Source organism: Burkholderia sp. BCC1638 (genome assembly GCF_902833195.1).
Classification (GTDB): Bacteria; Pseudomonadota; Gammaproteobacteria; order Burkholderiales; family Burkholderiaceae; genus Burkholderia; species Burkholderia diffusa.
This window is the reverse complement of record NZ_CADFEC010000035.1, coordinates 1-54360: the sequence shown is the minus strand read 5'-3', so window position 1 is coordinate 54360 and position 54360 is coordinate 1. Positions and strand designations below refer to the sequence as shown.

Here is a 54360-nt window from a genome sequence, read left to right as displayed (position 1 = left end):
ACTACATGCTCCTCGATTGATTCGAGTGGGTATTTCTTTTCGAGAGACGCGAGTGGAGGTTGCGTATATGTCTTGGGGCGCTTCCCGCTCCCCTCTGCGAGCAATCCGGCGGTCACTAGGCGCGACAGAAGTCCGTTCGCAGCTTGCCGAGAGATGCCGCGACGCTCCTGGAAAACATGGCTCAACGCCGCTTCTTTACCGTCAAATTGCCACAGGATGCGGCTGATTTCGGGGTCAAGTTTCTTCAGGTGCTCAATCGCTGTCATGGAAATTTCTCGTTAGCGCTATGTCAACATGGCGTGCATCGATGTTGACATAGAAGCCCCCCTCAGCGCAAGAAAAAAGCCCGCTTGCTTTCGCAGAGCGGGCTTCGATGTTGGTTGCGGGGATAGGATTTGAACCTATGACCTTCGGGTTATGAGCCCGACGAGCTGCCAGACTGCTCCACCCCGCGGCGCGGAGTGTAATCGCAATACGGCGCTGCGTCAAAGCGTGTCAGCCCAGATCACCCTGAAATTGAACCTCAAGCCACCGCCGGATCGCGCATGCGCATGAGAAGCGACTCGACCGCCGGCGTGATCGGGGCGGTCGTGCCTTCGCGGTCATCGTACAGGGTGCCGAGCACGAGCAGGACAGCCGAGCGCACCGAGCCGGGAACGGTGCTCGTAGTTTCGCCGTCTTCGAGCGCCCACGTGCCGGGGATTTCCTTGAGCTTCAGGTAGTCCACGACGATGTCACTCGCTGCGTCGATCAGATCCTTGATCGCGTCGTCATCCTCGCCCGCTTCGACGCGCAGATGCGAGAGTGCGCGATTGAATGAGACAAGCTGCTTAATTGCCATTTTCTGGCTCCGTTCGTTCAGGCGTGCTAGCCGCCGTAGCGCTGCTCGGCGCCGGATCCTTGTCGCGCTCGGCGAGCGCACGCAGCGAGTAATTCTGCTGCTGGAGGTAGGGCGTATCGCCGCCCGGAACCGGCGCCATGTTTTCGGCAGCACGCGCCTCATTCGGGGCCATCCAGCCACCGCCTACGGCTTTTGAATGCGCGTCATATCGCGCGGCCGGATCCATGCGCAACAGCCCCCGCACATCAACGTCAAACCCCTGACCGTCGGGGACTTCGAAACCGTCATCGAGACAGAGCTCGAGTTCTTCGATTGGGGCTTGCAGGCAATCGGTGTAGTACGACTGTTCGAGCGCACCGATGTTGGCCGCCGTCTTGGAGCCCGTCGGGTCGGCGCCGATCTTATAGAGCGGTACGTGGTAGCAGCGTGCGACGTCCTCAACGGCCCAGCGCAGTTGTTCGACGAGCTGCGCATCCGTCGCCGTCATCATGACGGTTTCGTACTTCAGCCCGTCACCCACCACGGCCAAACGGCCGGCGTTCTCGCCGCCGTAGTTCGTCTCCCAATGGGTTTTCAGCCGGTTTGCGGTCTCGTCGCTGATCTTGCCGGGCGCGGACAGGATGCCGCCAGGCCGCGACATGTTGCCGAAGAACTTCCGGCTGTTCTGCTGGATACGGTTTCCCATCGTGCCGGCCGCGGCTGCTGCCACGATCGGCGATACACCAATGAGCGGATGCCAAGGGCAGATACCGCGATCGTGGATGATCTCGGACGACGGAATCGTGACTTGCTCTGGCAGGCCGCGCAGCGGATCGGCGGCCACCTGATAGAACACAGCCCCGCTGGGCGCGACGAGCGGAACAACGCGCGTTGGGTCGAGCACGTACATGGCGATCACATTGCGCAGCATGTCCCGGACGAGCAGCACATATGTGTTGCCGGCAAGCAGCTTCGACACCTGCCACGCCTTCACGAACTGAATTCGATTTTGGTACGGATTCGGCCGGCGCAGCGGCCCCGTGAAGCGGGGCGCACTGGCGTCCTGCCAGATGTTGCCGACCTGCTTCACGTACCGGATGCCGAGTTTCGAAATGTCCGAGGCGATGCGATCCACGCACGCGTATACGGCCGAGAACGCGAGCAGGTCGTGGCGGCCATCAATTCCCATACTGGCCTGCCACGCGCCCGCGAACGGCTCGCGCACGACGCCGGCAATCGAGCTGCCGCCGCCAACCGGAAGCGGCGGGGCGGCTTTCCGCATCCACGAGAAGAGCCGCATCAGCCCTCCGGCCGCATGTCGCGGCGCTTGTACGCGGAACGCTTCGACGCCGGCTCGCGAATCTTCCGGAGCAGGATCAGCAGTTGGGCATGCTTCGGATCGCTGATCTCGATTCGCTCGCCGACGTGCCGCGTGCGCCCTGCATAGGGGAATGCCTCGGCTACCTCATAGGTTTGCATGACGTTCTCCGCTTACGCGCCGTCGATCGCCGCGTCGCCGTAGGCTGCGCCGGAGATGTACTGAACACCTTCGAGCCGGCGGCGCTTCCAGTTGATGAACCGCTCGGCCTTCAGGGCGATGAAGCCGCTTTGCCACAGCGACACCAGTTCCGTAGCGCCAGCAACGGGTGCGCTATCCATTTGCAGCGACGCTTCGCGGCTCACGTCGAGCGTCACACCGCCGTCGTCGGCAAACAGGATTTCGCTTGCCTTCGCGAGTACGATGTTGTTGCCGGCCGTTTGCGACAGGATCGCCGGCAGACCGAAGAACGTGCCGCCCGCCATCGTCAGGCCCGGGAACTCCGGTTGCCCCATCACGTTCAGCATCAGCGACAGCGCGAGGGCCGTCGTCTCCGACATGATCCAGACCGCGCCCGCGACCGACAGATTTGCTGCGATGTACGCCTGGAATACCTTCTTCACGTCGGCGCGCACGGCTTCCGCATCCTTGCCTGATGCCGGAATCGCCTTGATGCCGTTCGTGATCGACGCGGGCGACAGACCATTTGCGCCGGCTTCAACAGCCGGGTCGATGAATTGCCCGTCGAGGAATTGGCTGATCGTCGAAATGAGATCCTGCTGGATGACCCCTTCGGCGCTCGGCGTCGAGAAGCGCGCAAGCTCTTCCGTGATCGCGACGATGCCTGCCACCTTCGAGAAGCCGAGCGTCGTCGTATTGAACGCCAGTGCCGACACGGGCGCGGGCTTGCCTTCGCCAACCCAGCCGACCGACGAACCCGTCGCCTGGCCGGGGATGCGGACATTGAACGGCACACGACGCAGACCTTCGATGCGGCCGACGATCGTAGCCGGGCGCAGCAGTTCGATGAATTCGCCGGCCATGTTCTGATATTCGACGAGCGGCGCGGCCCACGTCGGGTCCGTAGTCGTGCCGGCTGCGACGGCCGCCTTGAGCACCGTTTCAACCTCCGGCGTCGAATCCTTCCATTGCTTCGCGATCTCGGCCGCTTGCATGAGGTTGCCTTTCGAGCGCGCGAGCGCAATCGCATAGCGCGTGAACGCCGTGCCTTTGGTGACGTTGGGCGTCACGATGACGGGCGAGTGCGCGGCCGGGCCGCCGGCGACCGGAACGGCCGACTTGGCTTCGATCGCTTGCTGTTCCTTGAGGCGCGTTTCGTGGGCGTCGAGCGACTTCAGCTCCGCGTCGAGCTGGTCGTATTCCGTCGACTCGGCTTCGTTCAGCGTGCGGCCACCGTCTGCGTCAGCGCCATCCATCAGCGCCTTTTTGCGCGCGATGTGTTCCGCTCGCTTCTTCGCGAGAGCCTTGAGTCGTTCAGCAATGGTCATGTCATGTTCCTTGATGATGGGAGCGTTCAAACGCACGACGGGCGCTCCCACACGGGACTTGTCATGCGCTTTGATTGATTGAACTGCCGCCTCAGCGTTTGCCGGGATCGTCACGGCGCTGAGTTCGAACAGCTCGCAGGATTTGATAAGGAAGCCGCCTGTCGCCTTGTCGTACACGGCGTCGAGAGGGCGGAATCCGATGGACAGGCCCGGCACCAAACCGGCCTTGATGAGGTTGTATGCCTCATCGATGTATGCGGCAGTGCCGGGCGGGGCGATCGTCGCCTCAACCTCGGCGCCGGCCGCCGTGACCGTCATTTTGTTGACGGTGCCGATGGGCTTGCTTGGATCGTGCTGCCACAGCAGCGGGAACGGCGTCTTGAATCGGATGCCTTCCGGGACGACGGTATCGCCCACGCGATCGGGCGTCGGCGTGGAGGCAATGCCCTTGAGCATTCGCGTCCCGTCGTCGAGGTTCTTCACCTCGAACCGCGAGAACGCTTTATTCGACGCCTTCGCAGTTTGCTTGGTGATAAATTTCGAAATTTGCTGATTCATTGGCATTTGATTGCGTGAATATTGTCATTATCACGCATAAAGTGCCAATGTCAAGGCTATATGAAGAACATTTGCGGTTCGATTTCTGATTCTGTCGAATTTTGTTGCGTGGCGCCGACCGCCATCGCCAATGCCACCATGCCGTCGATGCGGCCGGTCGACTTCTGTTTCGTGAATTTGCGGTTGCCCGCCGGATCGGAAACGGCGACCGCGTTCACGGCACACATTTGCAGGACGGGGTGTCCGCCGTGTCGGAGCTTGCGCGCAAGCAGCCGCGCTTCCAGTTCGCGAATAGCTGGCGACATGGAAACGAAGCCCTGGCCGAATTCGGCGAACCGGCTCAACTCCTCATCCGTGAAGCCGACCCGCTCAAGCCACGGTTTCAGGAATCGCATGTTGTACCGGTCGAACGCGAGCGCGCGCACGTTGCAGCGGTCGAACACGCCGCGCAAGTATTCGGCGACGAATTCGTATTCGATGGCGCTGCCGGGCGTCGTCTGAAGCAGGCCATCACGCGCCCACACGTCGTAAGGCACGCGATCGGCCCGCGCCTTCGCTTCGAGGCCGTCCTCCGGGAGCCAGAATGTCGGATGAACGTCACCGCCCTCCGACAGCAGAACGAGCGCCGTCAAGTCACTCACGCTCGATAGATCGAGGCCGCCATAAACGTCCTCGCCGTCCAGCTCGGCAGGTTCGCCGCTGTTCTCCATCCAGATCGCACGCGCGACAAACGGATTGCGCGCTTCGACGCGCTGATTCAAAACCAAGTTGCGATAGGCCGATTCGCGGCTCGGCAGGCGCTTCGCATCCGACGCCATGCGACGCACTTCCTCGCGATTCATGAACACGTCGAAATGCGGGTTCGCCAGCCGGATCGCCTCATCGCTGAATGGATCCATGTCGAGCGGCGCGGTATAGAGCGCCACCTTCAGACGCGGATCGGCACCGCTCAGCGCGTCGTCGATGAGCAGGCTGAGCAGATCACCATCGGTAGGGGCCTGCGTGCTGATGACGATCGATAGTGGGCTTTCCTGCGCTGCGCTCGCCGTTTCCAGTGCCTCGTACAGTTGGGAGCGCGGGCCTTTGACCTGGCCGAGCTCGTCGTGGATCGTGAGTGCGGGGCTCAGGCCGAATTTGGTCGCTGCGTCGGCCGACAGCGCCTTGTAGATCGTGCCGAGGTCGTGACACAGCAGCTCCTTCGCCGTGTCTCGGATGGTGACGTACTGCGACAGATCCTCGGACATGCGAACAACCTTCGCCGCGAGTTCGAACAGCACGGCCGCCTGGTCGCGCGATTGCGCTGCGCTGTATAGCTGGCTGTTCGGCCGCGCCTCCGGGCCAACGAGGTGAAGCAACACGAGGAACGCGGAGAGGGCCGTTTTGGCGTTCTTGCGCGCCATCGAGAGGATGAAGGTGCGCGTCGGCGTGTCGTATATCTGCTTGATCCAGCCGCGTTGCTCTTTCGTGAGCTTGACGGGCTGCCCGACGAGTCGGCCTTCAGGGATGCGGCAGTGCTCTTCGATCCATCGGATGTTGCGCTCGCCGCGAGAGACACGCTTTACGCGGGGAGTTCCCATGGTTTCCTTGCCTTCTTCTGGTTCGTCAGTGAACGACCTACCGTCGTCGGATGCTCGACGGCCTGCCGCGTGATGCGCAGTCGCGTCGCAAGCGACGAGGCCGCGCGACTCTCACGCTCGGACATTGCGAGCAGTCGGTCGTAGCGTTTCAGGCCATCGTCGTCTGCGAGCCATGCGCGCTCGAAATTCAAAATCTCTTCGGCCAGTACGCGAGCGTTCGTGACGTGACGACAGTACATTTCCAGCAGCGGCGCATGGGTTGCCGTGAACGCGCTCGCCGGTTGATCGTTGACGACCTCTATCCAGACCGCACGCTCGCCGTCACTCAGGTGGAGTGGCGGCGCAAGACGCTGTTCCGCCGCAACCGGCGCGGCTGTCGCCGTTACGATCGATGCGGTAGATTTCCGTCCGCGTTGAGCCATTTTTTACCTTTTTTGTCCACGTTTATGAAAGCGAAGGGAGCGGTCGGTTTCCCGGGCTTTGAATCCCTAGAAATCGACCACCCCCCCGGCCGGGGGCTACAGGTCATGACCAACTGCCGTCGAGTGGCAGGCCGTCAGGTCCGAATGCCTTGCGCCGCTCTCGATGACCGAACTGCTGGCGCGTCACCTGGTCATGGTGATCGGCACACAGTCCGCGGAGGTTGTCGTCGGCGTCGGTGCCGCCGTGTTCGAGCGGTTTGATGTGATCGACGACGACGGACTCGCGCACAACGTCCTGTTGGGCGCACAGCACGCAGATCGGATCGCGTCGAAGGATGCGGGCGCGGATCTTCATCCACTTGCTGCCGCGCGTGCGCAGTTGGACACGTGCGCTCATTGCACATCTCGAGTTGGCATTTAATTGCTCGAATACTTGCGTTGTTGAAATTATCTGCTACGTCGCGGACGTTTACAACAGGCGGGATGGAGATGCGGTGGAACAGGCCCGCCGAAGCGAGCCTTGGGCGTTATGCCTTGTATGGTGTCCGCGCCTTCGCGAGCCGTTCCCGGACGTAGGCAAGATCGGGCCGTAGCGTGCTGACTGGCTGACGTTCGACGGCCAGCACGACGTTGTCGTAATGCGCGTCAGTCCAATGCTCCAGTCGGGCCAGCTCCGTCACGGCGTCGAATAGCTCCTTCTGCCATTCCTTCACCTGTTCCGGGGTGAGGCAGGGGACGAACGGCAGGAAAGGACCATCTTCTATCGGCAGACCGGCCAACTCGCGCGCGCACTCTCGCAACGCAACTCGATTCGCCCTCATGGCGGGCAACAATCTATTCGCCGCATCCTGCGGCCCTCGCCACGTAAACCGGTCGCCGTCGACAGTCAGGGTGATCCCGTTGCGGCGACACTCGATCCAGATTTCGAGGCGTGTCATACGTCACCCCCGATGTCAGAATTCGAAGAATCCCCCGAAGGCGACACTCCCTTGGCTATGTCCCCTTCGGGAAAATCGCCAAAATCGACCGGCCGCAAACCCTTACCAGAGCCGAAGGGGACATGAATCCCCGAAGGGGACACGGTATAGAGAGTGGGATTCTTCGTGTCTTCTTCGGGGGCTGTCTCCTTCGCAAACGCCCATTTTTCGAGGGGAGTCATACGTCCCCTCCAGGCTCCGAAGCCGAAGAACTTCCCGAAGGTGACACTCCCTTCGGGTTGGCATCTTCGGCGGATGACCCAAAATCGACCGCCCGCAAACCCCCGTGGTTGCCGAAGGTGCCACGACTTCCCGAAGATGCCACGGTATAGAGAGTGGCATCTTCGTTGGCATGTTCGGAGCTTGGCATCTTCGGGATTGCCCATTGCCAACCCTCTTTCATCCCGATCTTGCGTTTCTCTACTCCCAAGGCGTCTGCTGCGCGATGCATTGTCCGCCACGAGAAACCGGCCTCGTCAGCATCCTTGCGAACCTGTTTCGAGGACATCGGGCCATCGGAAAGAAGCCCCTCCAAGAACTCGGATGCCTCCACTCGTTCGGTTTTGGTTTCTTCATCCTGTCGCTCAACGTCGCCGAGAATGTCACGGGCCGATCCGTCGATCAGTGCGCCCCAAGCCACCCGGCTTGCCGTGATGCCGTCCGTCTCGGTCATTTCGAGCGAGTAGGCCACGCCACCATCGTCCGGAGCGATATTCGATTTCGCGCGAGCCAGAATTCGACGCTCGGCCGCCTCGTCCTTGCCAGCAACCAGCACCATGCGGGCAAGTGCGACGAATGCCTGGGAGCCGATAACGCGCTCGGCTGGACTGCTGCCCTTGGTGCCCTTCGCGAAGTGCGAGATACCAAGAACACAGCAGTGGTGTGCGCTCGCCATGTCAACCAGTGATTGCAGGTTGCGGCGAACATCATTGACGCGGTGTGCGTCGCCTGAGACGGCCGAGACAATCGGATCGAGTATCAGCAACTGCGCATCACACATGTCGGACAGCCGCTCCGCCAGTAACGGCATGTCGGCCGCCGGATCGAAGGGCAGCAGTTCCCCGGCCTCATCGGTGCGGCCCGTGATGATGTGTACGCGGTCGAGGTCAGCGCCAGCAGCCATTAGGCGCGGAACGATCGTATCGGCTGGGTTGTCCTCGCCGCTCCATATGAGAACGTCACCGGCATGATTGCAGGCCGAGCCATCCGGCCATGTGCCGCCTCGCGTGACCGTTGCCGTCAGCGCCAAGGCCAGCGTCGTCTTACCCGTGCCAGGCGAACCAGCCAGCAGGGTCAACTTCCCTTCGGGGAGCCATCCCGGCCAGAGCCAGCGGATAGCTTCCGGCACGACGTTTGAAGCGCGCGTAATGGTCACGGCGGGGCGGGCCTGAGTGTCGTTCGAACCCGGCGCGCGGGCGAAGAATGCCTCGCGAGCTGCCTTCACGCGGCCAGCGTCAACCGCACGGTCCAAATCCAATTCGGCAAGATGATCCGTCATAGCCGGCCCGCCTTCGTTTCGCGGATCAGCCATGCCTTTGCGGCCGTCACGATGTTTGCCGTCACCCATTCCCTGTGTTTTTCCCACTCACGTTCACCCATCTGCTTTCTACAGCGTTCGATTTCGCGCTCGATCATCTGATTGCCTAGCGCCTTGATTTCGTCTGCTCGGGTGGGTGTCATGCGCCGCCCTTGTCAGATGAGGACTGCTTAGGGGTTGATCGACGAGAAGAGGCCGAGGCGGCACGAACAGCCCGATCGCGCAGCTCGTAGTCCGCTTCGCTTGCGATGAAGGCCATCTGTCCGATTGCATCCACCTGGCGGGCAATGCTCCACAGCAGCGACGGAACGCTAGTTTCTTGAAAATTGCCGATGCGCTGCCCGCGCTCCTTTCTCAAGTCTTCGGACACAAGGCAGGCAATTCCATCCAGCGTGTCGCGCAAAGCGCCTGCCTCGTCGGGCGCTGTTGACGACGACAGAAATTCGAGTTCTTCAGTCGAGGCGGATTTCATGTCGAAGCGACCGTAAAAGAACGACAGCAGGCCGGCGGCGTCAGGTCGCCTATCAAGCATGGCGTGCCTCCGCTTCGATTGATTCGGCCGTTTCCAGCGCATCGCTCAGCTTGGTTCTCAGCACGGACGTGAGTAGGCGAATCGTCTCGATGGACCATTCGTGTTCGCCATCGTCGTACTTCTCGAAAAGCCACTTGATGCAATGAGCAGCGGACCCGCAGTCGAGCAAGGTCTCGACGAGGGTGAGCTCGGGGATTGGCTTCGTTGTGGCCTTGCTCATGCGGACACCTCCGCACGCGTAGCCATGCGCAGTTCGCCAAGCTCGATCGCCGTGCGCTGAGCGACGTCGCGGCCAATGTCGCACATCACGCACGCACGCATCGTGATTTGCGCCTCGCCTTGGATCACGTTGAACAGCTCTTCAAGCTGTTGGAGCTTGCTGCCGAGATCTTCCAGGGCTTGACCGTCGATGAGGAACTTAGCCATGCGGCACCTCTTCCTGACGGCAGAGTTCTGCGAGCTGGCCCATTGCCGAGCCGAGCAGGTCGAGGGCGTCGAACACGGTCGGCGCGAGCGTTGCATCACGCAGTGCGCGATTGATGATTTCGAGTGCGGTCGGATTCACGCGCCCACCTCCGTTGCTTCACCAGTGGCGCTGGGCATTGCGGTGAGCGCACCGTTGTCGACGTGACTGGTATGCGTTACGACTTGTCCGCTTCGACCGTTGCGCCGCAAGCTCGCATTCGCGCTAGCACTCGTTCGAATGTTTGCGGATCGAGTTCCAACTGAGCCATCGCGAAGAACAGCATGTGCATACCCATTTCCCGGCTGTTGTTCGCATCCGCCGCCATGTACTTCCGCCACTGACGGCCGGTCGATACGCCGAACAGCTCCGCCATTTCCGTGCTGCTTTTCCCGAGCTCCTGTTTGAGGCGCTCCATGTCTTCCGGCGAGGGGGGAGTGTAGGTAATCATTTTTTTGAGGCGCGAGCAGGCGCGCACGAAGGTAAGTCTTCATGATGGGCATCCTTTCGGAGAAGCGGTCCTCGCGGAGTGCGCGAACCTGAACAGCCAATGTAGGCCCTTTGGGTACCTTTGTCAATTCCTCGGAAAGCTGCGTGGGCATCATGCGACTCTGCCTTTGCCCAGGATCGCGGCGATTTCCTCGGCGACATCTGTCGGGTTTCGGTAGCCCGTCAGGCGGTAGCGCAGCACGCGGGCCGTCTTGCCAAAGCAGGTCGGTACGGTTTCCCATCGGCCCGTTATGAGCCAACCTTCCGCGCGCAGCGCCGAGATCGTCGTATTCAGGCAGTGGTCGCCCATGCGCTCAGCGTCGAAACGATTCAGCGAGATTCCGCGACGCAACTCGAGCAACACGCGATCGATTTTGCCGAGCGGCTTTTGGGCGAGCGTCGTGTTAACATTCGTGTTCGAATTGAGATTCTTTTTGAATTGGCTGGCCTGCGGGTCGGCCATTTTTTTTGTCTGCATCTCTCAGCCCTCAACGCGATAGTTTGCGGGATCGGAGAGCCAGCGATGAATCTCGCGGTTCGGCCATGCTATACAGCGCTGCGAGCCGAGCTGTACGCGCCGCGGAAAACGACCGGCGATTTCACGCAGCCTGATTGACTCGCGCGAGAGCGGCACGAACGTCTTGAGATTCTGCCAGCGCGAGTATCCGTCGAGCGGCAACGCTTGAGGTGCAGTGGTGAGCGCCTGTGCGCTCGGTTGTGCGATCGTTGAATTGGCAGCCATGCTGTAAACCTCGTACAAGGTTGTTGAACATGGCGCTAGTTAAATATGTTGCGTCGGGCGCGGGTGCCAGCTGGCAAAACTCGCTGCTAGCTGGCAAATCGATCAAGCTTCGTTAAGCAGATCAAGGCCTGCCTTGATACTGGCTCTGATCGATGACGATCCCGTGCCTTGTCGCTTGGCGTCTGGCAGAGCGTCGAGAATATCGGTGACTGCCTCGGCGATTCTCGACGAGTTTGGATCGTCCCCCTTCCTATAGCGATTCGATGCGCTCGCTAGAGCAAGCGCGAGAGCGCCAATTTGCTTGTGAAGGGACGTACGTTCCCGGTCGCCAAGATCGGACGGTGCAGAAGCGTCAGTGCCGGCGCGGTCATCGTTCAACAAATTGCGGAGATCGGCGCTACCGATTCGAAACGTATCTGGGGAGGGAAACTCCAAATCGACGATGAAATCCCGCGCGCTGTTTGACCCTGCTGGCCGAGAAGGCATCCTTCGAAGTACCTGCAACAGAGATTCGTTGTCTTGATCGAGCAGCAGGATTCCGTCCGCGAATTCAATTTTTCCCATCCGATCGCCGTCGAAGATTTCCTGGCGGTCCTTCCTCGCGTTGACGGCAATACGGTGAAAGCCGTCAAGCAAGCGGACATGATCGGAGAGTGGCGACCAGAATTCCCGCTGAGCTGGAGAAATCTTACGTCGTTGCGCGAGCATCGTTTGATCCGGGCGAATGCCGAAGCAGTGACTACCCCTGGCAATGGGCATTGCGTATCGTCCAGTCGCGTCCCACCACACTGCGATCTCTCCCGCATACACGCGGTCGAGGACATCGATCTCCGTGATGTCTTCGCCGAACGATTCTCTCAAGACTGATGCTGCCTGCGAGACAGTGAACCATCGCTTAAATGAACCCAACTCCCGCATTGCCAGCCCTGTAGCAAAGCCCTGTTTAAGAACCGCGCCAACCGGGTTGGGCACCCGGCTTTCGCCCCGTCGAGCTAGGCGCGGTTTGACTTTCGGGATGCCGTAAGTTGGCAACCGTGGTCATTGATTGTAGATCGAAATACTGTTTTTTTATACAGGTGTGCGAGTCAGGCATTGAATGATGCGAAGGGCAGTCGCCGCGAAACGGAACTTGCGAGGCTGGCACCGAGTTCGTGTGACCGAAAGGACGATTGATGAGCTTGCCGGAATATTTGCCCGGCCCCCCGGCGGGCCGCTAGTGTGGCATCGTGTACCGGGGCAATGCTCTTCTACGACAGCCAACTCGCCGAGGCGTTCCCCGAACGCATATCATGGATATCGGCCGTCTTAAACTGTCCCACAAGAGACCGCCAGCCCGCCGATCGCCTGAAGCTCGAATCGTCAATGCCCGACGGATCTGCCCCGTAGTATCGACAAGAGGATCAGAACTATGCGGGATCGAGCAGGCCTTGCTGGATTAATGCTGTATTGGGATCGTGCCCGCACAACACGGAATCTATGATTACGCCGCGTCGAACCCTATTCAACCGGTCGTTGGACGCTTGGATTGCAGCCTTGGCGTAAAGCGACACAGCACGATTCTCTGTGTCCAGCCCCCGGTCGTCCACTTCGGAGTAGAAATTCTGTAACCTCGCAACCGTTTCTAGTGGCGAAGGAATAGTTCCATTGGCCAAGGCGCGGTCAATTTCAATCAGCCCTGTAAACAGATCGGATCTCTTCCACAATCGAGATTTCGGTGAGAATCCGCATTCGTCAATATATGAAAAAAGATCGATCATGCGATTGCTATAAAAATCCCGGTCGGGGAAGTGATCGTTAAATCTTATCAAATATGACTCGAAAGGCTCGTCACGATTGAAGTAGCCATCCATCATCGTGATTAAAACTTGCAGAACAAATCGCACATCCCCCATTCTCTTGATGTCTGCCGCGCGAAATACTTTGTGATTGTCAAAAAAATCATGCTCGGCAAATCCGGCGGCAAAACGCATTAATTCGCCCGCGTAAACTGCATTGTTGATTTCGATGTCGTTCAGTGAATATTTTGTTGAGTTTATTCGTTTAAATACTTCAATGATCTGGTCGTAGTTAACGGGGCCGAGATCTCGCACCGCAACGTCATAGTTTAAAAACTCTTCCTTCTGCTCTTTTGCTAATTGGGCGTAAGAGGGGATCGACACGTCATATGTAGACGGATCTCCGTGAAAATATTCAAAAATTGTCGTGACTCGCTGCTGACCATCTACTAACAACTGCGTTCCCTCGCCAGTGTCGACGTTCGTTTCGCCATTCGCAACGTAGATTTCCGGGAACGGATATCCCTTAAGAATTGTATCGATGAAGCGAACCTTGTCCGCCGAGGTCCATACTAAGCGGCGTTGAAATTCAGGTCGAGGAATTAGGCTCGCAGCTTTCATTTGTGTAATTATTTGCCTAATTTTAAGACTGGATGGGGAGGTTTTCATGTTATAGATCCGATAATTCTGCGTTTTTTGCCTCAATAATGCCGCGCTGTTGATACAGTTCGAGGAAGTGTGCTGAATAATAGAGTCCGCATCTGAGTCTTTTGTGTCTGAAGTGATCGCTTCGATTCAGGCGGCTCAAAAGGTCGAACCAATTTGCACATCCAGGCGGCGACGGTGTCGGGAATTTGTCGGGACGTAGCCAGCCATGCAGCATGTAGTCTCCGAGGTCTTGGGATCTCCATGGGAATTTTGTCTGATTTGACCCGTATACAGCTATATCCTTCCAGACCTTCACATACAAAAGCGGGCTTACCAGCGCAAGATCAATGTCTGAAACGCCAGGTTGATAGGCTCTGTACCGCGGCTTGTATTCAGGTTTGATTTTTTCGGTAAACGAGAATCCCAGCTTTGCTGAGCCGACTACGATCGGCTTCACCGACGCGTCGGAAGGAATCTGAAAGACAATGCGGGTCTGCTCGACGACGAACTCAAGGGCTTCCTTGGTAACTACCGGCCCAGGGTCTCCAGACGTGATGTACTCAGGAACAATGTCGCAGGCGGCACGTTCACGAAGTATTTTTTTAAATTCATCGGGCGTCATTTTTTTAGCAATCACCGCTCAGCGCGCAGGAAAGTTCTTGAATTGTACTAGTAAAGCTAAAGGAAACGAGCTTCGGGTTACATAGAGAGCCGCGCATCTAGAGGACGTATGGAACGTCTGAATTTTGCACGCTGCCAACGGGTCGGCTCCCCGGTTCCCTGGAAGTCCGCGATGCTATTGTTACAGGTAGCGCAATCAGCCATTGGATGATGTGAAGGGCAGTACCTTTGCACCTGCCTTCAATTCGTCGAGGTAGTCGGCCCAGCGCTGCATCATTTTGCGACGCTCTGGCAGATACTCGGCATGGACGTAGGCTGCGGTGACTTGGTTGCGCTCCGCGTGCGCCATCTGGCGTTCGACAACGTCGCGGCTGTATCCCAGTTCACGCAGCGCTGTCGCTGCGAGGCCGCGGAAGCCGTGTCCGGTCATGCGCGACTTGTAGCCCATGCGATACAGGGCATACAGCATCGTGTTGTTCGAGATATGACTTCGGCCCTGTACGCTGTAGAAGACGAAGCGCTGCTGGCCGTTGATCGCGTGCAACTGTGTCAGAACGTCAATTGCCTGCCGGGACAGCGGGACGATGTGCGGATCGCGCATCTTCATGCGATCGGCGGGCACGCGCCATTCAGCGGCATCAACATTGATCTCTGGCCACTCGGCCTGGATCATTTCTTTCGTTCGCACGAACGTAAGCGCCATGAAACGCAGGGCGAGCCGCGTGACCAAATCGCCTGAGTATTGGTCAATGTCGCGCATGAGCTGCGGGATCTCGGTCGCTTTCACCCGCGCCATATGCTGTACGCCGGCGCTCTTCTTCAATACGGTTTCCGCGTCAATGTCGGCCGCCGGGTTTCGAGTACAGCGGCCGGTCATGATGCCGTACTGAAACACGGCACGCGAACGCTGCAGAACCCGCTTGGCCGTCTCGCGAACGCCGCGAGATTCGACGGTGCGGATGATCGCCAGCAACTCGGGAGCATCAATGCTCGCGATAGGGCGAGCGCCGAGTCGGGGAAATACGTCGACTTCCAGGCAGTTGATGACCTTGCCTGCATACACCTCCGACCATCCACCGCGCTGAGTCTCAAACCATTCGCGCGCGACGATTTCGAACGAGCTGGCGGCGGCCAGTTGCGCAGCGCGCTTGTCGGCTTTCTTGGCTTCGCCTGGGTCAACGCCTGCGGCGAGCTTCTCACGCGCGTTATCGCGGCGAGCGCGCGCCTCGGCGAGCGAAACATCCGGATACGTGCCGAGCGCCAGGCTCTTTTCTTTACCATCAACGCGGTACTTGAGAACCCATCGTTTGCCGCCGGCTGGCGTTATCAATAGCAGCAGTCCGCCACCGTCATAAAGCTTCTGTTGTTTCTCAGTGGGCTTGGCTGTGCGGACCTTGAGGTCGGTGAGCGCCATGTGCTGGTGCCTCGGGGGTTGTTTTCTGGGGGTGTTTTGCAGAACCCCCAAAACAACCCCAAGTCGGGGGTTGTTTCCACTGGGGGTTGCTGGTGGAAGTTTGCAACAAAAAACCCCGCACAGCCAAGCGTGACGGGGTTCTTGTGGCGAAGCTGGTGGAACTTTGGGGGATTCTTGGTCCCCCCGACAGGAATCGAACCTGTATCTAGCGCTTAGGAGGCGCTTGTTCTATCCATTGAACTACGGGGAGAGCCATGTCCGCAGTTTCACGCACAGAAGACGCGAACGGGACGGCGATGTGGACAGCGCGCAGAGTATAGCAAACGCGCGGCGCATCGGCGGACGGAATGCGTGCCGATGCGCGCCGCGCGCGCTCGATCATGTCCGGAAGCCCGAATCAGAAATCGACGACGACGAAATCTTCCTTGCCCACGTCGCACAGCGGGCAGCGCCAGTCGGCGGGAATGTCGGCGAAACGGGTGCCGGCGGGGATGCCCTCGTCGGGCAGGCCTTCCGCTTCGTTGTAGACCCACCCGCAAATCAGGCAGACCCAGCTCTGGTATTCGGTTACTTCGCTCATGTGGTGCTCGGAATGATGAAAATCTGTGATGCCGTCCGCGGCGTGGCCGGCGGACGAAAGGCGCAATGGTACCGGAATTTCGCCGAACGCCTCTGCAACGTCGTTTTAAACGTGCGCATCGCGAACAACGGACGTCATCGCGCGGGCCGGGCACGCAGTGTATGCTTCGTGAGCCTTTCAATCTGAAGGAGTAAACGATGCTCAACAAGAAGTGGATCGCGGGTGCGGTATGTGTCGCGGCTCTGGCCGTGTCGACGCTCGCGCGTGCCGAGGCGCGCGTGTTTTTCGTCGAGCCGAAGGACGGCGCGATGGTGTCGAGCCCCGTGCACGTGAAGTTCGGCCTCGAAGGCATGGGGCTCAAGCCGGCCGGCGACATGACGCCGGATACGGGCCACCATCACCTGCTGATCGACGGCAAGCCGGTGCCGAAGGGTGACGTGATCCCCGCGACGGACCATTCGCTGCACTTCGGCAAGGGCCAGACCGAAACCGACGTGACGCTGCCGCCCGGCCAGCACACGCTGACGCTGCAGCTCGGCGACGGCGCGCACCGTTCGTACGGTCCCGAACTGAGCTCGACGATCTCGGTCAACGTGAAGTAATCGCACCGCCCGCATGCAGGCACCCGGCCGGGAAGCTGCGGCCGGATGCCCGCCGCGGGGGCTGCGCAACATCGCCGCGTCGCATGCCGGCCCCGTCCGCCGGGCGCGCCGTCATGCCGCCGCGGCACGAAATGAGCCGCGCACCGGCCTAGTCCGTCCGGCCATCCCGGCGCAGGCGTCCGCCACCGGTACAATGGGCGCTTCCGATTTCTCTCTCCGCCGTCTCCCCATGTCGCTTTATTCCATTACCGGCGCGCAACTCGCGTTCGGTCACGTCGCGTTGCTCGATCACGCGGATTTCTCGCTGGAGGCCGGCGAGCGCGTCGGCCTGATCGGTCGCAACGGCGCGGGCAAGTCGTCGCTGCTCAAGATCGTCGCCGGGCTGGCGAAGCCCGACGACGGGCTGATCACGCGCCAGCAGGAGCTCGTGACCGTCTACGTGCCGCAGGAGCCCGAATTCGAACCGGGCGCGACCGTGTTCGACGCCGTCGCATCGGGGCTCGCGCACACGCGCGAAGTGCTCGAAGAATACGATTCGATCGCGCACCGCCTCGCGGAGACGCCCGAAGGCGCCGAGCACGACGCGTTGCTCGCGCGGATGAACGCGCTGCAGTCGTCGCTCGATGCGCACGATGCATGGAACTGGCGTACGCGCGTGTCGATGACGCTCGCGCAGATCGGCCTGACGGACGGCGACGCGCAGGTCGACGCGCTGTCGGGCGGGATGCAGAAGCGTGTCGCGCTGGCGCGCGCGCTCGTGCTCCAGCCAGACGTGCTGCTGCTCGACGAACCGACCAACCACCTCGACTTCGACGGCATCCGCTGGCTGGAAGAACTGCTCGTCTCGCAGCGCGCGGGCCTGCTGTTCATCACCCACGATCGCGCGTTCCTCGACCGCGTCGCGACGCGCATCGTCGAGCTCGACCGCGGCCGGCTGCTGTCGTATCCGGGCAATTTCTCCGCGTATCAGACGCGCAAGGCGCAGCAGCTCGAAGTCGAGCGCGTGGAAAACGAGAAGTTCGACAAATTGCTCGCGCAGGAAGAAGTGTGGATCCGCAAGGGCGTCGAGGCGCGCCGCACGCGCAGCGTCGGCCGCATCGCGCGCCTCGTGCAGATGCGCAACGAGCGCGCGGAGCGCCGCAATTCGCAGGGCAACGTGAAGCTCGACGTCGCGCAGGGCGAGAAGTCGGGCAAGATCGTCGCGGAGTTGACGGACGTGACGAAGCGCTACGGCGATCGCACGGTCGTCGACACCTTCTCGACGACGGTCATGCGCGGCGACAAGATCGGTTTCGTCGGCCCGAACGGCGCCGGCAAGACTACGCTGCTCAAGCTGATCCTCGGCGAACTGAAGCCCGACGCGGGCACGGTGCGCACCGGCACGAACCTGCAGGTCGCCTATTTCGACCAGATGCGCGCGCAGCTCGACCAGGAAAAGAGCCTGGCCGACACGATCAGCCCCGGTAGCGAATGGGTCGAGATCGGCGGCGTGCGCAAGCACGTGATGAGCTATCTCGGCGACTTCCTGTTCGCGCCGGAGCGCGCACGCTCGCCGGTGAAGTCGCTGTCGGGCGGCGAGCGCAACCGGCTGCTGCTCGCGCGCCTGTTCGCGCGGCCGGCCAACGTGCTGGTGCTCGACGAACCGACCAACGACCTCGACATCCCGACGCTCGAACTGCTCGAAGAGCTGCTGGCCGACTACGACGGCACGGTGCTGCTCGTCAGCCACGATCGCGCGTTCCTCGACAACGTCGTCACGTCGGTGATCGCGGCCGAGGGCGACGGCAAGTGGCGCGAATACGTCGGCGGCTTCACCGACTGGCAGATCCAGAGCGAGCGTTCGCAGCAACTCGCGCAGCAGGAGGCGGCGAAGCGCGCGGTGAAGGAAGCGGCGCCGATCAAGGAAGACGCGGCGAAAAGCGCGGCCGGCCGCAACGCACAGCGCACGGTGAAGCTGTCGTTCAACGAGCAGCGCGAACTCGATGCGCTGCCGGAGAAGATCGCGGCGCTCGAGGAAGAACAGAAGACGATCAACGCGCAGCTGGAGGACGGTTCGATCTTCGCGAAGGATCCGCAGGAAGGCACGCGCCTGACCGAACGGTTCGCGGCGATCGACGACGAGCTCCTCGCCGCGCTCGAACGGTGGGAGACGCTCGAGGCAAAGCGCAAGCCGGTCTGACGCCCCGTGCGCCGCGTGAGTGATCTTGCGACGGCGCGCCACGCGGAACCAGTAAAATACCGCGCGTCCCGGGCAGCGCAGCGAACGCCGCGCGCCCGCTTTCGGAGCAGTCCAAGCACACCGTTGTTTCGATTCGCTTTTTTACGGAACTCAACGTTTTGTCCACGACGTTATCCACACGAGGTGTGGACAACGTCCCGATGAATGACGAAATTCAGCGCCTATGTCAACGAAGAAGCCCAGCGCGGCCTATAGCGAAGCATCGATCAAGGTGCTCAAGGGTCTCGAGCCGGTCAAGCAGCGGCCCGGCATGTACACCCGTACCGAAAATCCGCTGCACATCATTCAGGAAGTCATCGACAACGCGTCCGACGAGGCGCTCGGCGGCTACGGCAAGCAGATCACGGTCACGTTGCATGCCGACCAGTCGGTGTCGGTCGAGGACGACGGCCGCGGCATCCCGTTCGGGATGCACCCCGAAGAGGGCGTGCCGGTCGTCGAGATCGTGTTCACGCGCCTGCACGCGGGCGGCAAGTTCGACAAGGCCGCCGGCGGCGCGTACACGTTCTCGGGCGGCCTGCACGGCGTCGGCGTGTCGGTGACGAACGCGCTCGCGACGCGTCTCGACGTGACGGTCTGGCGCGACGGCAAGATCGCCGAGCTCGGCTTCGCCGAAGGCGACGTCGTGAAGCCGCTCGCGACGCAAGGCGCGGGCCGCGGCGAGAAGAAGTCCGGCACGCGCGTGCAGGTCTGGCCGAATCCGAAGTATTTCGATTCGCCGAACCTGCCGCTCGGCGAGCTGCAGCGTCTGCTGCGCTCGAAGGCCGTGCTGCTGCCGGGCGTCGAAGTCGTGCTCGTCAACGAGAAGACTGGCGAGCGCCAGGCGTGGAAGTACGAGGACGGCCTGCGCGGCTACCTGCTCGACGAGATGAACGGCAGCGAGCTGCTGATTCCGCTGTTCGAAGGCGAGCGCTTCGCCGATGCGCGTTCGACCGACGAAACCTTCGCCGAAGGGGAAGGCGCGTCGTGGGTCGTCGCATGGAGCGAGGAAGGATCGCTCGTGCGCGAGTCGTACGTGAACCTGATCCCGACGCCGGCCGGCGGCACGCACGAGTCGGGCCTGCGCGACGGTCTCTACCAGGCAGTCAAGAGCTTCGTCGAACTGCACAACCTGCAGCCGAAGGGCGTGAAGCTGCTCGCGGAAGACGTGTTCGCGCGCGTGTCGTTCGTGCTGTCCGCGAAGGTGCTGGATCCGCAGTTCCAGGGGCAGATCAAGGAGCGCCTGAACAGCCGCGACGCGGTGAAGCTCGTATCGTCGTTCTCGCGTCCGGCGCTCGAATTGTGGCTGAACCAGCACGTCGAGCACGGCAAGAAGCTCGCCGAGCTGGTGATCAAGCAGGCGCAGGCGCGCACGCGCGCCGGCCAGAAGGTCGAGAAGCGCAAGAGCTCGGGCGTCGCGGTGCTGCCGGGCAAGCTGACCGACTGCGAGACGGAAGATATCGCGCGCAACGAACTGTTCCTCGTCGAGGGCGACTCGGCGGGCGGTTCCGCGAAGATGGGCCGCGACAAGGAATATCAGGCGATCCTGCCGCTGCGCGGCAAGGTGCTGAATACGTGGGAAACCGAGCGTGACCGCCTGTTCGCGAACAACGAGGTGCACGACATCTCGGTCGCGATCGGCGTCGATCCGCATAGCCCCGACGACACTGTCGACCTGTCGAACCTGCGCTACGGCAAGATCTGCATCCTGTCGGACGCGGACGTCGACGGCTCGCACATCCAGGTGCTGCTGCTTACGCTGTTCTTCAAGCATTTCCCGCAGCTGATCGAGCGCGGTCACGTGCATGTCGCGCGGCCGCCGCTGTTCCGCGTCGATGCGCCCGCGCGCGGCAAGAAGCCCGCGCAGAAGCTCTATGCGCTCGACGAAGGTGAACTCGAGGCGACGCTCGACAAGCTGCGCAAGGACGGCGTGCGCGAAACGCAGTGGAGCATCAGCCGCTTCAAGGGTCTCGGCGAAATGAGCGCGGAGCAGTTGTGGGACACGACGATGAACCCCGACACGCGCCGCCTGATGCCGGTGAAGCTCGGCGAACTCGACTACGAGGCGACCGTCGCGCGGATGACCATGCTGATGGGCAAGGGCGAGGCAGCCGCGCGACGCGGCTGGCTCGAGGAAAAGGGCAACGACGTCGAAGCGGACATCTAAACCCGCGCGGCCGGGCATGACGCCCGGCCCGGCCTCACGCCACTTACGAATACGGAATTCAGATGGACGACAATACTTCCGATCTCTTCGCCGGATCCGACGCACCGGACGCCGATGCGCTGACGCTCGGCAACTACGCGGAGCAGGCGTACCTCAGCTACGCGGTCAGCGTCGTGAAGAGCCGCGCGCTGCCCGACGTGTGCGACGGCCAGAAGCCGGTGCAGCGCCGGATCCTGTTCGCGATGAACGAAATGGGCCTCGGCCCGGACGCGAAGCCGGTGAAGTCGGCGCGCGTGGTCGGCGACGTGCTCGGTAAATACCACCCGCACGGCGACCAGTCGGCATACGACGCGCTCGTGCGTCTCGCGCAGGATTTCTCGCTGCGCTATCCGCTGATCGACGGACAGGGCAACTTCGGCTCGCGCGACGGCGACGGCGCGGCGGCGATGCGATACACCGAAGCGCGCCTCACGCCGATCTCGAAACTGCTGCTCGACGAGATCGACCAGGGCACGGTCGACTTCATGCCGAACTACGACGGCTCGTTCGAGGAACCGAAGACGCTGCCGAGCCGCATGCCGTTCGTGCTGTTGAACGGCGCGTCGGGCATCGCGGTCGGTCTCGCGACCGAGATTCCGTCGCACAACCTGCGCGAGGTCGCGGCGGCGGCGGTCGCGTTGATCCGCAATCCGAAGCTCACGCATGCGGAGCTGATGAACCTGATCCCCGGCCCGGACTTCCCGGGCGGCGGCCAGATCATCTCGAGCGACACCGAGATCGCGGCGGCCTATGAAACCGGCCGCGGCAGCCTGAAGGCGCGCGCGCGCTGGAAGATCGAAGATCTCGCGCGCGGCCAGTGGCAGCTGGTCGTCACCGAGCTGCCGCCGAACACGTCGGGCCAGAAGGTGCTCGAGGAAATCGAGGAACTCACCAACCCGAAGCTCAAGCTCGGCAAGAAGACGCTCACGCCCGAGCAGCTCAACACCAAGAAGGCGATGCTCGACCTGCTCGACGCGGTGCGCGACGAGTCGGGCAAGGAAGCGGCGGTGCGGCTCGTGTTCGAGCCGAAGTCGCGCACGATCGACCAGACGGAATTCGTGAACACGCTGCTCGCGTACACGAGCCTCGAGTCGAACGCGACACTGAACCTCGTGATGATCGGCGCCGACGGCCGGCCGGGCCAGAAAGGGCTGCTGACGATCCTCGACGAATGGGTGAAGTTCCGCCAGCTGACGATGACACGCCGCTGCCGCCATCGTCTCGCGAAGGTCGACGACCGCATCCACATCCTCGAAGGGCGGATGATCGTCTTCCTGAACATCGACGAGGTGATCCGCATCATCCGCGAGTCGGATGAGCCGAAGGCCGCGCTGATGAGCGCGTTCGGCCTCAGCGACCGCCAGGCCGAAGACATCCTCGAAATCCGCCTGCGTCAGCTCGCGCGGCTCGAGAAGATCAAGATCGAGAAGGAACTCGAGGCGCTGCGCGACGAGAAGGCGAAGCTCGAGGAACTGCTCGCGAACGAAAGCGCGATGAAGCGGCTGATGATCAAGGAGATCGAGGCCGATGCGAAGCAGTACGGCGACGATCGCCGCACGCTGATCCAGCAGGAAAAGCGCGCGACGTTCGAGGCGAAGGTCGTCGACGAGCCGGTGACGGTCGTCGTATCGCAGAAGGGCTGGGTGCGTGCGCTGAAGGGCCACGGGCTCGACCCGGCCGGCTTCTCGTTCAAGGCAGGCGATCACCTGTATGCAGCGTTCCAGTGCCGCACGCCCGATCGATTGATCGCGTGGGGCAGCAGCGGCCGCGTGTACTCGGTCGACGTGTCGGTGCTGCCGGGCGGGCGCGGCGACGGCGTGCCGGTGACGTCGCTGATCGAGCTCGAGTCGGGCTCGCACCTGATGCACTACTACGCGGCGCCGGCCGACCAGCAACTGCTGCTCGCGTCGAGCAACGGCTTCGGCTTCCTCGCGAAGGTCGGCGACATGGTGAGCCGCGTGAAGGCCGGCAAGTCGTTCATGACCATCGATGCGGGCGCGGTGCCGCTCGCGCCGATGCCCGTGCTGCCGAACGCGACGCAGGTCGCATGTCTGTCGAGCGGCGGCCGTCTGCTGGTGTTCGGGATGGACGAGATGAAAACGCTGTCGGGCGGCGGTCGCGGCGTGATCCTGATGGCGCTCGACGACAAGGAAACGCTCGTGCAGGCGCTCGCGATCGACCCGGCCGGCGTCGTGCTGATCGGCACCGGTCGCGGCGGCAAGGCGCAGGACGAAACGCTGTCGTACGCGGGGCTCGCGCCGCACGTCGGCAAGCGTGCACGCAAGGGTCGCGCGCCGGAAACGAAGCTCAAGGTCGTCAACGAGCTGCGTCCGCTGCTCGGCTGACGCCGCATCCGTTGGCCGGTTCGACCGGCATCGAAGGCCGCACCTCCGCTTCGGCGGGCGTGCGGCCGGTTCTTTTTTGCGCGACGCATTCAGGTAAGCGCGAGTGGCGCCGTCACACGGAACTTGCAAAATATTGTGAAATTCCGCCAGGGGTCTGAACCGCGCGGCGACGCGCCGGTCGAACGTCGCTCGAGACCGCGCGTGACGCGGCCGTTCGTTGCACTCAACTCATACCAGGATTGCCGCCATGTCCCACGCCGTTGCCGTCGCGCTGTTTCTTCATCTGCTGGCCGTCGCCGTGTGGGTGGGCGGGATGGTCTTCGCGAACTTCTGCCTGCGCCCGGCGCTGTCCGACCTGACGCCGCAGTTGCGGCTGCCGCTGATCGAGGGCGTGTTCGGCCGCTTCTTCAACTGGGTGTCGGGCTCGGTGATCGTGATCCTGCTGTCCGGCGGTTTCCTGCTCACGGCATTCGGCGGCGCGCACGCGACGTGGACGCTGCACGCGATGGCGGGGCTCGGTGTTGTGATGATGCTGATCTTCGGCCACATCCGGTTCGCGCTGTTCCCGCGCATCCGCCGCGCGGTGCAGGCGCAGAACTGGCCGGACGGCGCGCGCGCGGTGAACACGGTGCGCCTGCTCGTCGTCGTCAACCTCGTGCTCGGCGTCGTGACGATCGGCGCGGCCGTGCTGTCGCGCGGCTTCTGAGCGCGAATCCTCACCTTGCGGCGCCGTTCGGCGCCTGCCGCCGGCGCGATGCCGCGCGCCGCTACGCAGCCAGCATCGCGTCGAGCAGCCACGCGCCGGCCGGGCCGAGCGGCCGGTTGCGCGACCACACCGCGTCGACCCGCACGCGGCGCGGCCAGCCGCGCGAGCGCAGCTCGCAGAGGCGATCGCGCGCGAAGTGCTCGACCATCCAGCGCGGCAGCTCGGCCCAGCCGAACCCCAGCACCGCCATCTCCAGCAGCATCAGGTAGCTCGGCGCGAGCCAGCGCTGCGTGCCGATGACGATCCGGTCGTCGGCGCCGCGATCCTCCGGTTTCACGTACGTGTTGAGGCGCAGCTCGCGTGCGTCGCGCAGCGCCGAATGCGGCACGTCAGCGTCGCCGCAGGCCGCCAGCGCGTGCGTACGCCCGACGAACAGCCCGATCTCCGATTCCTCCGCCACCGTCGCCGCGCCGATATCGGGCGGGTAGACGGCGCGCGCGGCCATCAGCCCGAGCTGTGCGCGGCCCTGCTGGATCAGGTCGAGCACGTCCTCGTGTTCGGCAATCTGGCATTCGAGTTCCAGCGTCGGAAAGCGCCGCTCGAGCGCCATCAAGGTTTCCTCGTAACGCTTCGATTGATACGTATCGGACACGACGAGCGTCAGCCGTGCTTCCTCCCCCTGCGCGAGCCGCGCGGCGGTGCGGTCGATCGCCGCGCCGGCTTCCAGTGCGCGCTGCACCTGCGGCAGCAGCGCGCGTCCGGCATCGGTCAGCGTCGGTGTGCGCGTCGAGCGGTCGAACAGCTGCACGCCGAGATCGATCTCGAGGTTCGCGATCGCTTCGGACACCGTCGACTGGCGCTTGCCGAGCTTGCGCGCGGCGGCCGTGAACGAGCCGAGCAGCGCGGCTTCGGCGAAGGCGAGCAGGGCTTCGGGGGCGTGGCGCATGCGTGGATCTCACATCGTTGTATCGGTAAAACCGATGATATCAAACTGGATTCACGCAGTTGCACCGATCAAAATGGCCGGCATACGTTGCACCGATTAATTGGAGGGAACCATGAAACAGATGAACAAAACGGTGACGGAACGCCTCGTTCACGCGCTGACGTTCGAGCTGGTGGCGATCGCGCTGTGCGCGCCGATCGGCGCGTGGCTGCTTGACATGCCGGTATCGCACGTCGGCGTGCTGACGGTGATGGTGTCGCTGATCGCGATGGCCTGGAACATGACGTTCAATACGCTGTTCGACCGTTTTGAGCGCCGCGCCGGCCTCACGCGCACGCTCGGGATGCGGATCGCGCACGCGGTCGTGTTCGAGCTCGGCCTGGTCGCGATGGTGGTGCCGGTGGCCGCGTGGTGGCTGAACGTGAGCCTCGTCGAGGCGCTGCTGCTCGACCTCGGCATCGTGCTGTTCTTCCTGCCGTACACGTTCTGCTTCAACCTCGCGTACGACGCGCTGCGTGCACGCTGGGTCGCACGCCGCGTCGCGGTGCAGGCGAGCTGAGCGGCGAGCGGCCGGCGGTGGTGGGAGGGGTTGCCGTCAGTGCGCGATGGCGGCCCACAACAGCCATCCGCCGCATACGATCGCGACCGCACCGTAGACGGCGTACACGGGCACCTTGAAGCGCGCGAAGCACAGCGTCGCAAAGGCGCCCGTGAGCCAGTAGACCGGATCGGCCGGTTCGCGGTGCAGGATCCTCACGACGGCGACGACGAGAAAACCCGTCGTCGCCGCGCGCAGCAGGCGCATTCCGTGCTCGAAGCGCGAGTGGCGCTTGAGCCGGAACAGATGGTTCTGCGCGAACACGACGAGACACCCCGACGGAATGAACAGCGCGGCGGTCGCGAGCAGCGCGCCGGTCCAGCCGTCGGTCAGGTAGCCGAGAAACGGCACGACGTTCAGCAGCGGGCCGGGCGACACCGGCGACAACGCGAACGCGAGCGTGAAGTCGTGATCGGAGATGCCGGTGGCCGGCGACACGAACAGCGTCTTGAGCACGGGCAGCGCGGAGAAGCCGCCGCCGAACAGTGTCATGCCGGCGCCGGCGAGCCGCGGCCACAGCAGCGTCTCCTGGTAGTCGCCGGGCAGCGGCAGCGCGAACAGCGCGACGAGCACGGCGAGCAGCACGAGCAGGTTGCGGTCGCGTTTGGACAGCGTGAAGTCGACCGCGTCGTGTTGCGGCGGCCCGGTCAGCCAGCCGGCCGCGAACGCAGCGAAGAGAATCCCGACGAAAGCGGCCGGACTATGCGCGAAAGCGAGCAGAATCGTCGAGAGCGCGGCGATCGCCCGTTCGAGCCGCGTGCTCGCGAGCGTGCGCAGCTGCTTGACCCACGTGACGCCGATCAGCGCGGCGAGCACCATCCCGAAGTGATTGATCAGCATCGGCGCCGCGAGCGAGCGCACGATCGGCGTGCGGTAGAAGATCGCGAACAGCGTCATCAACACGGAGAACGGCAGCACGCTCGCGATGCCGGCGATCCATGCGCCGATGCGGCCGTGCAGCGTCTGGCCGACCTGCACCGCAACATTGCAGCCGACGGGGCCTGGCACGAGCCATGCGAGCGCGACGAGATCGGCGAACACGTGCGGCTCGATGCGCTGCAACCGGTCGACGTAGTGGCGTTCGAGCTGCGCCATCATCGAAAGCCCGCCCCACGACACGGCGGAAATGCCGGCCACGACCTTGAACAAGGCCCATAGGGATGCCTGTGTCTGTTCGACACGTTCGGCCGCTTCGACTTCGATGGTTGTCATGACGGTGCTGTTGGCGCTGGGCCTGGTCTCGCGCGTGGAAACGTGCCGGCGGCCCGCCGACACGATGGCCCTCCCGATTGTCCGCCGCGCATCGTGACACTGCCATGCGCGAAAACGCTAGTTAATGAACTAAACAACCGGATCGGAAACCGAAATAATCGGTGTGCTGCGCAACATAGCCGCGCGGGCTGGGAGCAGCGGGCTCAGGCGCCCGTGCTGCCGGTTGCGCGGTGCGCGAGGACACTCGGCCGGTCGCCGCGCACGCCGAAGCGCGCGATCAGCGCGGGGATCGCGTCGGCCGGCACGGGGCGGGAGAACAGGAAGCCCTGCGCCTCGATCTCGCCGAGCGCGGACAGCCATGCGATCTGCTCCTCGGTTTCGGTGCCTTCGACGACCACCGTCAGGCCGAGCGAGCGCGCGAGATGCACGATCGACGACACCATCACGCACACGCTGCGATCGTTCGGAATCGCCTGCACGAACGAGCGGTCGACCTTCAGCGTATCGACGGAGAAGCGGTGCAGGTACGACAGCGACGAATAGCCGGTGCCGAAATCGTCGAGCGCGATCCGGATGCCGAGCTTCTTCAACGCGACGATCTTCTCGGACACGAGCTCCGGATATTCCATCATCGCGGTCTCGGTGATCTCGATTTCGAGCCGGTTCGCCTCGATGCCGGTGTCCTGCAGCGCCTGCGAAATCGTCTCGATCAGGTCGCCGCGCCAGAACTGCACCGGCGAGATGTTGACCGCGAGCGTCAGCGTGTCGTGGCCGTCGTCGCGCCAGCGCGCGATCTGTTCGCACGCGGTGCGGATCACGAAGTCGCCGATCGGCACGATCAGGCCCGTCGACTCGGCAATCGAAATGAATTCGTTCGCGGAGATGATGCCGTGCTCGGGGTGATCCCAGCGCGCGAGCGCCTCGAAGCCGGTGATCGTGCGGTGCGTCAGGTCGATCTTCGGCTGGTAGGCGAGGAACAGCTGCCCCTCGGCGAGCGCGACGCGCAATTGCTGTTCCCAGCGCATCAGGTGGTCCGCGCGATGCGACAGGTGCGGCGCGTAGAACTGGTAGCAGTTCTTGCCCGCGTCCTTCGCGCTGTACATTGCAAGGTCTGCCTTCTTCAGCAGGTCGATCTCGCTTTCGTTCGCGACGGTGTGCAGCGCGATGCCGATGCTCGCGTGCAGCACGAACGAACTGCCGCGCACGTCGAACGGCTCGGCGAACATCCGGATGATCGCTTCCGCGAGCCGCACCGCGCGCCGTTCGACGTCGTCGCCCTTCATCACGACGACGAACTCGTCGCCGCCAATCCGTGCGAGCGACCCTTCGTCGCCGACGGCATCCGACAGGCGCGACGCGGTCATCTGCAGCACGATGTCGCCGGCGTTGTGGCCGAGCGTGTCGTTGACGGTCTTGAAGTTGTCGAGGTCGATGAACAGCAGGCCGAGCCGCGACAGGCTGGCCGGCATCGACACGTCGTTGCGCAGCCCGCGCAGCGTCGCGTAGCGGTTCGCGAGGCCGGTGAGGAGATCGTATTCGGCGAGCTGGGTCATCTCGCGCTCGCGGCCGAGCAGTTTGCCGATCAACCCCGTCGCGACGCCGAAGAATGCGAGCATCGCGAGTGTGATGAAGCTCGTCATCAGCAGATAGACGTTGCGCGTGTGGTAGTAGTCCGCGAATTCCTCGGACTGCGACAGCCCGACCATCACCGCGAGCGGATAGCCGTCGAGGTGGCGGTACGACACGATGCGCGTCACGCCGTCGATCGGGTCGATGATCGTGCCCGTCACGCGCTCGGCGATCGGATAGACGCCCGACGCGGAGAACGCACCGGGCGCGTTGTTGAGCGAGCCGGTTCGCCGCGCGAGGACGGTACCCGTGTCGGACACCACGGCGATCACGCCTTCCTTGCCGATCGCCGCGTTGTTGTAGAAGTCGTTCGTGAAGTAGCTCGGGTCTTCCGACACCACGACGATGCCCGCGAAGCTGCCGTCCGGATTGTTCAGGCGCCGCGTCATCTGCAGCGTCCAGTGGCTCGACACGCGGCCGAGCACGGGCTTGCTGATGTACAGGCGATCGTCGTTGTGCGCGAGGTGGACCTTGAAGTGCTCGCGGTCGGCCAGGTTGATCGGCTTCGGATGGAGTTCGGCCGTGTTCGCGAACAGGACGCCCTTCGCGTTGACGAGCGAAACCTGGATCAGCGTGTCGCTCGGCACAACGCCTTTTTCGACCGCGCTCGCGAGGTTGAAGTGCGCGGGCGATTTCTCGAATTCGAACTTGACGAAGCGGGTGATCTGGTCGACCTGATGGATGGCCTTGACCGTGTGCTGTTCGAGCGCGGACGACAGGATCGCCGCAGAAGCCGCCGCTTCCTTGTACGCGCTGTCCTTTTCGACCGACAGCCGCGCGACGATCACCGCCCACAGCAGCGCGAGCGCCAGCATCCCGAGCAGCGGGATCGCGAACAGCGCGCGCCGGCGCGACTTGCGCGGCGCGCGCAGCGGTCGGGTCGGCGGCGTGTGGTTTGACCGGGCGGAGCTCATCTGAGAGGGCGGCGTCCTGCTCGCGTGCGTCATCCGTCAGGATGGCTGGCTATGGTTCGGGTTGTCCCGACGTCTGTTCGTTCGCGGGACACGCAACCATGGACAGACCTCCGAAACAACGGATTAGGCCCGATATTACTGGCTGGAACGCTTTTGCGATAGTTGGGCGAATCGTAGGGGCGCCGGCGGGCCGGCGCCAGCGCACATCGCGAAATGTTACACGGGCGACCGGAAGGTGCCGTCGACGACCGTGACGACGTGGCCGCCGATCCACGTGGTGCCATCTTCGTCATAGCTGACGGAGATGCGGCCGTCGCGGCCGATCGCCGTACCCTGGCGGGCCGTATACGACTGGCCGGGGCGGCGTTCCTGCCGCGTCAGCAGCCCGGCCAGCGCGGCGTTTGCGCTGCCGGTGACCGGGTCCTCGCCGAAGCCGAAGTTGCCGCCCGTCATCAGGCAGCGGATTTCGAACGTCGCGGGGCCGCCTTCGGCGTGCGGCGCGTAGACCGCGAGGCCGTCCATGCCGTAGCGGTGCGTGAGCGCCTCCAGCGCGGCCGGATCCGGCGACAGACCGATGCACGCGTCGGCCGACTTCAGCCGCACGACCAGCCACGGCGCGCCGTTGTCCACCGCGCACGGCTCGGCTTCCAGGTCGATCGCGTCGCTGCGCAACGCGGCAGCCAGCGCCGCGTAGTCCGAACGGTCGAGCGGCGTGACGCGGGCCGGCGGCGCGGCGAACGCCCAGCCGCCGGCCTGCTCGCGCAGCGCGACCCGGCCGACCCCGCACTGCTGGATCAGCCGGCCCGGCGTGCGTGGCCTCGCGCCGCTTTCCAGGAACGCAAGGGCGGTGCCGAGCGTCGGGTGGCCGGCGAACGGCAGTTCACCGGCCGTCGTGAAGATCCGTACGCGGTAGTCGGCGTCCGGATCGGTCGGCGTGCAGACGAACGTCGTTTCCGACAGGTTCGTCCAGCGGGCAATCTCGAGCATGGCGTCGTCGCCGAGCGAATCGGCGTCGAACACGACGGCGAGCGGGTTGCCCTTGAACGGCACCGACGTGAAGACGTCGACCTGCTTGAAGCGGACGAGACGACCGGTCATCTCGATGCGCCCGTTACGCGACTTCGGCGATCAGTTCGATCTCGACGCACGCGCCGAGCGGAATCTGCGCGACGCCGAACGCCGAACGCGCGTGCTTGCCTGCGTCGCCGAACACTTCGGCGATCAGTTCCGACGCACCGTTCGTCACGACGTGCTGTTCGGTGAAGTCGAGCGTCGAGTTGACGAGGCTCATCAGCTTCACGATGCGCGTGACCTTGTTCAGGTCGCCGGTGTGCGCGTGCAGCGTCGCGAGCAAGTCGATCGCGATCGAGCGGGCGGCCGCCTTGCCGTCTTCCGTCTGCAGATCCGCGCCGAGCTTGCCGGCCCAGACCTTGCCGTCCTTCTTCGCGATGTGGCCCGACAGGTAGACCGTGTTGCCGCTTTGCGCGCTCATCACGTAGGCGGCGGCCGGTGCGCCGGCGGTCGGGAGTTCGATGCCGAGCGACTTCAGTTTGTCGTAGACGTTAGCCATGTGTTCGATTCCTCGTTGAGAGTCGTGACAGGAAAAAGGGGATCAGAGACGCTCGCGCAGCAGCTTGCCGAGACGCGCGACGCCTTCCTCGATCTTCTCCGGCGGCACCGTCACGAACGACAGGCGCAGCGTGTTCTGCTGCGGGTCGTTCGCGAAGAACGGCGCGCCCGGCACGAAGGCGACGTGGTTGGCGACCGCGGCCTCGAGCAGCTTCATGCTGTCGATCTGCGCGGGCAGGTTCACCCAGATGAACATGCCGCCGTCCGGGCGATTCCACGTGACGCCTTCCGGCATGTGGCGCGCGAGCGACGCGAGCATCGCCTCGCATTGCGCGCCGTACAGCTGGCGGATCGTCGGGATGTGCTCGTCGAGGAAGCCGTCCTTGATCACTTCGTGCGCGATGCGCTGCGTGAGCGTCGGCGTGTGCAGGTCGGTGGCCTGCTTGGCCTGTACGAGCTTGAAGTGGAGTTCCTCGGGGGCAATGATGTAGCCGATCCGCAGGCCCGGCGCGAGCACCTTCGAGAACGTGCCGAGGTGCACGATATGGTCCGGCGCCATCGACAGCATCGTCGGCAGCGGCTCGCCCTGGTAGTTCAGTGCGCCGTACGGGTCATCTTCCAGCACCGGGAACGGGCTCGACTGCGCGAACGCGGCGAGCGCGCGGCGGCGCTCGACGGGCAGGCGGCGGCCGGTCGGGTTCTGGAAGTTCGGCTGCGCGTACAGCAGGCGCGCGCCTTGCGTCAGGTCGGGCGTGAGGCCTTCGGGCAGCAGGCCCAGCTCGTCGGTCGGCACCTGCACGTAGCGCGGCTCGTACAGCGAGAACGACTGCAGCGCGCCGAGGTAGGTCGGGGTTTCGACGAGGATCGGGCTGTCCGGATCGATCAGCGCCTTGCCGAGCAGGTCGAGCGCCTGCTGCGAGCCGGTCGTGATCAGCACTTGCGACACGCGCACGCTGTAGCGCTCGGCGATCCATTCGCGCAGCGGCAGGTAACCTTCGGTCGCGCTGTACTGGAGTGCGGCGGCGGGCGCATCGCGCAGCACGCGGTCGGCCGCGGCGCGCATGCGTTCGGCCGGGAACGTCGCGGGAGCGGGCAGGCCGCCTGCGAACGAGATGACCTCGGGGCGTTCCGTCACCTTCAGGATCTCGCGGATCGCAGAGCTCGTCAGCTTGCGGGCGCGTTCGGAAAGCTGCCAGTGCGGCGGATGCAGGTCGCTCGGATTCATAGTCTCCTCGTTCGGATATCGTGGTCAGTCAAGAAAGGTCGATCGGGCTGATCGCGTCGACGCGGCCGGGTGGGCGTGCGGGAGCGCGACCGGGCCGTCGCGGCCGGGTGGGCAAAACCGTTCAGGCAAAACGAACATTATGGCGCACCTCATCAACCGGCGCGAGCGGGACGCGGGGCCGTGGCCACCGCCGAGCGCCGGCCGAGCATCACGGTCGCGATCACGGCGGCCGCGAACAGCCACGTCGACGGCGTCACCGTCTCGCCGAACAGCAGCGCGGAAAAGGCGATCGTGAAGAAGATCTGCAGCAGCTGCACCTGGCCGACGCGCGCGATGCCGCCCATGGCGAGCCCGGCGTACCACGCGAAAAAGCCGATGAATTGCGAAAAAAGGGTCACGTAGCCGAATGCGAGCCACGTGCGCAACGCGAGCGGGGCAGGGTGCGCGACGTGCTGCGTCCACGCGAGCCAGCCGACCGGCAGCACCAGAAACGGTGCGGACACGACGAGCGCCCAGCAGATCACCTGCCAGCCGCCGATCTGGCGCGCGAGGCGCGCGCCTTCCGCATAGCCGAGCGCGCCGATGCCGACCGCGACGAGCATCAAAGCGTCGCCGGCCTGCACCGTGCCGCCGCCGTCGCGCAGCGCGAACGCGATCACGAGCGCGCTGCCCGCCAGCGCGCTGGCCCAGAACGCCCTCGACGGCCGTTCGTGCGACAGCCACGCCGCGTACAGTGCGACGAACAGCGGCTGCAGCCCGTTCACGACCGCGCCGTGCGAGGCCGGCACGGTTTTCATCGCCCAGGCGGAGAACACCGGATACGCGATGATCACGCCGGCCGACACGACCGCGAGGCTTTTCAACTGCGCGCGGGTCGGCAGCCGTTCGCGGCGCCACCACAGCAGCAGGCCGGCCGGCACCGACGCGGCGAGCGCGCGGCCGAGCCCGTTCAGCAGCGGGTTGAGTTCGGAGACGACGATACGCGTCATCGGCAGCGTCAGGCTAAAGATCATCACGCCGATGAGGCCGAGCAGCATGCCCCGGGTTTCGCGCGAATTCATGAAATGGGTGTCTCCGTATTGCGGGTTTCGTGTAATCGAGGGGCGGCACAGGCATTCAGCGCAGCGTGCGTGCGCCTTGCGGCGTGTCGAATTCGGCGACGAGCGCCGGCGGGCCGTTGCCCGTGTCGAGGTCGAGCAGATGGCCCGCGCCGAGCCAGTCGAGCTGCTCGCGGATGACGTCTGCACGCGGGTGGACGCCCTTGAGCGCCTTCAGTGCGACGCCGTCGTTCGGCAGCGATTCGGCCGGATGGCGCGGGCTGTCCCACTGGATCAGCGATGGCACGAGGCCGTCGCCGGCGCCTTGCCAAGCGGGAAACGCGCCGTCGTCGGGCACCGTGAGACCCCAGCTCAGGTCGCCGCGCCGCATCGCAACGACCGGCGCGATGCGCGCCGGGTACTGGCGTTGCCACATCGCGAGCTGGCGCGGGCGGTCGACGCGTGCGACCCAGTGCGCGAGGAACGGGCCCTGCGCGAGTCTGGCATGCATCGCCGGATCGTCGAGGCCGAACAGCCGCGCGCGCGGCGGCGTGGCGTCGTCGCCCGTGGCGGGCGCATCGGGATCGATCGCGATCACTTCGAGGTACAGCCCGCCCCACGCGCCGAACAGCGCGTTATGGGTGCGCATCAGCGGATGGCGGCCGCCGCTGGCCGGTTCGATGCCGAGCGACGCGGCGACATGGCGCACGCCTTCGTCGAGCGTGCGCGCGGCGATCACGAGATGGTCGAGGGTCAGGGAGCGGGCTGGCATGAACGTCGGTCGGGAAGCGAAAGTGTCATGGTAGGCGGGCGATGCGCCGGGCGGTTGCGGAACCGGCCGGCGCCCGGGCCGCGATGCAGGCCGGGCGGTGCGGCACCGCGTGCGGCAAGGCCGCGACGGCGGCCGCACGATCGCCATCCCGGTCGACTGTATTCGTCGGCACCGGCACAGTAACGGTACAATCGGCGCGATAGCCTTCGGTACAGTTGGAGTCGCCGCTCATGTCCACCGTCCCACTCGCCCAGATTCCCGCGCCGCACGATACGGCCACGCTCACGCTCGTCGACCAGCTCGTCCAGTGGGCGCGGCGCCGCATCGACGAACGCGTGTTCCGGCCCGGCATGCGCATGCCGTCGATCCGCAAGCTCGCGCTCGACAAGAGCGTGTCGCGCTTTACCGTGGTGGAAGCGTACGAACGGCTCGTCGCGCAGGGCTACCTCGACTCGCGACGCGGCTCGGGGTTCTACGTGCGCGAGCGCACGGCCACCGGCCCGCAGTCGGCCGACAACGTGGTGCGCGTGGCCGAGGCCGCGCCCGTGCACAACACGATCGACGTCGTCTGGCTGCTGCGCAACATGCTGCATACCGTCAGCCCGGAAAAAGGGCCGGGTCTCGGCTACCTGCCAGGCCGCTGGCTCGACGGCGAGCTGATCACCGGCGCGCTGCGCGCGCTCGGGCGCCAGTCCGGCGCGCAGATGCTCGGTTTCGGCACCGCGCAGGGCTTCCTGCCGCTGCGCCAGCAATTGCAGACGCGGCTCGCGGAAGTCGAGATCGGCGCGAAGCCCGAGCAGCTCGTGCTGGTGTCGGGCATCACGCAGGCGATCGACCTGATTTCGCGGATCTACGTGCGGCCCGGCGATGCGGTGATCGTCGGCGATCCCGCGTGGTTCCAGATGTTCGGCCGCTTCGCGTCGCAGGGCGCGCAACTGGTCGGCATGCCCTATACGCCCGACGGCCCCGATCTCGACGCGCTGGAAACGCTCGTGCAGATGTGGCGGCCCAAGATGCTCGTGATCAATTCGGTGCTGCAGAATCCTACCGGCACGTCGCTGTCCGCCGCGCAGGCGTTCCGGATCCTGAAGCTTGCCGAGGCGTACGACTTCCTCGTGGTCGAGGACGACGTGTACGGCGACCTGTGCCCACCGAGCTATCCGGCCACGCGACTCGCGAGTCTCGACCAGTTGAAGCGCGTGATCTACCTGGGCAGCTATTCGAAGACGCTCGCGGCGAATTTGCGGGTCGGCTATGTCGCCTGCGCGCCGGAGATCGCGAAGGCGGTCACCGACCAGAAGATGCTGGTCGGGATGACGACGCCGGAGCTCAACGAGCGCGTGTTGTACAAGATCCTGACCGAAGGGCATTACCGGCGTCACGTCGAGCGGCTGCGCGCGCGGCTCGACGGCGTGCGCGACAAGACCGCGCGGATGCTCGAGCGTACCGGGCTGCGGCTCTTCACGATGCCGGCGGCGGGGATGTTCCTGTGGGCCGACACGGGCGTCGATTCGGACGCGCTCGCGGCCGCCGCGCACGAGGAAGGGTTCCTGCTGACGCCGGGAAGCCTGTTCTCGCCGCAGCAGTCGTCGTCGACATGGACGCGCTTCAACGTCGCGAACTGCGGCGATCCGGCACTGCCGGGGTTTCTCGCGCGCTATATCGAAGCGGCGGCGCGGCGCGCGTCGTGACGGCGGCGTGCCGCGCTTCGTCATCCCGCCGCCCGGTTCCAGCAATTGCGAAGCGGGCGGTCCGGCGCGCGGGACGCGGCGCCCAAGAGGTCATTCAAGACGGGATCGATTGAACCGTCCGAAGATCCGGCAGCAGATGAACGTAAGAAGGCTTACTACCACCGCGGACACGACAAGTGCGTAGTAGATATCGAAATTCGCTGAAGACTCGCAATCGTGCGCGGAGAACAGGCGGTCCAGCCACAGCGAGAGCGCTAGCGGCGGGGCAGGGACAAGGTCGGGATGACGAACCCACCAATAGGTCAGTGCAAGCGATGCAAACGAAATCCATGCAATGACCGTGCAGATTCGGAGTAGCCGCTTCACCACACTGTCACCATTCCGTATGCGCGCAGCATGCTTCCGGGTATGGGATGCAGGCCGTTGTTGACCAGGAGCTCCCGCAAACGCCGGAAGTCGCTTTGACTGTCGATCACGATGCATCCACGGCTGATTCCGCGAAGGCCGCGCGGATGCAGGCGGAACTGGCCTCGTTGCACGTCGTCGCACAGTGTGGCGTCGTCAATCGAGCCATCGGCCGCATATAGTGCGAACCATTCCGATTTTCCGCCGACACGATCATGCAGCCATCCGAGCCTGCCCCCTGATCGTCGGTCGACAACGTAATATTCTCCGGGCGGAATCGGTCCGCGTTCTGCAACACAGGCAGCCGTCCGAGCGTTGACGTAAGGGGGAAGTCCTGAGAATGCCGGCAGTTCAAGGCCGCGAATCTGGAAGTGGCTGATGGGTTGATCATTTAGCTCAAAGCTGCATGGAATCAATTCGTTCTCAATTCGGGTAGCGATACGGTATTTCAGCGAATTGAAAGCGGCGCGAACATTGGATCGGTCCGAAATTCGCGCGGTAAAAGCGCTAATTCGCGACTCGACCCACACCTGCATCCGGACAAGGCACCGAAGCACACGGCCGAGCCCTTGAAATCCAGCCGGCCGCCCCCAGATGGCGGCAACAACCGGTCGGCCCCGGCATCGTGCGCCGGGTGCCCGGGGTTACACCATTCATGTAAGAGGAAACAGCATCCATGGCACACGAAACGATGAGCTTTCAGGCAGAGGTCAAGCAACTCCTCCACCTGATGATTCATTCGCTCTACAGCAACAAGGAAATCTTCCTGCGCGAACTGGTGTCGAACGCGTCCGACGCGGCCGACAAGCTGCGTTTCGAAGCGCTCGCGGACAACGCGCTGTACGAGAACGATCCGAATCTGCGCATCCGCATCGGCTTCGACAAGGTCGCACGCACGATCACGATCGAGGACAACGGCATCGGCATGAGCCGCGACGAGGCGATCGCGAACCTCGGCACGATCGCGCGTTCGGGCACCAAGGAATTCTTCACGAAGCTGTCCGGCGACCAGCAGAAGGACGCGGCGCTGATCGGCCAGTTCGGCGTGGGCTTCTACTCGGGCTTCATCGTCGCGGACAGGATCACCGTCGAGACGCGCCGCGCCGGCCTGCCGGCGAACGAAGCCGTGCGCTGGGAAAGCGCGGGCGAGGGCGATTTCACGATCGACGTGATCGAGCGCGCGCAGCGCGGCACGACGATCACGCTGCATCTGCGCGAAGGCGAGGACGAGCTGCTGTCGTCGCTCCGCCTGAAGTCGATCATCCAGAAGTATTCCGATCACATCGCGCTGCCGATCCTGATGCAGAAGGAAGAGTGGGATCAGGAAAAGGGCGAGATGGTCCTGAAGGACGAGGACGAAACCGTCAACCAGGCGAGCGCGCTCTGGACGCGTTCGAAGAGCGACGTCAGCGACGAGCAGTACACGCAGTTCTACCAGCACATCGCGCACGACCACCAGGATCCGCTCACGTGGACGCACAACCGCGTCGAGGGCCGCAGCGAATACACGCAGCTGCTGTTCGTGCCGGCGCACGCACCGTTCGACCTCTGGAACCGCGATTACCGCGGCGGCCTGAAGCTGTACGTGAAGCGCGTGTTCATCATGGACGACGCCGAGCAGCTGCTGCCGCAATACCTGCGCTTCGTGAAGGGCGTCGTCGATTCGGCCGACCTGCCGCTGAACGTGTCGCGTGAAATCCTGCAGGAAAGCCGCGACGTGAAGGCGATCCGCGAAGGCGTGACCAAGCGCGCGCTGTCGATGCTCGAGGAACTCGCGAACGCGGAAGAGGACGCCGGCAAGGAGAAGTACAAGACGTTCTGGAGCGCGTTCGGCCAGGTTCTGAAGGAAGGTCTGGGCGAGGATCACGCGAACCGCGAGCGGATCGCGAAGCTGCTGCGCTTCGCATCGACGCACGGCGACACCGACGCGCAGGACGTGTCGCTCGCCGACTACGTGTCGCGCATGAAGCCCGAGCAGAGCAAGATCTACTACGTGACCGCCGATACGTGGCAGGCCGCGAAGAACAGCCCGCACCTGGAAGTGTTCCGCAAGAAGGGCGTCGAGGTGCTGCTGCTGACCGATCGCGTCGACGAATGGATGCTGTCGTTCCTGCATGAATTCGACGGCAAGCCGCTCGCGAGCGTGGCCCGCGGCGATCTCGACCTCGGCGAGCTGAACGACGAGGAAAAGAAGGCGCAGGAGCAGGCGGGCGAGGCGATCAAGCCGGTCGTCGAGAAGATGAAGGAAGCGCTCGGCGACAAGGTGAAGGAAGTGCGCGTCACGTTCCGCCTGACCGATTCGCCGTCGTGCCTCGTCGCGGACGACAACGACATGAGCGGCTACCTGCAGCGGATGCTGAAGGCGGCAGGCCAGAACGCGCCGGCGATGCAGCCGATCCTCGAGATCAACCCGGAGCACGCGCTCGTGAAGCAGCTGAACGCCGACAGCGCCAATTTCGGCGACTGGTGCCACCTGCTGTTCGACCAGGCGTTGCTGGCCGAAGGCGGGATGCTCGACGATCCGGCGAGCTTCGTGAAGCGGACCAACGCGCTGCTGCTGTCGCGCACCGCGTGAACGCGCGGATGCGATTCGACGGCGCACGGGCGGGCTGGCGCGAAACGCCCCGGCCCGGCTGCACGCTCGATCAGCGCGACTGGCTGACGCGCGGCGGTTCGCTGACCGCGCATCTGGCGCGGCTCGGCAGCGTGAGCGTGCGCGTGACGCGCGAGGCCGTCGACTGTCCGTGGTTCGACGAACCGGACGCGCTCGACAGTGCGCCGCGCGCGCCGATGTGGGTGCGCGAGGTGATCCTGTCGGTCGACGGCATGCCGTACGTCGCCGCGCACAGCATCGCGCCGCTCGCGGCCAGCAAGGGTGTCTGGCAAGCGATGCGGCGGTTGCGCACGCGGCCGCTCGCGGAGCTGCTGTACAGCGATCCGCAGGTCGAGCGCTCCACGCTCGTCAGCCGGCGCGTAATCGCCGGTCATCCGCTGTATGCGCTCGCGAGCCATGCATTGCAGGGCGCGCGGGCGCCGCATGCGTTCGCCGCGCGGCGCTCGGTGTTCCAGCGGCACGGCAAGCCGTTGATGGTCACCGAATGCATGCTGCCCGCGCTGTGGCGCCATCTCGATGCGCACGGCGACGGGCCGCGATCCGTCGGGCCGCGCGGAGCGGCGTGATGCTGCAGGGCTTTCCGCCGGTCGTCGGGCCGCATACGCATACGATGATTCTCGGCAGCTTTCCGGGCGAGGCATCGCTCGATGCCGCGCAGTACTACGCGCATCCGCGCAACCAGTTCTGGCGGTTGCTCGGGGCGGTGCTCGGCGAGCCGGGCCTGCACGAGCTTGTGTACGACGCGCGGCTCGAGCGCGTGCTTTCGCACGGCATCGGCATCTGGGACGTCCTCGATGCGTGCCACCGGCAAGGCAGTCTCGATTCTGCGATTCGGAATGCGAAGCCGAACGACTTCGCGTCGTTGCGCGCGCATGCGCCGTTGCTGAAGAAAGTGTGTTTCAACGGCAAGACGGCGGGGCGGTTTGCCGACGTGATCGGCCAGGCCGGGTACGACACGCTGGTGCTGCCGTCGTCGAGTCCGGCGAATGCGATGCTGTCGTTCGAGCAGAAGCTGGTGCAGTGGCGGGCGATTCTCGCCTGACATCGATCAGGATCGCGCGCGGACGTCGCCGCGGCGCTCAGTCGTCCTTGCCCCATCTCCACCTGGGCTTTTCGCCCTTGATCCAGCAAACGGCGGTCAACAGCGCGACCAACACCACGATGCATGCAGCGTATGCGATCGGCGACCGCTGCGGCGGTGCGAGCCACGCGCTCGCGATGATCCCGATCGCGAACAGCAGCAGTACGACCCAGCCTTGCCAGGCAATCGGCAACCCCCATCCCCATCCGTAGCGCTTCGCCGGAAACCAGATCCTTTTGCCGTTCGGGTTCATGCGTCCTCCTTCGATCACCGAGTGCAGCGTAGCGCCAACCGGCTTCGAAGTCATCCAGGGCAGGGCAGGCGGCACGGCCGCCGTCGCCCACCAATGCTATCCTCTCGTCCGCTCATCCAGCGTCACCCAGCGAGATTCAATCATGACCCGACTGATCAAGCGCGCGTCCGCCGAGGCGCGCGCGTTCAAGCAACGCAAGCCGGCCGCCTACAACGGCTCCGAAAAACTCCAGCCGGCGCGCGTGAAGCGCCGTCCGGAGATCGACGAACACGACGACGTGCCCGTCCTCGAGGCGCCGCGCAAGCCGCGCTTCGCGCCCGTCACGTTCTCCGAAGAGCGCGGCGTGCGCTTCCTGCACTTCGGTACCGAATGGGTGCAGGGTGCGATGCGGATCTCGAAGCCGCTGCACATCGAGCTCGAATACGCGCAGCAGATGATGGCGTGGCTGCTGTTCCTCGAAACGCCCGAGCGGATCGTCCAGCTCGGGCTCGGAACCGGCGCGCTGACCAAGTTCTCGCATCGCTTCCTGCCGCACGCGAAGGTCGAGGCCGTCGAACTGAACCCGGCCGTGATCGTCGCGGCGCGCACGATGTTCGCGCTGCCGCCCGATGACGCACGCCTCGTCGTGCACGAAGCCGACGCATGGGATTTCGTGAACGATCCGGCCAACCGCGGCACGACGGGCGCGCTGCAGATCGACTTGTACGACGCGACCGCGCGCGGCCCGGTGCTCGACAGCGTCGCGTTCTACCGCGCCGTGCGCGGCTGCCTCGCCGACGCGGGCATCGCGACGATCAACCTGTTCGGCGACCATCCGAGCTTCGTGCGCAACATGAAGCATCTGAACGCGGCGTTCGATCATCGCGTGATCGCGCTGCCGGAAGTGCACGACGGCAACCGGATCGCGATCGCGTTCTCGGGCCCCACGCTCGACGTGTCGTTCGCGCAGCTGGAGGCCCGCGCGAAGCTGATCGAGGACACGCTGAAGCTGCCCGCGCGCAAGTGGGTGAAAGCTTTGAAAGAAACGACCGGCGCACGCGAATCCTCGTTCGCGATCTGACGCTCATGCACCGGTCGCATGCCGGTGCAACCAGCCTGACTGGGGGAGGATCACCTCGGGTTCGCCCCCGCTTGACCGCTCGCTCGCGGCTCCTATACTGGCGCGAAGCCAGGGGAGCCGCAGCTTACCCGTTTTGCCCCTCCTCTCGCCGCCGTACCCGCTTGACAAGATCGATAACCGGGAAAGATGAGGAGACGTCATGGCTCACGATGCCGACGCCAATCGGGCCGCCAAGCGCTGGCTCTGGCTGCTGGTGCTGCCGCTGATCGCGATGGTCTGGGTGCCGTCGTACAGCAAGATCGAACCGCAATGGTTGGGTTTTCCGTTTTTCTACTGGTACCAGTTGCTGTGGGTGTTCATTAGCGCGGTGATCACCGCGTTCGTGTATTTCAAGACCAAGAACGCGTGGAAGGCGAGCGGCCCGCAAGGAGGTGCGCGATGAACCTCGGCGCAACCTTCGTCTTCGTCCTGCTCTTCATCGGCGTCACGATCATCGGCTTCCTGGCCGCGAACTGGCGGCGCGGCGATCTCGCCCACCTCGACGAATGGGGCCTCGGCGGACGCCGCTTCGGCACGATCGTCACGTGGTTCCTGCTCGGCGGCGACCTCTATACGGCCTATACGTTCGTCGCGGTGCCCGCGCTCGTGTTCGGCGCCGGCGCGATGGGCTTCTTCGCACTGCCGTACACGATCCTGATCTACCCGTTCGCGTTCGTCGTGTTTCCGAAGCTGTGGAGCATCGCGAAGCGACACGGCTACGTGACGGCCGCCGACTTCGTCAACGCGCGCTACGGCAGCCGGATGCTCGCGCTCGCGATCGCGGTGACGGGCATCCTCGCGACGATGCCGTACATCGCGCTGCAGCTCGTCGGCATCGAAGTCGTGATCGGCGCGCTCGGTTTCGACACGACCGGCTTCATCGGCGACCTGCCGCTCATCATCGCGTTCGCGATCCTCGCCGCATACACGTACACGTCGGGGCTGCGCGCGCCCGCGATGATCGCGATCGTGAAGGACATCCTGATCTACATCACGATTGCCGCGGCGGTCATCGTGATCCCGGCGAAGCTCGGCGGCTTCGGCCATATCTTCGCGTCGGTGCCGCCGGCGAAGCTGCTGCTGAAGGCGCCCGACGCGGCGAGCCTGAACGGCTACAGCGCTTACGCGACACTCGCGATCGGGTCCGCGCTCGCGCTGTTCCTGTATCCGCACTCGGTTACGGCGATCCTGTCGTCGGCGTCGGGCAACTCGATCCGCCGCAACATGGCGATGCTGCCCGCGTACTCGTTCGTGCTCGGCCTGCTCGCGCTGCTCGGCTACATGGCGCTCGCCGCGGGCGTGAAGGACATGCCGCAGTACGCACCGTACTTCAAGGCGTTCGGCCCGAACTTCGCGGTGCCCGCGCTGTTCCTCGAGTATTTCCCGTCGTGGTTCGTCGGCGTCGCGTTCGCGGCGATCGGCATCGGCGCGCTGGTGCCGGCGGCGATCATGTCGATCGCGGCCGCGAACCTGTACACGCGCAACATCCACCGCGAGTTCGTGAACCGCAACATGACGCACGACCAGGAGACGCACGTCGCGAAGCTCGTGTCGCTGATCGTGAAGGTCGGCGCGGTGGCGTTCATCCTCGGGCTGCCGCTGACCTATGCGATCCAGCTGCAGCTGCTCGGCGGGATCTGGATCATCCAGACGCTGCCCGCGATCGTGCTCGGCCTGTACACGCGGCTGCTCGACCACCGCGGCCTGCTGGCCGGCTGGGCGGCAGGCATCGTGTGCGGCACGTGGATGGCGGTGTCGCTGAAGCTTGCGAGCTCGATCTTCACGATCCACCTGTTCGGCTTCGCGATCCCCGGCTATGCGGCCGTGTGGTCGCTGGTCGTGAACCTCGTGGTGTCGGTGGTGGTCAGCGTGCTGGTGCGCGCGATGGGCATGGCGCATGCGGAGGACCGCACGCGGCCGGAGGATTACCTCGACGTCGTCGAGAGCTGATACGGGCGGCGCGGCCGCGTGTCGCGCCTCGAGCAACAACAAGGACGCCCGCCACGGCGAAGTGGCGGGCGTTTTCGCTGGCGTCAGCCCTGTGCGCGTTTCGCGAGATCCTCGCGTTGCGAGAGGTCTTCGACGTTGACCATCCAGTGCACGCCGAAACGATCCTTCGCCATCCCGAAGCCGAGCGCCCAGAACGTCTTGCCGAACGGCATTGTGACTTCGCCGCCGTCGGCGAGCGCATTGAACAGCTTCTGACCTTCCTCGACCGTCGCCGGGTTCAGCGACAGCGAATAACCCGAATGCGTGCCGCCCGGCTGGCTGCAGTCGCCGTCCGAGCACATGATCATCGAGTCGCCGATCGTGAAGCTCGCATGCATCACCTTGTCGCTCATCTCCGGCGACATCGGGTAGTCGGGATTCGGCGGCGCGTCCTTGAAGTGCATCTTGAACATCGTCTTCGCGCCGAGCGCCTTTTCGTAGAACTGAAGGGCCTCTTCCGCGCGGCCGTAGAACGTCAGGTACGGTTGGACTTGCATCGTTGTCTCCTGTTGGCCGGCCCGGCGTGTCGGTGCCGGCCCGGGTACTTCCAAGATTGACAGGGAAGAGCACGCCGGGATGCGGCCGGCCCACTCGTGACGTGGATTGTAGTGCGCGCGCTTGACGATGGAATGAAAAATAAAAACGGCCGCGAACACGCAGTTCGCGGCCGTTCGCCACGCTTGCTGACGGCTGTTGTCAGGCTTGCTGACAGTTCAACTGACAGCCGTCACGTGCAGCGCGGTTCAGCGCAGCGCATCGATCAGCTTCTCGAGCTTCACCGCGTCGGCGGCGAACACGCGGATGCCCTCGGCCAGTTTTTCCGTTGCCATTGCTTCGTCGTTCAACTGGAAGCGGAACGATGCCTCGTCGATGGCGACGCGTTCGGTCGGCTTGTCCAGCAGCGCGTCCGGCGACAGCTTGCGTGCCACCGTGTCGTTGCTGTCCTGCAGCTTCTGCAGCAAATCGGGGCTGATCGTCAGCAGGTCGCAGCCCGCGAGCTCGGTGATCTGGCTCGTCGTGCGGAAGCTCGCGCCCATCACTTCGGTGTTGTAGCCGAACGTCTTGTAGTACGTGTAGATGCGTCGCACCGACTGCACGCCCGGATCGTTCGCACCGCCGTTCTTCGCTTCATCCCAGTCGGCGCCGGCCTGCTTCTTGTACCAGTCGTAGATGCGGCCGACGAACGGCGAAATCAGTTGCGCGCCGGCTTCCGCGCATGCGGCGGCCTGGACCAGCGAGAAAAGCAGGGTCATGTTGCACTTGATCCCTTCCTTCTGCAGCACCTCGGCCGCGCGAATGCCTTCCCACGTCGACGCGAGCTTGATCAGGATGCGCTCGCGGCCGATGCCGGCGGCTTCGTACAGCTTGATGAGCTCGCGGCCCTTGTCGATCGAACGCTGCGTGTCGAACGACAGGCGTGCATCGACCTCGGTCGACACGCGGCCCGGGATCAGCTTCAGGATCTCGGTGCCGAATGCGATCAGCAGGCGGTCGATGATGAAATCGGTGCTTTCGTCGCGGTGATCGCGGACGGTTTTCTCGAGGATCGGCTTGTATGCGTCCTTCTGGACGGCCTTCAGGATCAGCGACGGGTTCGTGGTCGCGTCCTGCGGCTTGTATTGCGCAAGCTGCTGGAAATCGCCCGTGTCGGCGACGACGGTCGTGTACTGCTTCAGCTGGTCGAGTGCGGTAGTCATGGCGATTCGGAGGAGGGCGCAAGGCGCCGGGGTTCTCACGGGCCGCGCGAGCGCGGCAGCGAAGCGAGGCGGCGCCGGGCGCCGCCTCCGATCCATTATTCTAGGCCCGAATCGCGTCGCGCACGTTTCGGCGTGCCGTTTGCGGTGCGGGCCCGCGCCATGCGGCGCTATGCGGGGCGCCGCGCGTTCAGGATCACCTGCGTGACGATCCCCGCGACGAGCCCCCAGAACGCCGAGCCGATCGACAGCAGCGTGAGGCCCGACGCGGTGACCATGAACGTGACGAGCGCGGCTTCGCGCTGCTTCACGTCCTGCATCGCGTTCGCGAGCCCGCTCATGATCGAGCCGAACAGCGCGAGCGCGGCGACCGACACGACGAGCGCCTTCGGCAGCGCCGCGAACAGCGCGGCGATCGTCGCGCCGAAGATCCCGGCGATCAGGTAGAACGTGCCGCACCACACGGCGGCCGTGTAGCGCTTCGCGTGATCCTCGTGCGCTTCGGGGCCCGTGCAGATCGCGGCGGTGATCGCCGCGAGGTTCACGCCGTGCGAGCCGAACGGCGCGAGCAGCAGCGATGCGAGGCCGGTGGTCGCGATCAACGGCGACGACGGCGTCGAATAGCCGTCCGCGCGCAACACCGCGATGCCGGGCACGTTCTGCGACGCCATCGCGACGACGAACAGCGGAATGCCGATGCTGACGATCGATGCGATCGAGAACGCGGGCATTGTGAACACGGGCTGCGCGAGCGCGATATGGAAGCGGCTGAAGTCGAGCAGGCCGAGGCCGCCGGCCACGGCGGTGCCGACGATCAGCGTCGTGACGATCGCGTAGCGCGGCGCGAGCCGCTTGACGATCAGGTAGGTGAAGAACATCGCGAGCACGAGCGCGGTCTGGAACTGCGCGGCGCGGAAGATCTCGATGCCGATCTCGAACAGGATGCCCGCGAGCAAGGCGGCCGCGATGCCGGCCGGAATGCGCCGCATCAGCGTGTCGAACAGCCCGCTCAGGCCGATCGCGGTCAGCAACAGCGCGCACACGACGAACGCGCCGATCGCCTCGGCGTAGGGCACGCCGGGCAGCGATGCGATCAGCAGCGCGGCGCCGGGCGTCGACCAGGCGACCACGACGGGCGCGCGAAAGCGCAGCGACAGGCCGATCGTCGTCAGCGCCATGCCGATCGACAGCGCCCAGATCCATGACGAGATCTGCGCATCGGTCAGGTGCGCGGCGCGGCCGGCCTGGAACATCAGCACGAGCGAGCTCGTGTAGCCTGTCATCATCGCGACGAAGCCGGCGACGAGCGTCGAGACGGACGTATCGGTGAAAAAGCGGCGGCCGCCGGCGCGGCCAGCGCTCGCGGTGGGCGAAGGGTTCATGCTATCTCCGGGGGAGGCCGCCTGGACGCGGCCTTCGTGTCTGCAGGGCGGGTTCGTTATTTGCTGAGTGCGCGCATCGCGGTTTCGAGGCCCGCGAGCGTGAGCGGATACATGCGCTGACCGAGCAGATCGCGGATCACCGCGACCGATTGCCGGTATTCCCATAGCCGCTCGGGCTCGGGGTTCAGCCAGGCATGGTGGGGGAACTGGTCCGCGAGGCGGCGTAGCCAGACGGCGCCGGCTTCCGGGTTGTTGTATTCGACCGAGCCGCCGGGCTGAAGCACCTCGTACGGGCTCATCGTCGCGTCGCCGACGAAGATCAGCTTGTAATCGGGCGTGAACTTGTGCAGCACGTCCCACGTCGCGGTGCGCTCCGAGTGGCGGCGGCGGTTGTTCTTCCACAGATGGTCGTACACGCAGTTGTGGAAGTAGTAGAACTCCAGATGCTTGAATTCGGCCTTCGCGGCCGAGAACAGCTCTTCGGTGCGCTTGATGTGATCGTCCATCGAGCCGCCGACGTCGAGCAGCATCAGCACCTTCACGTTGTTGTGGCGCTCGGGCACCATCCGCAAGTCGAGCCAGCCCGCGTTCGCGGCCGTGCTGCGGATCGTGCCGGGCAGGTCGAGTTCCTCGGCCGCGCCTTCGCGCGCGAAGCGGCGCAGGCGCCGCAACGCGACCTTGATGTTGCGCGTGCCGATCTCGACCGAATCGTCGTAGTCGCGGTAGGCGCGCGCCTCCCACACCTTGACCGCGGTGCGGTTGCCGTTCGACGGGCCGCCGATGCGCACGCCTTCGGGGTTGTAGCCGCCGCGCCCGAACGGCGACGTGCCGCCGGTGCCGATCCACTTGTTGCCGCCTTCGTGGCGTTCCTTCTGCTCGTCGAGCAGTTCCTTCAGGCGCTCCATCAGCTTGTCGAGGCCGCCCATCGCTTCGATCTGCGCCTTTTCCTCCGGCGACAGCTCGCGCTCGAGACGCTTCTCGAGCCAGTCGAGCGGAATGTCGAACGCTTCGGACGGCAGCGCGGACACGCCATGGAAATACGCGCCGAACGCCTGGTCGAACTTGTCGAAGTACTGCTCGTCCTTGACGAGCGTCATCCGTGCGAGGAAGTAGAACGCGTCGATCGACGGCGAGATCAGCCCGGCCTTCAGCGATTCGAGCAGCGTCAGGTATTCCTTCACCGAGACGGGCAGCTTGGCTGCGCGCAGCGCGTAGAAGAAATTGAGCAGCATGGCCGGGCCTTCGCGGGTGGGTTACCGGTTGTGCCGGTTCATGTAGACGAGCCGCTCGAGCAGGCTCAGATCCTGCTCGTTCTTCAGCAGCGCGCCCGCGAGCGGCGGCACGATCTGCTTCGCGTCGGCGCCGCGCAGCGCGTCGGCCGGGATGTTCTCGGCGAGCAGCAGCTTCAGCCAGTCGAGCAGTTCGGACGTCGACGGCTTCTTCTTCAGCCCCGACACGGCGCGCAACTCGAAGAAGCTCTCGAGCGCCGCGCGCAGCAGCTCCTCGCGGATGTGCGGGAAGTGGACCGCGACGATCTGCTGCATCGTCGACGGATCGGGAAACTGGATGTAGTGGAAGAAGCAGCGGCGCAGGAACGCGTCGGGCAGTTCCTTTTCGTTGTTCGACGTGATGATCACGAGCGGGCGGTGCTTCGCGCGTACCGTCTCGCGCGTCTCGTACACGTGGAATTCCATCCGGTCGAGCTCGCGCAGCAGGTCGTTCGGGAATTCGATGTCGGCCTTGTCGATCTCGTCGATCAGCAGCACGCTCGGGTGCTCGGCGTCGAACGCCTGCCACAGCACGCCCTTCACGATGTAGTTCGAGATGTCTTTCACGCGCTCGTCGCCGAGCTGCGAGTCGCGCAGCCGCGATACCGCGTCGTATTCGTACAGACCCTGCTGCGCCTTCGTCGTCGACTTGATGTGCCACTGCAACAGCGGCATGTCGAGCGCGGCCGCCACTTCCTCGGCGAGCATGGTCTTGCCGGTGCCGGGCTCGCCCTTGATCAGCAGCGGCCGTTGCAGCGTCAGCGCGGCGTTGACCGCGAGCTTCAGGTCGTCGGTGGCGACGTAGTGCGAGGATCCTTCGAAACGCATGGCGGCGCTCTTTCCTGGTCGCAAAAAAACCCAGTATAAGTCAGAAGGGCTGTCCGGTTGGGCCGGGGCCGCGTATCGTTGCGGGGCTGCGGCGGGGCTGCGGCGGGGCTGCGGCGGGGCGGGCCGGGGCGCCGTATGGACGCATTCCCCGCCGACGCGGTACAATCTGGCCGTTTTTTTTGGCCTGCGTGGCGACCGACAAGCAAAACGGCGCGGGCCGTTGCCGCTTCGGCGCCAGTTTCCCCTCAAGCTAGGTTACAAGAGCTATGAACAAATTCGTCGGCAAACACGTCGTTGTCGCAGCGCTCGTGGCGCTCGCGGGCAGCGCGCAGGCGGCCGGTGTGGTCGGCAACCCGAAGGACGGGGCGAGCAAGGCCGCCATGTGCATCGGTTGCCACGGCATCCAGGATTACCGCGCGGCGTACCCGGAGGTCTACCGGGTGCCGGTCCTCGGCGGCCAGAACCAGCAATACCTCGAGAACGCGCTGAAGGCCTACCGCAAGAAGGATCGTCACTTCCCGTCGATGAACGCGATCGCCGGTTCGCTGACGGACCAGGACATCGCGGATCTGGCGGCCTACTACGCCGCCCAGAAGGCCGACACGAAGGACAATCCCTACAAGTAAAGCGCGCGCCGCCGATCTGACCGGCGGGACAGGAGCATTCATGAACAACGCATTCAAGACGGCGGCGGTTGCACTGGCGGCCGGCCTCGCGATCGGTACCGCGCATGCGGCGGACACCACGAAGGGCAAGGAGCTGGTCGAGTCGCACAACTGCGCGGCCTGCCACGGCGCGCAGCTGAACAAGCCGATCAACGCGGAGTATCCGCGCCTCGCCGGCCAGCACGCCGACTACCTCGTGTGGGCGATGCGCCAGTACCAGATGGGGCTGACGAATCCGCTGCTCGGTCGCAACAACGCGATCATGCAGGCGCAGGTGCAGAACCTGTCGGTCAGCGACATGAAGGACATCGCGGCCTACATCGAGTCGCTGAAAGAGACCGATCTCGTCTTCAAGAAGTAAGCGCGCCGGACCTCGCCGGTCCGTGCAGCCAGCATACCCCGCCGCGGCGGGGTATTTTTTTGTCCGCGTCGCTCAGTCGCGCGACGCGCGGCGCAGGATGCGCTGCAGGTACGCGTCGGTATCCGGCGGCGTGCCGGTGCGTTGCGCTTCCCAGATCGTCTCGCCGAGGCATTCCATGATCATGTGCTGCGCCTCGTGGGTCGAATCGAGCTTCGCGGCCAGCTTGTCGTGCGCGGCGCGGATGCCGGGCGGCTGATCGATCGACAATTGCTCGCTGATCGCGAGGTGCATCGACAGGTGCAGGAACGGGTTCGTGCGGCCTTCCTCGGGCGTGTAGTTGCGCGCGGCGGCGCTGTCGGCGTCCGCGAGGTCGTCGTGGTATTCGGGATGCTCGACGATCCAGTCGGCCGCCATTGCTTCCAGCGGCGTCAGGATCTCGCCGGCGCGCTGCTTGCGCCAGGTCTCGGTGAAAAAGCGACGGACTTCGTCGCGACTCGGATTGAACATGGTGGGGACGCGTGGTGATTCGGGCGGCGTCATGCCGCGTCGCGCATTGTACGCCGGGTCGGCGCATGGCGCTGGCAGCGGGCGGGGTGGGCGCGCCGTGGCGTAGCGCGGCGACGTCGATTGGCGTCGGCCGGCGCGGGCTGCGGCACGGCGCAACAGGTAAGCGAGGGCTAGGCTGCCGGCCAGCGGGCCGCTACACTCCGACGATTCCCGTCGTCGCACTTGCCCACTTACATCATGTCCGCCACCGCCCGCTCATCGTCCGCCGCGCTGCAGGGCGCGTTCTACGTCGCGCTGTCCGCCGCCGCATTCGGCGCGATGGCGATCTTCGGCCGCTATGCGTATGCGGCCGGCGTCGACGTGCTCGGGCTGCTGATCGTGCGCTTCGCGATCGGCGGTGCGGTCCTGGCCGCGATCGCCCGGCACCGCCGCGTCGCATGGCCGCGCGGCCGCGCGCTCGCGCCGCTCGTGGCGATGGGTGCACTTGGCTACGTCGGGCAGTCGTTTTGCTATTTCAGCGCGCTCCAGCATGCGCAGGCGAGCCTCGTCGCGCTGCTGCTGTACCTGTATCCGGCCTTCGTCACGCTGTTGGCCGCGTGGTGGCTCGGCGAGCGCCTCACGCGCGCGAAGGCGGTTGCGCTCGTGCTCTGTGTCGCGGGCTCCGCGCTGATGGTCGGCGGCGGCCACGGCGAGCCGCTCGGCATTGTGCTCGCGCTGGCCGCTGCGGTGATCTATTCGCTGTACATCGTCGGCGGCACGAAGGCGACGCGCGGCGTCGATCCGCTCGCGACCACCGCGATCATCTGCCTGTCGGCGACCGCGACGCTCGTCGCGATCGCGGTCGTGCGGACCGCGGCGTTCGGCGCGCCGCCGCGCTGGCCGGCGACGGCCGGCGGCTGGGCGTCGATGCTCGCGATCGCGCTGGTGTCGACGGTCGCCGCGATGCTCGCGTTCTTCGCCGGGCTCGAGCGGCTGGGGGCTGCGCGCACGTCGATGCTGTCGACGCTCGAGCCGGTCGTGACGGTCGCGCTCGCGGCGCTGCTGTTCGGCGAGGCGCTGTCGCCGTTGCAGTGGGCCGGCGGCGTCGCGATCCTCGCGGCCGTGCTGGCGCTCGTGCGTGCGGGCGGCGCGGCGGCCGACGACGCGACGGCGACGTCCAACGCATAAGCAGCGGAAACTGGGAAAGTCGTGGGCGCCGCACCGGCGCTTGCGGGTCGCGCCGCGCGCCGCGCACGGCCAGGCCGGCCGCGTGAGGCGCGTCGGCCGCGGCCGGCGCTCACTCGTTCGGCGGTGGTGTCTTCGGCCGGAATTCGCACAGCGGCTCGATCGCGCAGTGCCAGCATTCGGGCTTGCGGGCCTTGCACACGTAGCGACCGTGCAGGATCAGCCAGTGATGCGCGTCCTGCAGGAATTCCTTCGGCGTGAACTTCTCGAGCGCGGCCTCGACGGCCCGTACGTCCTTGCCCGGCGCGAGCCCCGTGCGGTTCGCGACGCGGAAGATATGCGTGTCGACCGCGATCGTCGGCTGGCCGAACGCGGTGTTCAGCACGACGTTCGCGGTCTTGCGACCGACGCCCGGCAGGCTCTCGAGCGCTTCGCGATCGGCTGGTACCTCACCGTCGTAGCGCTCGAGCAGGATGTTGCACGCCGCGATCACGTTCTTCGCCTTGGTGCGGTACAGGCCGATCGTCTTGATGTAGTCGGCGACGCCTTCTTCACCGAGCGCGACGATTTGTCGCGGGGTGTTCGCGACCGGGAACATCTTGCGCATCGCCTTGTTGACCGACACGTCGGTCGCCTGCGCGGACAGCATCACCGCGATCAGCAACTCGAACGGCGTCGTGTATTCGAGCTCGGTGGTCGGATGCGGATTGAGGCTCTGCAGCGTTTCGTAGATCGCGCGTCGTTTGGTGGCGTTCATGGACGGTTCTTGTCGGGCGGCGCGGTCGGGTCGCTTTGGTCGTCGTTGTTCGGAACGTCGCGGTCGTCGCGCGCAGCCGCAGCCTCGGCGTGGCGCTGCGCCTGCTGTTCGGCGAGCCGCTTGCGGCGGGCTTCGGCCGCGTCGATCTGCGCCTGCACGGCCGCGCTCACGCCTTCGGTGTTCTTCGGCGCGGCGCCTTGTTCGGACAGTTCTTCCTTCTTCTTGCGGGCGCGTTCGAGTGCGGCGGCGATGATCGCGCGTTTCTTCGCGTCGGCGTCGTCGGCCGGGGCGGCGTCCGGTGTGCCAGCCGGCGCCGCGGCCGGCGCCGCCTTGGCCGCACCGGCACTGGCCGCGCGGCGGGCGGCGGCGCGCGCTTCGGCGGCCTCGCGTTCGCGACGCTGACGGGCGAGCCGGCGGTCGTGGCGTTCGCGCGCGGCGTCCGCCTGTTCCTGCGACCACGCGTCCCAGCCGGTGCGCTCGTCGGTCACGGGGACCATCGCGATGCAGTCGACCGGGCAGGGCGGCACGCACAGGTCGCAGCCCGTGCACAGCGATTCGACGATCGTGTGCATCTGTTTCGGCGCGCCGATGATCGCGTCGACCGGGCATGCCTGCATGCACAGCGTGCAGCCGATGCACAGGCTTTCGTCGATGAACGCGACGGCGCGCGGATGCTCGGTGCCGTTGACGGGGTTCAGCGGGATCACCGGCTTGCCGAGCAGGCGCGCGAGGCGCGCGATGCCTTCGGCGCCGCCGGGCGGGCACTGGTTGTAGTTCGCGTCGCCGGCGGCGATCGCGTCGGCGTACGGACGGCAGCCGTCATAGCCGCACTTCGTGCATTGCGTCTGGGGAAGCAGATCTTCGATGCGATCCGCGAGGGTCTTGGAATCGGTCACGGTGACAACGGGCGCAGCAGCGCCGAATGGCTCTCGGCCGCGTCTGGCGCGGCCGGAAAGGTTTGCCAAACCTCGATTATCGCCGATTTCCCGCATTGCGCTGGACGCTGTCTGTGCGCATAATCGAACCGCTTTTTTGCAGGGGCTCAGCAGGAGGGCGGCCGCACGCGGCGCGCTCGTTCCAGGGCAGCCGGCGCCGAGGCGGTGGGGGTGCCGGTCCGGATCACGCGGCTCACATAGCAAAACGCCACCATGAATCAGCCAAAAATCAAAAGAGATCCTGAAGGTACCCGCCGCCGCATCCTGATGGCGGCAGCCGAAGAGTTCGCGAGTGGAGGGCTGTTCGGCGCGCGCGTCGACCAGATCGCGCGCCGGGCCGAAACCAACGAGCGCATGCTCTATTACTATTTCGGCAGCAAGGAGCAGCTGTTTACGGCCGTGCTCGAACATGCGTTCTCCGCGCTGACCGAGGCCGAGCGCGTGCTCGATCTCGACGGCGTCGCGCCCGTCGAGGCCGTCACGCGGCTCGCGCACTTCGTGTGGGATTACTACCGCGATCATCCGGAGCTGCTGCGGCTCATCAACAACGAGAACCTGCACGAGGCGCGCTACCTGCACAAGTCGACGCGAATCCGCGAGATGATGTCGCCGATCGTCGCGAAGCTCGGCAACGTGCTGATGCGCGGCCAGAAGGCCGGGCTGTTCCGCAGCGACGTCGATCCACTGCGCTTCTACGTGACGCTGTCGGGGCTCGGCTACTACATCGTGTCGAACCGTTTCACGCTCGCCGCGACACTCGGCCGCGACTTCAGCCAAGCCGACGAACGCGCGGAGATGGTCAGGATGAACACCGAGGTGCTGCTCGCGTATCTGTTGCGCCGATGAGTGGCCCACCCGTGGCCGCCGGATAAAAAAACGCCGCCGTGCGCAAGTAACGGCGGCGTTTTTGCGTCGGAACGCGGCGCGTCAGGCGGCCTTGCGCGCGCGAACGGTTTTGGCGCGCGTGGCGCCCGCGCGTTTCGCGGCCGGTGCGGCCTTCGCGGTTGCCGTCTTGGCGGGCGCAACCGTCACGGCCGGCGCCTTCGCACGCGCGCGCTTCGCGGCAGTGGCTCGCGCCGTCGCTTCGGGCTGCGGCTTGACGGCCGGCACGGCAGCGAGCGTCGTCGCGGCCGGTGCTTCGGCGGGCGCCTTGGTCGCGCCGTTCTTCGGTTCCGGCGCATGCTCGCGGATGAAATCGCGCAGCTGCGGGTAGATGATCGTGCGCCAGCGGCGGCCCGAGAAGATCCCGTAGTGACCGCATTTCTCGGCGGTCAGGCTGCGGCGATCGTCCTGCGGGATGCCCGTGCACAGCTCGTGCGCGACGTGTGTCTGGCCGCTGCCCGAGATGTCGTCGAGTTCGCCCTCGATCGTCATCAGCGCGGTGTGCTTGATGTCCTGCGGACGCACGCGCTCGCCTTCGACATCCCACGTGCCTTCCGCGAGCCGGAATTCCTGGAACACGACGCGGATCGTCTCGAGATAGTACTCGGCGGCCATGTCGAGCACCGCGTTGTACTCGTCGTAGAAGCGGCGGTGCGCCTCGGCGTCGTCCTCGTCGCCGCGCAGCAGGCTCTGGTAGAAGTCCCAGTGCGATTGCGCGTGACGTTCCGGATTCATCGCGACGAAGCCCGTGTGCTGCAGGAAGCCCGGATACACGTGGCGGCCTTCGCCCGGATAGTTCGCGGGCACCGTGTGGATCACGTTGTT

Annotated in this window: 58 protein-coding genes, 2 tRNA genes and 1 pseudogene (1 of these 61 only partly in view); 17 read left to right on the top strand and 44 right to left on the bottom strand. The window is 64.8% G+C overall.

Features of this window, described 5'->3' with window-relative positions; all coding sequences use genetic code 11:
- From HWX22_RS27725 to HWX22_RS27605, 25 genes are all read right to left on the bottom strand, one after another.
- Positions 1 to 266, bottom strand: partial view of a DUF4325 domain-containing protein gene (locus HWX22_RS27725; protein WP_175916811.1) — the 5' portion only. The gene continues 772 nt to the left of window position 1, outside the view; the window shows 266 of its 1038 coding nt (coding positions 1-266); it begins with the start codon at positions 264 to 266; the stop codon falls past the left edge of the window.
- A 111-nt stretch (positions 267 to 377) separates the two neighbouring features.
- A tRNA-Met gene (locus tag HWX22_RS27720) sits at positions 378 to 454 on the bottom strand.
- A gap of 69 nt (positions 455 to 523) precedes the next feature.
- Entirely contained in the window at positions 524 to 841 is a 318-nt protein-coding gene (locus tag HWX22_RS27715; RefSeq protein ID WP_175916810.1) for a head-tail connector protein, read from the bottom strand.
- Positions 831 to 2120 (bottom strand): phage portal protein, encoded by a 1290-nt coding sequence (locus HWX22_RS27710; protein WP_175916809.1) that lies wholly within the window; start codon positions 2118 to 2120, stop codon positions 831 to 833. Before HWX22_RS27710 ends, HWX22_RS27715 begins: the two co-directional genes overlap by 11 nt.
- A complete protein-coding gene (locus HWX22_RS27705; protein ID WP_175907928.1) occupies positions 2120 to 2299 on the bottom strand; it encodes a hypothetical protein in 180 nt (59 codons plus the stop codon). The genes HWX22_RS27710 and HWX22_RS27705 overlap by 1 nt, the downstream gene beginning before the upstream one ends.
- Positions 2300 to 2311: 12 nt before the next feature.
- Positions 2312 to 4204 (bottom strand): phage major capsid protein, encoded by a 1893-nt coding sequence (locus HWX22_RS27700; protein WP_244135301.1) that lies wholly within the window; start codon positions 4202 to 4204, stop codon positions 2312 to 2314.
- Between the two features lie 56 nt (positions 4205 to 4260).
- Entirely contained in the window at positions 4261 to 5781 is a 1521-nt protein-coding gene (locus HWX22_RS27695) for a terminase TerL endonuclease subunit (RefSeq protein WP_175916807.1), read from the bottom strand.
- Positions 5763 to 6203, bottom strand: a complete 441-nt coding sequence (locus HWX22_RS27690; protein ID WP_175907922.1) for a hypothetical protein — start codon at positions 6201 to 6203, stop codon at positions 5763 to 5765. Before HWX22_RS27690 ends, HWX22_RS27695 begins: the two co-directional genes overlap by 19 nt.
- Positions 6204 to 6306: 103 nt before the next feature.
- Positions 6307 to 6558, bottom strand: coding sequence for an HNH endonuclease signature motif containing protein (locus tag HWX22_RS27685; RefSeq protein WP_175916806.1), 252 nt, complete (start codon positions 6556 to 6558; stop codon positions 6307 to 6309).
- A 172-nt stretch (positions 6559 to 6730) separates the two neighbouring features.
- On the bottom strand, positions 6731 to 7141 hold the full coding sequence (locus HWX22_RS27680; RefSeq protein WP_175916805.1) for a hypothetical protein: 411 nt from the start codon (positions 7139 to 7141) through the stop codon (positions 6731 to 6733).
- Positions 7142 to 7358: 217 nt separating this feature from the next.
- On the bottom strand, positions 7359 to 8678 hold the full coding sequence (locus HWX22_RS27675; protein ID WP_175916804.1) for an AAA family ATPase: 1320 nt from the start codon (positions 8676 to 8678) through the stop codon (positions 7359 to 7361).
- The gene (locus tag HWX22_RS27670; RefSeq protein ID WP_124921207.1) at positions 8675 to 8860 is read right to left on the bottom strand and encodes a hypothetical protein; all 186 of its coding nucleotides are present in this window, start codon (positions 8858 to 8860) and stop codon (positions 8675 to 8677) included. Before HWX22_RS27670 ends, HWX22_RS27675 begins: the two co-directional genes overlap by 4 nt.
- Complete coding sequence (locus HWX22_RS27665) at positions 8857 to 9249, bottom strand: hypothetical protein (protein WP_175916803.1); 393 nt, start codon at positions 9247 to 9249, stop codon at positions 8857 to 8859. Before HWX22_RS27665 ends, HWX22_RS27670 begins: the two co-directional genes overlap by 4 nt.
- The gene (locus HWX22_RS27660; RefSeq protein ID WP_060272914.1) at positions 9242 to 9469 is read right to left on the bottom strand and encodes a hypothetical protein; all 228 of its coding nucleotides are present in this window, start codon (positions 9467 to 9469) and stop codon (positions 9242 to 9244) included. The genes HWX22_RS27665 and HWX22_RS27660 overlap by 8 nt, the downstream gene beginning before the upstream one ends.
- Positions 9466 to 9675, bottom strand: a complete 210-nt coding sequence (locus HWX22_RS27655) for a hypothetical protein (protein ID WP_175916802.1) — start codon at positions 9673 to 9675, stop codon at positions 9466 to 9468. The genes HWX22_RS27660 and HWX22_RS27655 overlap by 4 nt, the downstream gene beginning before the upstream one ends.
- The gene (locus HWX22_RS27650; RefSeq protein ID WP_175907916.1) at positions 9668 to 9814 is read right to left on the bottom strand and encodes a hypothetical protein; all 147 of its coding nucleotides are present in this window, start codon (positions 9812 to 9814) and stop codon (positions 9668 to 9670) included. Before HWX22_RS27650 ends, HWX22_RS27655 begins: the two co-directional genes overlap by 8 nt.
- A 76-nt stretch (positions 9815 to 9890) precedes the next feature.
- On the bottom strand, positions 9891 to 10163 hold the full coding sequence (locus HWX22_RS27645; RefSeq protein ID WP_308051231.1) for an XRE family transcriptional regulator: 273 nt from the start codon (positions 10161 to 10163) through the stop codon (positions 9891 to 9893).
- 150 nt (positions 10164 to 10313) lie between these two features.
- Positions 10314 to 10664, bottom strand: coding sequence for a hypothetical protein (locus tag HWX22_RS27640; RefSeq protein ID WP_175916801.1), 351 nt, complete (start codon positions 10662 to 10664; stop codon positions 10314 to 10316).
- An 18-nt stretch (positions 10665 to 10682) separates the two neighbouring features.
- Positions 10683 to 10943, bottom strand: coding sequence for an AlpA family phage regulatory protein (locus tag HWX22_RS27635; protein ID WP_175916800.1), 261 nt, complete (start codon positions 10941 to 10943; stop codon positions 10683 to 10685).
- A gap of 102 nt (positions 10944 to 11045) precedes the next feature.
- Complete coding sequence (locus HWX22_RS27630) at positions 11046 to 11915, bottom strand: hypothetical protein (protein ID WP_175916799.1); 870 nt, start codon at positions 11913 to 11915, stop codon at positions 11046 to 11048.
- 434 nt (positions 11916 to 12349) lie between these two features.
- On the bottom strand, positions 12350 to 13387 hold the full coding sequence (locus HWX22_RS27625; protein WP_175916798.1) for a DUF262 domain-containing protein: 1038 nt from the start codon (positions 13385 to 13387) through the stop codon (positions 12350 to 12352).
- A gap of 1 nt (position 13388) precedes the next feature.
- The gene (locus HWX22_RS27620) at positions 13389 to 13988 is read right to left on the bottom strand and encodes a hypothetical protein (protein ID WP_175916797.1); all 600 of its coding nucleotides are present in this window, start codon (positions 13986 to 13988) and stop codon (positions 13389 to 13391) included.
- 195 nt (positions 13989 to 14183) lie between these two features.
- A complete protein-coding gene (locus HWX22_RS27615) occupies positions 14184 to 15401 on the bottom strand; it encodes an integrase arm-type DNA-binding domain-containing protein (RefSeq protein WP_175916796.1) in 1218 nt (405 codons plus the stop codon).
- 175 nt (positions 15402 to 15576) lie between these two features.
- Positions 15577 to 15651: transfer RNA gene (locus HWX22_RS27610), tRNA-Arg, on the bottom strand.
- A gap of 147 nt (positions 15652 to 15798) precedes the next feature.
- Positions 15799 to 15981, bottom strand: a complete 183-nt coding sequence (locus HWX22_RS27605; protein WP_006478164.1) for a rubredoxin — start codon at positions 15979 to 15981, stop codon at positions 15799 to 15801.
- A gap of 197 nt (positions 15982 to 16178) precedes the next feature.
- Between HWX22_RS27605 and HWX22_RS27600 the strand changes: the two genes are divergently transcribed.
- The 5 genes from HWX22_RS27600 to HWX22_RS27580 all read left to right on the top strand — a co-directional run bounded on the left by HWX22_RS27600 (position 16179) and on the right by HWX22_RS27580 (position 24058).
- Complete coding sequence (locus HWX22_RS27600; protein ID WP_175916795.1) at positions 16179 to 16583, top strand: DUF4399 domain-containing protein; 405 nt, start codon at positions 16179 to 16181, stop codon at positions 16581 to 16583.
- Between the two features lie 193 nt (positions 16584 to 16776).
- Complete coding sequence (locus HWX22_RS27595; RefSeq protein ID WP_175916794.1) at positions 16777 to 18762, top strand: ATP-binding cassette domain-containing protein; 1986 nt, start codon at positions 16777 to 16779, stop codon at positions 18760 to 18762.
- A gap of 223 nt (positions 18763 to 18985) precedes the next feature.
- Positions 18986 to 20968 carry a DNA topoisomerase IV subunit B gene (locus HWX22_RS27590; protein WP_059527399.1) on the top strand — a complete coding sequence of 661 codons (1983 nt, stop codon included), beginning with the start codon at positions 18986 to 18988 and terminating at the stop codon, positions 20966 to 20968.
- 62 nt (positions 20969 to 21030) lie between these two features.
- A complete protein-coding gene (gene parC / locus HWX22_RS27585) occupies positions 21031 to 23352 on the top strand; it encodes a DNA topoisomerase IV subunit A (RefSeq protein WP_175916793.1) in 2322 nt (773 codons plus the stop codon).
- A gap of 247 nt (positions 23353 to 23599) precedes the next feature.
- A complete protein-coding gene (locus HWX22_RS27580; RefSeq protein WP_059448642.1) occupies positions 23600 to 24058 on the top strand; it encodes a CopD family protein in 459 nt (152 codons plus the stop codon).
- A 61-nt stretch (positions 24059 to 24119) separates the two neighbouring features.
- Here HWX22_RS27580 and HWX22_RS27575 read toward each other — a convergent pair whose 3' ends face one another.
- A complete protein-coding gene (locus HWX22_RS27575; protein WP_059527394.1) occupies positions 24120 to 25004 on the bottom strand; it encodes a LysR family transcriptional regulator in 885 nt (294 codons plus the stop codon).
- A gap of 112 nt (positions 25005 to 25116) precedes the next feature.
- On the opposite strand from HWX22_RS27575, the gene HWX22_RS27570 reads away from it, so the two are divergent.
- Positions 25117 to 25563, top strand: coding sequence for a multidrug/biocide efflux PACE transporter (locus HWX22_RS27570; RefSeq protein ID WP_059527391.1), 447 nt, complete (start codon positions 25117 to 25119; stop codon positions 25561 to 25563).
- Between the two features lie 36 nt (positions 25564 to 25599).
- On the opposite strand, the gene HWX22_RS27565 is transcribed toward HWX22_RS27570, so the two are convergent.
- The 7 genes from HWX22_RS27565 to HWX22_RS27535 form a co-directional block, all read right to left on the bottom strand.
- A complete protein-coding gene (locus HWX22_RS27565) occupies positions 25600 to 26814 on the bottom strand; it encodes a chromate transporter (protein ID WP_059527389.1) in 1215 nt (404 codons plus the stop codon).
- Between the two features lie 203 nt (positions 26815 to 27017).
- Entirely contained in the window at positions 27018 to 29357 is a 2340-nt protein-coding gene (locus tag HWX22_RS27560; RefSeq protein WP_059527386.1) for an EAL domain-containing protein, read from the bottom strand.
- A gap of 216 nt (positions 29358 to 29573) precedes the next feature.
- Positions 29574 to 30455, bottom strand: a complete 882-nt coding sequence (locus HWX22_RS27555) for a PhzF family phenazine biosynthesis protein (RefSeq protein ID WP_175916792.1) — start codon at positions 30453 to 30455, stop codon at positions 29574 to 29576.
- 13 nt (positions 30456 to 30468) lie between these two features.
- The gene (locus tag HWX22_RS27550) at positions 30469 to 30927 is read right to left on the bottom strand and encodes a RidA family protein (protein ID WP_006478174.1); all 459 of its coding nucleotides are present in this window, start codon (positions 30925 to 30927) and stop codon (positions 30469 to 30471) included.
- A gap of 42 nt (positions 30928 to 30969) precedes the next feature.
- Positions 30970 to 32151 (bottom strand): PLP-dependent aminotransferase family protein, encoded by a 1182-nt coding sequence (locus HWX22_RS27545; protein ID WP_059600352.1) that lies wholly within the window; start codon positions 32149 to 32151, stop codon positions 30970 to 30972.
- A gap of 152 nt (positions 32152 to 32303) precedes the next feature.
- The gene (locus HWX22_RS27540; RefSeq protein ID WP_059820610.1) at positions 32304 to 33212 is read right to left on the bottom strand and encodes a DMT family transporter; all 909 of its coding nucleotides are present in this window, start codon (positions 33210 to 33212) and stop codon (positions 32304 to 32306) included.
- Positions 33213 to 33267: 55 nt separating this feature from the next.
- The gene (locus tag HWX22_RS27535) at positions 33268 to 33960 is read right to left on the bottom strand and encodes a VOC family protein (RefSeq protein ID WP_175916791.1); all 693 of its coding nucleotides are present in this window, start codon (positions 33958 to 33960) and stop codon (positions 33268 to 33270) included.
- 230 nt (positions 33961 to 34190) lie between these two features.
- Here HWX22_RS27535 and HWX22_RS27530 point away from each other — a divergent pair, with 230 nt between their 5' ends.
- Entirely contained in the window at positions 34191 to 35651 is a 1461-nt protein-coding gene (locus HWX22_RS27530; protein WP_175916790.1) for a PLP-dependent aminotransferase family protein, read from the top strand.
- Between the two features lie 362 nt (positions 35652 to 36013).
- On the opposite strand, the gene HWX22_RS27525 is transcribed toward HWX22_RS27530, so the two are convergent.
- A complete protein-coding gene (locus tag HWX22_RS27525) occupies positions 36014 to 36592 on the bottom strand; it encodes a DUF2778 domain-containing protein (protein WP_347879483.1) in 579 nt (192 codons plus the stop codon).
- 140 nt (positions 36593 to 36732) lie between these two features.
- Here HWX22_RS27525 and htpG point away from each other — a divergent pair, with 140 nt between their 5' ends.
- From htpG to HWX22_RS27510, 3 genes are read left to right on the top strand one after another with little or no spacing between them, the layout of a single operon-like run.
- Positions 36733 to 38631: a molecular chaperone HtpG gene (gene htpG, locus HWX22_RS27520; protein WP_175916789.1), complete on the top strand. Its 1899-nt coding sequence runs from the start codon at positions 36733 to 36735 to the stop codon at positions 38629 to 38631.
- A gap of 8 nt (positions 38632 to 38639) precedes the next feature.
- On the top strand, positions 38640 to 39236 hold the full coding sequence (locus tag HWX22_RS27515) for a chorismate lyase (RefSeq protein ID WP_059468302.1): 597 nt from the start codon (positions 38640 to 38642) through the stop codon (positions 39234 to 39236).
- On the top strand, positions 39236 to 39712 hold the full coding sequence (locus tag HWX22_RS27510; RefSeq protein WP_059527367.1) for a DNA-deoxyinosine glycosylase: 477 nt from the start codon (positions 39236 to 39238) through the stop codon (positions 39710 to 39712). The genes HWX22_RS27515 and HWX22_RS27510 overlap by 1 nt, the downstream gene beginning before the upstream one ends.
- 37 nt (positions 39713 to 39749) lie before the next feature.
- Here HWX22_RS27510 and HWX22_RS27505 read toward each other — a convergent pair whose 3' ends face one another.
- The gene (locus HWX22_RS27505; protein ID WP_175907885.1) at positions 39750 to 40004 is read right to left on the bottom strand and encodes a hypothetical protein; all 255 of its coding nucleotides are present in this window, start codon (positions 40002 to 40004) and stop codon (positions 39750 to 39752) included.
- A gap of 142 nt (positions 40005 to 40146) precedes the next feature.
- Here HWX22_RS27505 and HWX22_RS27500 point away from each other — a divergent pair, with 142 nt between their 5' ends.
- The 3 genes from HWX22_RS27500 to HWX22_RS27490 all read left to right on the top strand — a co-directional run bounded on the left by HWX22_RS27500 (position 40147) and on the right by HWX22_RS27490 (position 43053).
- A complete protein-coding gene (locus HWX22_RS27500) occupies positions 40147 to 41064 on the top strand; it encodes a spermidine synthase (RefSeq protein ID WP_175916788.1) in 918 nt (305 codons plus the stop codon).
- 199 nt (positions 41065 to 41263) lie between these two features.
- Positions 41264 to 41506, top strand: a complete 243-nt coding sequence (locus HWX22_RS27495; RefSeq protein ID WP_011352801.1) for a DUF3311 domain-containing protein — start codon at positions 41264 to 41266, stop codon at positions 41504 to 41506.
- A complete protein-coding gene (locus tag HWX22_RS27490; protein WP_175907881.1) occupies positions 41503 to 43053 on the top strand; it encodes a sodium:solute symporter family protein in 1551 nt (516 codons plus the stop codon). Before HWX22_RS27495 ends, HWX22_RS27490 begins: the two co-directional genes overlap by 4 nt.
- An 83-nt stretch (positions 43054 to 43136) precedes the next feature.
- Here the strand turns inward: HWX22_RS27490 and HWX22_RS27485 are convergent, their stop codons facing one another.
- The 5 genes from HWX22_RS27485 to HWX22_RS27465 form a co-directional block, all read right to left on the bottom strand.
- Complete coding sequence (locus tag HWX22_RS27485; protein WP_175916787.1) at positions 43137 to 43589, bottom strand: VOC family protein; 453 nt, start codon at positions 43587 to 43589, stop codon at positions 43137 to 43139.
- Positions 43590 to 43835: 246 nt separating this feature from the next.
- Positions 43836 to 44789 carry a transaldolase gene (tal, locus tag HWX22_RS27480; protein WP_059689424.1) on the bottom strand — a complete coding sequence of 318 codons (954 nt, stop codon included), beginning with the start codon at positions 44787 to 44789 and terminating at the stop codon, positions 43836 to 43838.
- A gap of 167 nt (positions 44790 to 44956) precedes the next feature.
- Positions 44957 to 46168: a benzoate/H(+) symporter BenE family transporter gene (locus HWX22_RS27475; protein WP_175916786.1), complete on the bottom strand. Its 1212-nt coding sequence runs from the start codon at positions 46166 to 46168 to the stop codon at positions 44957 to 44959.
- A 56-nt stretch (positions 46169 to 46224) separates the two neighbouring features.
- Positions 46225 to 47400, bottom strand: coding sequence for a VWA domain-containing protein (locus HWX22_RS27470; protein WP_175916785.1), 1176 nt, complete (start codon positions 47398 to 47400; stop codon positions 46225 to 46227).
- 21 nt (positions 47401 to 47421) lie between these two features.
- Positions 47422 to 48264, bottom strand: coding sequence for a MoxR family ATPase (locus tag HWX22_RS27465; protein WP_059527339.1), 843 nt, complete (start codon positions 48262 to 48264; stop codon positions 47422 to 47424).
- Positions 48265 to 48530: 266 nt separating this feature from the next.
- On the opposite strand from HWX22_RS27465, the gene HWX22_RS27460 reads away from it, so the two are divergent.
- Both HWX22_RS27460 and HWX22_RS27455 read left to right on the top strand, forming a co-directional pair.
- Entirely contained in the window at positions 48531 to 48890 is a 360-nt protein-coding gene (locus HWX22_RS27460) for a cytochrome c (protein ID WP_011885616.1), read from the top strand.
- Positions 48891 to 48930: 40 nt separating this feature from the next.
- Positions 48931 to 49290: a cytochrome c gene (locus tag HWX22_RS27455; RefSeq protein WP_011885615.1), complete on the top strand. Its 360-nt coding sequence runs from the start codon at positions 48931 to 48933 to the stop codon at positions 49288 to 49290.
- 72 nt (positions 49291 to 49362) lie between these two features.
- Here the strand turns inward: HWX22_RS27455 and HWX22_RS27450 are convergent, their stop codons facing one another.
- Positions 49363 to 49797 carry a DUF1841 family protein gene (locus HWX22_RS27450; RefSeq protein ID WP_059527336.1) on the bottom strand — a complete coding sequence of 145 codons (435 nt, stop codon included), beginning with the start codon at positions 49795 to 49797 and terminating at the stop codon, positions 49363 to 49365.
- A 237-nt stretch (positions 49798 to 50034) separates the two neighbouring features.
- On the opposite strand from HWX22_RS27450, the gene HWX22_RS27445 reads away from it, so the two are divergent.
- The gene (locus HWX22_RS27445; protein ID WP_175907875.1) at positions 50035 to 50964 is read left to right on the top strand and encodes a DMT family transporter; all 930 of its coding nucleotides are present in this window, start codon (positions 50035 to 50037) and stop codon (positions 50962 to 50964) included.
- A 109-nt stretch (positions 50965 to 51073) separates the two neighbouring features.
- Here the strand turns inward: HWX22_RS27445 and nth are convergent, their stop codons facing one another.
- Together nth and rsxB are read right to left on the bottom strand one after the other, a co-directional pair.
- The gene (gene nth / locus HWX22_RS27440) at positions 51074 to 51718 is read right to left on the bottom strand and encodes an endonuclease III (protein ID WP_006754450.1); all 645 of its coding nucleotides are present in this window, start codon (positions 51716 to 51718) and stop codon (positions 51074 to 51076) included.
- Entirely contained in the window at positions 51715 to 52710 is a 996-nt protein-coding gene (gene rsxB, locus HWX22_RS27435) for an electron transport complex subunit RsxB (RefSeq protein ID WP_175916818.1), read from the bottom strand. The genes nth and rsxB overlap by 4 nt, the downstream gene beginning before the upstream one ends.
- Before the next feature lie 156 nt (positions 52711 to 52866).
- On the opposite strand from rsxB, the gene HWX22_RS27430 reads away from it, so the two are divergent.
- The gene (locus tag HWX22_RS27430) at positions 52867 to 53499 is read left to right on the top strand and encodes a TetR family transcriptional regulator (RefSeq protein WP_059527327.1); all 633 of its coding nucleotides are present in this window, start codon (positions 52867 to 52869) and stop codon (positions 53497 to 53499) included.
- Positions 53500 to 53580: 81 nt separating this feature from the next.
- Here HWX22_RS27430 and HWX22_RS27425 read toward each other — a convergent pair.
- Positions 53581 to 54360 (bottom strand): annotated as a pseudogene (locus HWX22_RS27425) (polyhydroxyalkanoate depolymerase); the annotation flags it as partial.

What these genes read in the sequence shown, in the direction of transcription:
- HWX22_RS27600 (WP_175916795.1), top strand. Translation starts at nt 16,179, where the DNA reads ATGCTCAACAAGAAGTGGATCGCGGGTGCGGTATGTGTCGCGGCTCTG.
- HWX22_RS27670 (WP_124921207.1), bottom strand. Translation starts at nt 8,860, where the DNA reads ATGACACCCACCCGAGCAGACGAAATCAAGGCGCTAGGCAATCAGATG.
- HWX22_RS27475 (WP_175916786.1), bottom strand. Translation starts at nt 46,168, where the DNA reads ATGAACCCTTCGCCCACCGCGAGCGCTGGCCGCGCCGGCGGCCGCCGC.
- HWX22_RS27510 (WP_059527367.1), top strand. Translation starts at nt 39,236, where the DNA reads ATGCTGCAGGGCTTTCCGCCGGTCGTCGGGCCGCATACGCATACGATG.
- nth (WP_006754450.1), bottom strand. Translation starts at nt 51,718, where the DNA reads ATGAACGCCACCAAACGACGCGCGATCTACGAAACGCTGCAGAGCCTC.
- HWX22_RS27550 (WP_006478174.1), bottom strand. Translation starts at nt 30,927, where the DNA reads ATGGCTAACGTCTACGACAAACTGAAGTCGCTCGGCATCGAACTCCCG.
- HWX22_RS27640 (WP_175916801.1), bottom strand. Translation starts at nt 10,664, where the DNA reads ATGGCCGACCCGCAGGCCAGCCAATTCAAAAAGAATCTCAATTCGAAC.
- HWX22_RS27570 (WP_059527391.1), top strand. Translation starts at nt 25,117, where the DNA reads ATGAAACAGATGAACAAAACGGTGACGGAACGCCTCGTTCACGCGCTG.
- HWX22_RS27455 (WP_011885615.1), top strand. Translation starts at nt 48,931, where the DNA reads ATGAACAACGCATTCAAGACGGCGGCGGTTGCACTGGCGGCCGGCCTC.
- tal (WP_059689424.1), bottom strand. Translation starts at nt 44,789, where the DNA reads ATGACTACCGCACTCGACCAGCTGAAGCAGTACACGACCGTCGTCGCC.
- HWX22_RS27680 (WP_175916805.1), bottom strand. Translation starts at nt 7,141, where the DNA reads ATGACACGCCTCGAAATCTGGATCGAGTGTCGCCGCAACGGGATCACC.
- HWX22_RS27490 (WP_175907881.1), top strand. Translation starts at nt 41,503, where the DNA reads ATGAACCTCGGCGCAACCTTCGTCTTCGTCCTGCTCTTCATCGGCGTC.
- HWX22_RS27595 (WP_175916794.1), top strand. Translation starts at nt 16,777, where the DNA reads ATGGGCGCTTCCGATTTCTCTCTCCGCCGTCTCCCCATGTCGCTTTAT.
- HWX22_RS27615 (WP_175916796.1), bottom strand. Translation starts at nt 15,401, where the DNA reads ATGGCGCTCACCGACCTCAAGGTCCGCACAGCCAAGCCCACTGAGAAA.
- HWX22_RS27700 (WP_244135301.1), bottom strand. Translation starts at nt 4,204, where the DNA reads ATGAATCAGCAAATTTCGAAATTTATCACCAAGCAAACTGCGAAGGCG.
- HWX22_RS27635 (WP_175916800.1), bottom strand. Translation starts at nt 10,943, where the DNA reads ATGGCTGCCAATTCAACGATCGCACAACCGAGCGCACAGGCGCTCACC.
- HWX22_RS27675 (WP_175916804.1), bottom strand. Translation starts at nt 8,678, where the DNA reads ATGACGGATCATCTTGCCGAATTGGATTTGGACCGTGCGGTTGACGCT.
- HWX22_RS27685 (WP_175916806.1), bottom strand. Translation starts at nt 6,558, where the DNA reads ATGAAGATCCGCGCCCGCATCCTTCGACGCGATCCGATCTGCGTGCTG.
- HWX22_RS27575 (WP_059527394.1), bottom strand. Translation starts at nt 25,004, where the DNA reads ATGCGCCACGCCCCCGAAGCCCTGCTCGCCTTCGCCGAAGCCGCGCTG.
- HWX22_RS27505 (WP_175907885.1), bottom strand. Translation starts at nt 40,004, where the DNA reads ATGAACCCGAACGGCAAAAGGATCTGGTTTCCGGCGAAGCGCTACGGA.
- HWX22_RS27500 (WP_175916788.1), top strand. Translation starts at nt 40,147, where the DNA reads ATGACCCGACTGATCAAGCGCGCGTCCGCCGAGGCGCGCGCGTTCAAG.
- HWX22_RS27545 (WP_059600352.1), bottom strand. Translation starts at nt 32,151, where the DNA reads ATGAATCCGAGCGACCTGCATCCGCCGCACTGGCAGCTTTCCGAACGC.
- HWX22_RS27710 (WP_175916809.1), bottom strand. Translation starts at nt 2,120, where the DNA reads ATGCGGCTCTTCTCGTGGATGCGGAAAGCCGCCCCGCCGCTTCCGGTT.
- HWX22_RS27555 (WP_175916792.1), bottom strand. Translation starts at nt 30,455, where the DNA reads ATGACCGGTCGTCTCGTCCGCTTCAAGCAGGTCGACGTCTTCACGTCG.
- HWX22_RS27540 (WP_059820610.1), bottom strand. Translation starts at nt 33,212, where the DNA reads ATGAATTCGCGCGAAACCCGGGGCATGCTGCTCGGCCTCATCGGCGTG.
- HWX22_RS27620 (WP_175916797.1), bottom strand. Translation starts at nt 13,988, where the DNA reads ATGACGCCCGATGAATTTAAAAAAATACTTCGTGAACGTGCCGCCTGC.
- HWX22_RS27450 (WP_059527336.1), bottom strand. Translation starts at nt 49,797, where the DNA reads ATGTTCAATCCGAGTCGCGACGAAGTCCGTCGCTTTTTCACCGAGACC.
- HWX22_RS27465 (WP_059527339.1), bottom strand. Translation starts at nt 48,264, where the DNA reads ATGCGTTTCGAAGGATCCTCGCACTACGTCGCCACCGACGACCTGAAG.
- HWX22_RS27460 (WP_011885616.1), top strand. Translation starts at nt 48,531, where the DNA reads ATGAACAAATTCGTCGGCAAACACGTCGTTGTCGCAGCGCTCGTGGCG.
- HWX22_RS27580 (WP_059448642.1), top strand. Translation starts at nt 23,600, where the DNA reads ATGTCCCACGCCGTTGCCGTCGCGCTGTTTCTTCATCTGCTGGCCGTC.
- HWX22_RS27515 (WP_059468302.1), top strand. Translation starts at nt 38,640, where the DNA reads ATGCGATTCGACGGCGCACGGGCGGGCTGGCGCGAAACGCCCCGGCCC.
- HWX22_RS27565 (WP_059527389.1), bottom strand. Translation starts at nt 26,814, where the DNA reads ATGACAACCATCGAAGTCGAAGCGGCCGAACGTGTCGAACAGACACAG.
- HWX22_RS27430 (WP_059527327.1), top strand. Translation starts at nt 52,867, where the DNA reads ATGAATCAGCCAAAAATCAAAAGAGATCCTGAAGGTACCCGCCGCCGC.
- htpG (WP_175916789.1), top strand. Translation starts at nt 36,733, where the DNA reads ATGGCACACGAAACGATGAGCTTTCAGGCAGAGGTCAAGCAACTCCTC.
- HWX22_RS27690 (WP_175907922.1), bottom strand. Translation starts at nt 6,203, where the DNA reads ATGGCTCAACGCGGACGGAAATCTACCGCATCGATCGTAACGGCGACA.
- HWX22_RS27530 (WP_175916790.1), top strand. Translation starts at nt 34,191, where the DNA reads ATGTCCACCGTCCCACTCGCCCAGATTCCCGCGCCGCACGATACGGCC.
- HWX22_RS27445 (WP_175907875.1), top strand. Translation starts at nt 50,035, where the DNA reads ATGTCCGCCACCGCCCGCTCATCGTCCGCCGCGCTGCAGGGCGCGTTC.
- parC (WP_175916793.1), top strand. Translation starts at nt 21,031, where the DNA reads ATGGACGACAATACTTCCGATCTCTTCGCCGGATCCGACGCACCGGAC.
- HWX22_RS27560 (WP_059527386.1), bottom strand. Translation starts at nt 29,357, where the DNA reads ATGAGCTCCGCCCGGTCAAACCACACGCCGCCGACCCGACCGCTGCGC.
- HWX22_RS27525 (WP_347879483.1), bottom strand. Translation starts at nt 36,592, where the DNA reads ATGCAGGTGTGGGTCGAGTCGCGAATTAGCGCTTTTACCGCGCGAATT.
- rsxB (WP_175916818.1), bottom strand. Translation starts at nt 52,710, where the DNA reads ATGCGGGAAATCGGCGATAATCGAGGTTTGGCAAACCTTTCCGGCCGC.
- HWX22_RS27660 (WP_060272914.1), bottom strand. Translation starts at nt 9,469, where the DNA reads ATGAGCAAGGCCACAACGAAGCCAATCCCCGAGCTCACCCTCGTCGAG.
- HWX22_RS27695 (WP_175916807.1), bottom strand. Translation starts at nt 5,781, where the DNA reads ATGGGAACTCCCCGCGTAAAGCGTGTCTCTCGCGGCGAGCGCAACATC.
- HWX22_RS27485 (WP_175916787.1), bottom strand. Translation starts at nt 43,589, where the DNA reads ATGCAAGTCCAACCGTACCTGACGTTCTACGGCCGCGCGGAAGAGGCC.
- HWX22_RS27535 (WP_175916791.1), bottom strand. Translation starts at nt 33,960, where the DNA reads ATGCCAGCCCGCTCCCTGACCCTCGACCATCTCGTGATCGCCGCGCGC.
- HWX22_RS27665 (WP_175916803.1), bottom strand. Translation starts at nt 9,249, where the DNA reads ATGCTTGATAGGCGACCTGACGCCGCCGGCCTGCTGTCGTTCTTTTAC.
- HWX22_RS27655 (WP_175916802.1), bottom strand. Translation starts at nt 9,675, where the DNA reads ATGGCTAAGTTCCTCATCGACGGTCAAGCCCTGGAAGATCTCGGCAGC.
- HWX22_RS27470 (WP_175916785.1), bottom strand. Translation starts at nt 47,400, where the DNA reads ATGCTGCTCAATTTCTTCTACGCGCTGCGCGCAGCCAAGCTGCCCGTC.
- HWX22_RS27605 (WP_006478164.1), bottom strand. Translation starts at nt 15,981, where the DNA reads ATGAGCGAAGTAACCGAATACCAGAGCTGGGTCTGCCTGATTTGCGGG.
- HWX22_RS27625 (WP_175916798.1), bottom strand. Translation starts at nt 13,387, where the DNA reads ATGAAAACCTCCCCATCCAGTCTTAAAATTAGGCAAATAATTACACAA.
- HWX22_RS27590 (WP_059527399.1), top strand. Translation starts at nt 18,986, where the DNA reads ATGTCAACGAAGAAGCCCAGCGCGGCCTATAGCGAAGCATCGATCAAG.
- HWX22_RS27715 (WP_175916810.1), bottom strand. Translation starts at nt 841, where the DNA reads ATGGCAATTAAGCAGCTTGTCTCATTCAATCGCGCACTCTCGCATCTG.
- HWX22_RS27645 (WP_308051231.1), bottom strand. Translation starts at nt 10,163, where the DNA reads ATGATTACCTACACTCCCCCCTCGCCGGAAGACATGGAGCGCCTCAAA.
- HWX22_RS27495 (WP_011352801.1), top strand. Translation starts at nt 41,264, where the DNA reads ATGGCTCACGATGCCGACGCCAATCGGGCCGCCAAGCGCTGGCTCTGG.
- HWX22_RS27705 (WP_175907928.1), bottom strand. Translation starts at nt 2,299, where the DNA reads ATGCAAACCTATGAGGTAGCCGAGGCATTCCCCTATGCAGGGCGCACG.